Annotated in this window: 51 protein-coding genes and 1 pseudogene (2 of these 52 cut by a window edge); 14 read left to right on the top strand and 38 right to left on the bottom strand. The window is 66.5% G+C overall.

The annotated features are described in order from the left end of the window. Nucleotides 1–1595: the 5' portion of an NAD(+) synthase gene (locus BrevBR_RS08565; RefSeq protein WP_340000632.1), read on the bottom strand. 448 nt of this gene lie to the left of the window's left edge; 1595 of the gene's 2043 nt are visible here — the first part of the coding sequence; its start codon is at nucleotides 1593–1595; the stop codon falls past the left edge of the window. Nucleotides 1596–1693: 98 nt separating this feature from the next. On the opposite strand from BrevBR_RS08565, the gene ftsY reads away from it, so the two are divergent. The 3 genes from ftsY (at nucleotide 1694) to BrevBR_RS08550 (ending at nucleotide 3974) form a co-directional block, all read left to right on the top strand. Then, a complete protein-coding gene (gene ftsY, locus BrevBR_RS08560; protein WP_340000631.1) occupies nucleotides 1694–2629 on the top strand; it encodes a signal recognition particle-docking protein FtsY in 936 nt (311 codons plus the stop codon). Nucleotide 2630: 1 nt separating this feature from the next. After that, on the top strand, nucleotides 2631–3260 hold the full coding sequence (locus BrevBR_RS08555) for an inner membrane-spanning protein YciB (RefSeq protein WP_332639309.1): 630 nt from the start codon (nucleotides 2631–2633) through the stop codon (nucleotides 3258–3260). Between the two features lie 90 nt (nucleotides 3261–3350). Continuing rightward, a complete protein-coding gene (locus tag BrevBR_RS08550) occupies nucleotides 3351–3974 on the top strand; it encodes a MarR family winged helix-turn-helix transcriptional regulator (RefSeq protein WP_332639310.1) in 624 nt (207 codons plus the stop codon). Nucleotides 3975–4142: 168 nt separating this feature from the next. On the opposite strand, the gene BrevBR_RS08545 is transcribed toward BrevBR_RS08550, so the two are convergent. The 3 genes from BrevBR_RS08545 to BrevBR_RS08535 all read right to left on the bottom strand — a co-directional run bounded on the left by BrevBR_RS08545 (nucleotide 4143) and on the right by BrevBR_RS08535 (nucleotide 9552). Next, nucleotides 4143–6398, bottom strand: coding sequence for a prolyl oligopeptidase family serine peptidase (locus BrevBR_RS08545; RefSeq protein WP_340000630.1), 2256 nt, complete (start codon nucleotides 6396–6398; stop codon nucleotides 4143–4145). 49 nt (nucleotides 6399–6447) lie between these two features. After that, complete coding sequence (locus BrevBR_RS08540; RefSeq protein WP_340000629.1) at nucleotides 6448–8625, bottom strand: prolyl oligopeptidase family serine peptidase; 2178 nt, start codon at nucleotides 8623–8625, stop codon at nucleotides 6448–6450. 99 nt (nucleotides 8626–8724) lie between these two features. After that, a complete protein-coding gene (locus tag BrevBR_RS08535; protein WP_332639313.1) occupies nucleotides 8725–9552 on the bottom strand; it encodes a potassium channel family protein in 828 nt (275 codons plus the stop codon). A 60-nt stretch (nucleotides 9553–9612) separates the two neighbouring features. Here BrevBR_RS08535 and dapF point away from each other — a divergent pair, with 60 nt between their 5' ends. Both dapF and BrevBR_RS08525 read left to right on the top strand, forming a co-directional pair. Then, a complete protein-coding gene (gene dapF, locus BrevBR_RS08530; protein ID WP_340000628.1) occupies nucleotides 9613–10446 on the top strand; it encodes a diaminopimelate epimerase in 834 nt (277 codons plus the stop codon). Nucleotides 10447–11284: 838 nt separating this feature from the next. Continuing rightward, nucleotides 11285–13564: an NADP-dependent malic enzyme gene (locus BrevBR_RS08525; protein ID WP_332638883.1), complete on the top strand. Its 2280-nt coding sequence runs from the start codon at nucleotides 11285–11287 to the stop codon at nucleotides 13562–13564. On the opposite strand, the gene BrevBR_RS08520 is transcribed toward BrevBR_RS08525, so the two are convergent. From BrevBR_RS08520 to BrevBR_RS08510, 3 genes and pseudogenes are all read right to left on the bottom strand, one after another. Then, nucleotides 13561–14919: an AmpG family muropeptide MFS transporter gene (locus BrevBR_RS08520; protein WP_340000627.1), complete on the bottom strand. Its 1359-nt coding sequence runs from the start codon at nucleotides 14917–14919 to the stop codon at nucleotides 13561–13563. The two genes, BrevBR_RS08525 and BrevBR_RS08520, sit on opposite strands and share 4 nt — an antisense overlap. Before the next feature lie 35 nt (nucleotides 14920–14954). Then, nucleotides 14955–16493 carry a response regulator gene (locus BrevBR_RS08515; protein WP_340000626.1) on the bottom strand — a complete coding sequence of 513 codons (1539 nt, stop codon included), beginning with the start codon at nucleotides 16491–16493 and terminating at the stop codon, nucleotides 14955–14957. Between the two features lie 72 nt (nucleotides 16494–16565). Next, a pseudogene (locus BrevBR_RS08510) lies at nucleotides 16566–17126 on the bottom strand (ATP-binding protein); the annotation flags it as partial. A gap of 118 nt (nucleotides 17127–17244) precedes the next feature. Between BrevBR_RS08510 and BrevBR_RS16555 the strand changes: the two are divergent. Beyond that, nucleotides 17245–17556, top strand: coding sequence for a helix-turn-helix domain-containing protein (locus BrevBR_RS16555; RefSeq protein WP_445214750.1), 312 nt, complete (start codon nucleotides 17245–17247; stop codon nucleotides 17554–17556). Nucleotides 17557–17665: 109 nt separating this feature from the next. Here the strand turns inward: BrevBR_RS16555 and BrevBR_RS08505 are convergent, their stop codons facing one another. After that, a complete protein-coding gene (locus BrevBR_RS08505; protein ID WP_340000625.1) occupies nucleotides 17666–18013 on the bottom strand; it encodes a hypothetical protein in 348 nt (115 codons plus the stop codon). A gap of 964 nt (nucleotides 18014–18977) precedes the next feature. On the opposite strand from BrevBR_RS08505, the gene BrevBR_RS08500 reads away from it, so the two are divergent. The 4 genes from BrevBR_RS08500 (at nucleotide 18978) to BrevBR_RS08485 (ending at nucleotide 21191) form a co-directional block, all read left to right on the top strand. After that, nucleotides 18978–19232 (top strand): hypothetical protein, encoded by a 255-nt coding sequence (locus BrevBR_RS08500; protein ID WP_340000624.1) that lies wholly within the window; start codon nucleotides 18978–18980, stop codon nucleotides 19230–19232. A 545-nt stretch (nucleotides 19233–19777) separates the two neighbouring features. Next, nucleotides 19778–20083, top strand: a complete 306-nt coding sequence (locus tag BrevBR_RS08495; RefSeq protein WP_340000591.1) for a hypothetical protein — start codon at nucleotides 19778–19780, stop codon at nucleotides 20081–20083. A 193-nt stretch (nucleotides 20084–20276) separates the two neighbouring features. After that, entirely contained in the window at nucleotides 20277–20498 is a 222-nt protein-coding gene (gene bamE, locus BrevBR_RS08490; RefSeq protein ID WP_340000623.1) for an outer membrane protein assembly factor BamE domain-containing protein, read from the top strand. A gap of 375 nt (nucleotides 20499–20873) precedes the next feature. After that, nucleotides 20874–21191, top strand: a complete 318-nt coding sequence (locus tag BrevBR_RS08485) for a hypothetical protein (RefSeq protein ID WP_340000621.1) — start codon at nucleotides 20874–20876, stop codon at nucleotides 21189–21191. Nucleotides 21192–21254: 63 nt separating this feature from the next. On the opposite strand, the gene virB11 is transcribed toward BrevBR_RS08485, so the two are convergent. From virB11 to BrevBR_RS08395, 18 genes are all read right to left on the bottom strand, one after another. After that, nucleotides 21255–22253: a P-type DNA transfer ATPase VirB11 gene (gene virB11 / locus BrevBR_RS08480; RefSeq protein WP_340000620.1), complete on the bottom strand. Its 999-nt coding sequence runs from the start codon at nucleotides 22251–22253 to the stop codon at nucleotides 21255–21257. Continuing rightward, entirely contained in the window at nucleotides 22250–23347 is a 1098-nt protein-coding gene (locus tag BrevBR_RS08475; RefSeq protein ID WP_340000619.1) for a TrbI/VirB10 family protein, read from the bottom strand. The genes virB11 and BrevBR_RS08475 overlap by 4 nt, the downstream gene beginning before the upstream one ends. Beyond that, nucleotides 23344–24027 (bottom strand): TrbG/VirB9 family P-type conjugative transfer protein, encoded by a 684-nt coding sequence (locus BrevBR_RS08470; protein WP_340000618.1) that lies wholly within the window; start codon nucleotides 24025–24027, stop codon nucleotides 23344–23346. Before BrevBR_RS08470 ends, BrevBR_RS08475 begins: the two co-directional genes overlap by 4 nt. Then, nucleotides 24024–24794, bottom strand: a complete 771-nt coding sequence (locus BrevBR_RS08465) for a virB8 family protein (RefSeq protein WP_340000617.1) — start codon at nucleotides 24792–24794, stop codon at nucleotides 24024–24026. Before BrevBR_RS08465 ends, BrevBR_RS08470 begins: the two co-directional genes overlap by 4 nt. Further along, nucleotides 24791–26011, bottom strand: a complete 1221-nt coding sequence (locus tag BrevBR_RS08460; RefSeq protein WP_340000616.1) for a type IV secretion system protein — start codon at nucleotides 26009–26011, stop codon at nucleotides 24791–24793. The genes BrevBR_RS08465 and BrevBR_RS08460 overlap by 4 nt, the downstream gene beginning before the upstream one ends. Further along, nucleotides 26011–28383 carry a VirB4 family type IV secretion/conjugal transfer ATPase gene (locus BrevBR_RS08455; RefSeq protein WP_340000615.1) on the bottom strand — a complete coding sequence of 791 codons (2373 nt, stop codon included), beginning with the start codon at nucleotides 28381–28383 and terminating at the stop codon, nucleotides 26011–26013. The genes BrevBR_RS08460 and BrevBR_RS08455 overlap by 1 nt, the downstream gene beginning before the upstream one ends. After that, nucleotides 28362–28646, bottom strand: a complete 285-nt coding sequence (locus BrevBR_RS08450) for a type IV secretion system protein VirB3 (protein WP_340000614.1) — start codon at nucleotides 28644–28646, stop codon at nucleotides 28362–28364. The genes BrevBR_RS08455 and BrevBR_RS08450 overlap by 22 nt, the downstream gene beginning before the upstream one ends. Before the next feature lie 4 nt (nucleotides 28647–28650). Continuing rightward, entirely contained in the window at nucleotides 28651–28977 is a 327-nt protein-coding gene (locus BrevBR_RS08445) for a TrbC/VirB2 family protein (protein ID WP_340000613.1), read from the bottom strand. Nucleotides 28978–29740: 763 nt separating this feature from the next. Further along, on the bottom strand, nucleotides 29741–34015 hold the full coding sequence (locus tag BrevBR_RS08440; protein WP_340000612.1) for an RHS repeat domain-containing protein: 4275 nt from the start codon (nucleotides 34013–34015) through the stop codon (nucleotides 29741–29743). Beyond that, nucleotides 34012–34557 (bottom strand): hypothetical protein, encoded by a 546-nt coding sequence (locus BrevBR_RS08435; protein WP_340000611.1) that lies wholly within the window; start codon nucleotides 34555–34557, stop codon nucleotides 34012–34014. Before BrevBR_RS08435 ends, BrevBR_RS08440 begins: the two co-directional genes overlap by 4 nt. A gap of 113 nt (nucleotides 34558–34670) precedes the next feature. Then, nucleotides 34671–36005, bottom strand: a complete 1335-nt coding sequence (locus BrevBR_RS08430; protein WP_340000610.1) for a VWA domain-containing protein — start codon at nucleotides 36003–36005, stop codon at nucleotides 34671–34673. Nucleotides 36006–36015: 10 nt separating this feature from the next. Next, nucleotides 36016–37311 carry a lipase family protein gene (locus BrevBR_RS08425; RefSeq protein ID WP_340000609.1) on the bottom strand — a complete coding sequence of 432 codons (1296 nt, stop codon included), beginning with the start codon at nucleotides 37309–37311 and terminating at the stop codon, nucleotides 36016–36018. A 45-nt stretch (nucleotides 37312–37356) separates the two neighbouring features. Next, nucleotides 37357–39504, bottom strand: a complete 2148-nt coding sequence (locus tag BrevBR_RS08420; protein WP_340000608.1) for an outer membrane protein assembly factor BamB family protein — start codon at nucleotides 39502–39504, stop codon at nucleotides 37357–37359. Nucleotides 39505–39721: 217 nt separating this feature from the next. Beyond that, entirely contained in the window at nucleotides 39722–40114 is a 393-nt protein-coding gene (locus BrevBR_RS08415; protein ID WP_340000607.1) for a helix-turn-helix domain-containing protein, read from the bottom strand. 138 nt (nucleotides 40115–40252) lie between these two features. Then, nucleotides 40253–40585 carry a hypothetical protein gene (locus tag BrevBR_RS08410; RefSeq protein WP_340000606.1) on the bottom strand — a complete coding sequence of 111 codons (333 nt, stop codon included), beginning with the start codon at nucleotides 40583–40585 and terminating at the stop codon, nucleotides 40253–40255. Next, the gene (locus BrevBR_RS08405; RefSeq protein ID WP_340000605.1) at nucleotides 40551–41009 is read right to left on the bottom strand and encodes a hypothetical protein; all 459 of its coding nucleotides are present in this window, start codon (nucleotides 41007–41009) and stop codon (nucleotides 40551–40553) included. Before BrevBR_RS08405 ends, BrevBR_RS08410 begins: the two co-directional genes overlap by 35 nt. Before the next feature lie 7 nt (nucleotides 41010–41016). Then, nucleotides 41017–41382 (bottom strand): hypothetical protein, encoded by a 366-nt coding sequence (locus BrevBR_RS08400; protein WP_340000604.1) that lies wholly within the window; start codon nucleotides 41380–41382, stop codon nucleotides 41017–41019. Between the two features lie 14 nt (nucleotides 41383–41396). Next, nucleotides 41397–41873 (bottom strand): helix-turn-helix domain-containing protein, encoded by a 477-nt coding sequence (locus BrevBR_RS08395; protein WP_340000603.1) that lies wholly within the window; start codon nucleotides 41871–41873, stop codon nucleotides 41397–41399. Between the two features lie 223 nt (nucleotides 41874–42096). On the opposite strand from BrevBR_RS08395, the gene BrevBR_RS08390 reads away from it, so the two are divergent. Beyond that, entirely contained in the window at nucleotides 42097–42354 is a 258-nt protein-coding gene (locus BrevBR_RS08390) for a hypothetical protein (RefSeq protein WP_340000602.1), read from the top strand. 16 nt (nucleotides 42355–42370) lie between these two features. Here the strand turns inward: BrevBR_RS08390 and BrevBR_RS08385 are convergent, their stop codons facing one another. The 6 genes from BrevBR_RS08385 to BrevBR_RS08360 all read right to left on the bottom strand — a co-directional run bounded on the left by BrevBR_RS08385 (nucleotide 42371) and on the right by BrevBR_RS08360 (nucleotide 48115). Beyond that, nucleotides 42371–45043: a type IV secretory system conjugative DNA transfer family protein gene (locus BrevBR_RS08385; protein WP_340000601.1), complete on the bottom strand. Its 2673-nt coding sequence runs from the start codon at nucleotides 45041–45043 to the stop codon at nucleotides 42371–42373. A gap of 3 nt (nucleotides 45044–45046) precedes the next feature. Then, complete coding sequence (locus tag BrevBR_RS08380) at nucleotides 45047–45421, bottom strand: hypothetical protein (RefSeq protein ID WP_340000600.1); 375 nt, start codon at nucleotides 45419–45421, stop codon at nucleotides 45047–45049. Nucleotides 45422–45537: 116 nt separating this feature from the next. Next, entirely contained in the window at nucleotides 45538–46038 is a 501-nt protein-coding gene (locus BrevBR_RS08375) for a hypothetical protein (protein WP_340000599.1), read from the bottom strand. Then, on the bottom strand, nucleotides 46035–46376 hold the full coding sequence (locus BrevBR_RS08370) for a helix-turn-helix transcriptional regulator (protein ID WP_340000598.1): 342 nt from the start codon (nucleotides 46374–46376) through the stop codon (nucleotides 46035–46037). The genes BrevBR_RS08375 and BrevBR_RS08370 overlap by 4 nt, the downstream gene beginning before the upstream one ends. Nucleotides 46377–46517: 141 nt before the next feature. After that, on the bottom strand, nucleotides 46518–47816 hold the full coding sequence (locus BrevBR_RS08365; protein ID WP_340000597.1) for a hypothetical protein: 1299 nt from the start codon (nucleotides 47814–47816) through the stop codon (nucleotides 46518–46520). A gap of 146 nt (nucleotides 47817–47962) precedes the next feature. Continuing rightward, the gene (locus tag BrevBR_RS08360) at nucleotides 47963–48115 is read right to left on the bottom strand and encodes a hypothetical protein (RefSeq protein ID WP_340000596.1); all 153 of its coding nucleotides are present in this window, start codon (nucleotides 48113–48115) and stop codon (nucleotides 47963–47965) included. Between the two features lie 1098 nt (nucleotides 48116–49213). On the opposite strand from BrevBR_RS08360, the gene BrevBR_RS08355 reads away from it, so the two are divergent. Both BrevBR_RS08355 and BrevBR_RS08350 read left to right on the top strand, forming a co-directional pair. Continuing rightward, nucleotides 49214–49423: a hypothetical protein gene (locus BrevBR_RS08355; protein ID WP_340000595.1), complete on the top strand. Its 210-nt coding sequence runs from the start codon at nucleotides 49214–49216 to the stop codon at nucleotides 49421–49423. A gap of 92 nt (nucleotides 49424–49515) precedes the next feature. Beyond that, nucleotides 49516–49938 carry a DUF4279 domain-containing protein gene (locus BrevBR_RS08350; protein WP_340000594.1) on the top strand — a complete coding sequence of 141 codons (423 nt, stop codon included), beginning with the start codon at nucleotides 49516–49518 and terminating at the stop codon, nucleotides 49936–49938. 27 nt (nucleotides 49939–49965) lie between these two features. Here BrevBR_RS08350 and BrevBR_RS16550 read toward each other — a convergent pair whose 3' ends face one another. The 4 genes from BrevBR_RS16550 to BrevBR_RS08335 form a co-directional block, all read right to left on the bottom strand. After that, nucleotides 49966–50187, bottom strand: coding sequence for a DUF6980 family protein (locus BrevBR_RS16550; protein WP_445214749.1), 222 nt, complete (start codon nucleotides 50185–50187; stop codon nucleotides 49966–49968). Between the two features lie 78 nt (nucleotides 50188–50265). After that, nucleotides 50266–50826: a hypothetical protein gene (locus tag BrevBR_RS08345; protein ID WP_340000593.1), complete on the bottom strand. Its 561-nt coding sequence runs from the start codon at nucleotides 50824–50826 to the stop codon at nucleotides 50266–50268. Between the two features lie 153 nt (nucleotides 50827–50979). After that, nucleotides 50980–54045, bottom strand: coding sequence for a DUF3857 domain-containing protein (locus BrevBR_RS08340; protein WP_340000592.1), 3066 nt, complete (start codon nucleotides 54043–54045; stop codon nucleotides 50980–50982). 348 nt (nucleotides 54046–54393) lie between these two features. Further along, nucleotides 54394–54699: a hypothetical protein gene (locus tag BrevBR_RS08335; protein WP_340000591.1), complete on the bottom strand. Its 306-nt coding sequence runs from the start codon at nucleotides 54697–54699 to the stop codon at nucleotides 54394–54396. A gap of 140 nt (nucleotides 54700–54839) precedes the next feature. Here BrevBR_RS08335 and BrevBR_RS08330 point away from each other — a divergent pair, with 140 nt between their 5' ends. Next, on the top strand, nucleotides 54840–55262 hold the full coding sequence (locus BrevBR_RS08330; RefSeq protein ID WP_340000590.1) for a hypothetical protein: 423 nt from the start codon (nucleotides 54840–54842) through the stop codon (nucleotides 55260–55262). Nucleotides 55263–55324: 62 nt separating this feature from the next. On the opposite strand, the gene BrevBR_RS08325 is transcribed toward BrevBR_RS08330, so the two are convergent. Beyond that, nucleotides 55325–55618, bottom strand: coding sequence for a hypothetical protein (locus BrevBR_RS08325; protein ID WP_340000589.1), 294 nt, complete (start codon nucleotides 55616–55618; stop codon nucleotides 55325–55327). 91 nt (nucleotides 55619–55709) lie between these two features. After that, nucleotides 55710–55907: the 3' portion of a hypothetical protein gene (locus BrevBR_RS08320; protein ID WP_340000588.1), read on the bottom strand. 57 nt of this gene lie beyond the right edge of the window; the window shows 198 of its 255 coding nt (coding positions 58–255); the start codon falls outside the window, past its right edge; it ends in the stop codon at nucleotides 55710–55712.

Here is a 55907-nt window from a genome sequence, read left to right as displayed (position 1 = left end):
GCCGCCTCGCCCGAATGCTCCTTCGCCGCCACCCAGCGGATCAGGTGCCGGATCAGCGTCTTGGCCACCCCGCCATTGACGTTGTAGTGGCTCATATGGTCGCCGACGCCATAAGTGGCCCAGCCCAGCGCCAGCTCCGACAGATCGCCCGTGCCCAGCACGAAGGCGTGGTGCTGGTTGGCCAGCCGGAACAGATAGTCCGTCCTCAGACCGGCCTGCACATTCTCGAAGGTGATGTCGTGCACCGGCTCGCCCATGGCGAAGGCGTGGCCGATGTCGCCCAGCATCCGGGTCGCCGCGGGACGGATGTCGATCTCGGACCCGGCGACCCCCAGCGCCTCCATCAGCTTCCAGGCGTTTGACTTCGTCCCCTCCGAAGTCGCGAACCCCGGCATGGTGAAGCCCAGGATGTTCGAGCGCGGCAGCTCCAGCCGGTCGAAGGCCCGGCAGGCGACCAGCAGGGCCTGGGTCGAATCCAGCCCGCCCGAGACGCCGATCACGACGCGCTCGCCATTGGTCGCCTTCATCCGGCGCATCAGCCCCTGCACCTGGATGTTGAAGGCCTCGAAACAGTCCTGATCCAGACGGGCGGGATCGTCCGGGACGAAGGGGAAGCGGTCGAGGGGACGGATCAGGTCGCCAGCCGCCCCGCCTTCACGGGCCTCGAACGGAACGACCGTCGCCGGTTCGCCCTCGATCCGCGCGCAGTCGGCGAAGGTGCCGTTGCGCAGCCGGTCCAGACCGATCCGCTCGACGTCGATATCGGCGACGGTGAGGTGGCTCTCCAGCGAGAACCGCTCGCCCTCGGCCAGTTTCGCCCCCAGTTCGTGGATCGTCGCCTGCCCGTCCCAGGCCAGATCGGTGGTGCTTTCGCCCCAGCCGGAGGCGGTGAAGACATAGGCCGCCTGCGCCCGCGTCGACTGGCTGGCGCACAGCAGGGCGCGTTCATCGGCCTTGCCTATGACGATGTTGGACGCCGACAGGTTCAGCAGGATGCGCGCCCCGGCCAGGGCCGCCCGCGTCGAGGGCGGCAAGGGCGCCCAGAAGTCCTCGCAGATCTCGGCGGCGAAGACGAAGCCCGGGCGGTTGGCCGCCTCGAACACCAGTCCGGGTGCGAAATCGATCGTCTCGCCATTGAGGACGATCACGTCCTCGGACCGGCTGGCCGCCGGCGCGAACCAGCGTTTCTCGTAATATTCGCGGTAGTTCGGCAGATAGGTCTTGGGCACGACGCCCAGCACGGACCCCGACCCCAGCACCACGGCGCAGTTGTACAGGGCGTCGCCGTTGCGCAGCGGCGCGCCGATCACCGCGACCACTCCCGCCTCGTCCGCCACTTCGGCAAGTTCGGCGATGCGCCGCTCCACCTCGGCCAGCAGGGCGTCCTGCATCAGCAGGTCGTCGATGGCGTAGCCGCTCAGCGACAGCTCGGGAAAGACGATCAGGTCCACGCCCTGGCCGCCCGCCTGACGGATCAGGGCGGCGTGTTCCTCCGCGTTCGCGGCCGGGTCGGCGATATGCACGACCGGCGTCGCGGCGGCCACGCGGACGAAGCCGTGGGTGCGGGACGAATGGAACGGATGGGTCTTGGGCAAGCGACGGTTCCTGCGGTTCAATGCTCATTTAGAGGCAAAGGCCGGCTCGCGCCACGATTGCCCGTGACCTGTCTCAACGCGCCAGCTAAAGCCAAGGCATGAATGATACGCCGAAAAAGGGCTGGCTCTCGCGGCTGAGCGAGGGGCTTTCCCGGTCCTCGAAACAGATGACCGAGCAGGTCGTCGCCGCCTTCGTCAGGGAACCGCTCAGCGAAGCGGCGCTCGACAAGCTGGAAGAGCACCTGCTGGAAAGCGACCTGGGCCCCGCCGCCACCGACCGCATCGTCGCCCGCTTCCGCGAACTGCGCTTCGGCGTCGGCTCGAACGAGCGCGAGGTCAAGGAGGCCCTGGCCGAGGCCGTCGCCGCCGAACTGGTCAATCACGAGGCCCGCTACGAGCCCCTGGGCGGCCCCCGCCCCTTCGTCACCCTGTTCGTCGGCGTCAACGGCTCGGGCAAGACCACCACCCTGGGCAAGATCGCCGCCGACCTGACCGGACAGGGCGCCAAGGTCATGATCGTGGCCTGCGACACCTTCCGCGCCGCCGCCCGCGAGCAGTTGAAGGTCTGGTCCGAGCGCGCCGGCGCGACCTTCGAAAGCCGGCGCGACGGCGCCGATCCCGCAGGCCTGGCCTTCGACGCCTACACACGGGCGAAGGCCGAGGGTTTTGATGTCGTCCTGATCGACACTGCCGGCCGGCTGCAGAACAAGTCCGCCCTGATGGACGAACTGCTCAAGATCGTGCGCGTGCTGAAGAAGATCGATCCGGAGGCTCCGCACGAGACGCTTCTGGTGCTGGACGCCACCGTCGGCCGCAACGCCCTGGCCCAGGAACAGATTTTCGGCCGCACCGCCTATGTCTCCGGTCTGGTCATGACCAAGCTGGACGGCACCGCGCGCGGCGGGGTTCTGGTCCCCGTCGCCCAGGCCTCGGACGCTCCGATCAAGCTGATCGGCGTCGGCGAGGGCGTCGACGACCTGCAACCCTTCGACGCTCGCGCGTTTTCACGATCTCTGGTGGGGCTCGAGGACTGACATGACCGATACGCCTTCCGAGCCGTCGAAGAACCGCCAGTGGATCCGTCAGGCCGTCGACTTCGGCGCCCTGGTCGCCTTCGCCGGCGCCTATGTCTTCCTGCGCGCCCGCGGCCTCGACGGGCGCGAGGCCATCGTCCAGGCCACCTGGGTTCTGGTCGCCGCCTCGGCCATCGCCCTGGTCGTCGGCTATGCGGTCGAGCGGCGGCTCGCGCCCCTGCCCATGATCATGGGCGGTTTCGCCCTGGTCTTCGGCGGCCTGACCCTGTTCTTCCACGATCCGGCGCTGCTGAAGATCAAGCTCAGCATACAGAACGGCCTGCTGGCCGCCGTGCTTCTGGGCTCGCTGCCGCTGGGCCGATACCCGTTCAAATATCTGCTGGGCGACTCGATCAAGGTCACGGATCACGCGTGGCGCGGCCTGACCCTGCGCTACGGCCTGTATTTCGCGACCGTGGCCATCGCCAACGAGATCGTCTGGCGCACACAGACGGACGACACATGGGTCGCCTTCCGCGGCTTCATCTGGATCGCCGCCTGCGTCTTCGGCCTGCTGCAGATCCCCTACATCCTCAAACACCTGATCAGGGACGAGGAGCCCGGCCCGGTCTCGCCCGACCCCGGCCTCTAGACCGGCCGGGGGCCCGGGCGCATATCGTCCGTCGTCAAACCGTAAAACACGCCTGCTAGCACTGTCGCTGCGTTCAAGGGGGTACGGTCCATGGTCAAGTCCGGAAACAAGGCGAAACGCGCCGGCGGCCTGGGCGCCTCGCCCAGTCACCTGATGCACCGCGTGCTGCAGCTGGCGCTCGACATCTATTCCGAAGAGACGGGCGCGGATGGTCTGACCCAGCGCCAGTTCGCCGTGCTCGAGGCGGTCAGCCACAAGTCGGGCCTGACCCAGACCGATCTGGTCCGCGCCACCGGCATCGACCGCTCCACCCTGGCCGACCTCGTCTCGCGCATGACGACCAAGGGTCTGCTGGACCGCGAAAAGTCCGCCATCGATGCACGGGCCAAGGCCGTTCGCCTGTCGGTCGCCGGCCAGGCGGCGCTGGACGCCGCCCGCCCCAGGGTCGAGGCCGCCGACAAGCGCATCATGGCCCTGCTGCCCAAGGGCAAGCGCGAGGGCTTCCTGGACCTGCTGGCCGAGCTGGCCGGCGAGGCCGACGCCGCCCCCGCCAAGGCCAAGGCCGAGGCCCGCGCCGCCAAAAAGGCCGCCCGGGAGGCGAAGAAGGCCGAGAAACTGGCGAGGAAGGCGGACAAGCCCGCCAAGACTCCGAAGGCCGAAAAGCCCGCCAAGGCCCCCAAGCCCAGGAAGGCGAAAGTGCTGGAGCCGGCCTGAGAGGTGGCTAGTGGCTAGTGGCTAGGGGCTAGTGATTGTAGCTTCGCTGACGGCGGAAGGGCGGCGCGATCCGCGCGACCGCACAGGTGGTGGCCACCCACCAGCCACCAGCCACCAGCCACTTGCATCAACCCCGCCGGCCGGGCGTCCGCTGACAGCAGCCGCCCCTCAATCCATCAGCTGCTGCGCCAGATAGACGTAGTGCCTTGCCCAGCGCCGCGCGTTCGCCACCGGATCGGCGTCGTTGGAATGCCCGCCTGACGTCTCTTCGTAATACAGGTGATCGTGACCCTGCCCGGCCAGCCGCGCGGCGAATTTGCGCGCATGGCCCGGATGCACCCGGTCGTCCCGCGTATTGGTGGTGATGTAGACGCGCGGGTACTCCGTATCCGGACGAAGATGCTGATAGGCTGAATAGCGCGCGATATACGCCGCCTCCTCCGGGATGCGCGGATCGCCGTATTCGCCGATCCACGACGCTCCGGCGGGCAGTTCGTGATAGCGCAGCATGTCGATCAGCGGGCTCTCGATCACCGCCGCATTGATCAGTTCCGGATGCTGGGTCATGGCCACCGAGGTCAGCACTCCGCCGTTCGACCGGCCGTAGATCCCGGTGCGGCGCGGCGAGGTGACGCCACGCGCCTGCAGGTCGCGCGCGACGGCCGCATAGTCGTCGAACGCCAGCTGCCGGTTCTCCTTCAACACCGCCTGGTGCCAGGCCGGACCGAACTCGCCGCCGCCGCGGATGTTGGCGTTGACGTAGACCCCGCCGTTCTCGAGCCAAAGCTTGCCCATCTCGGGGATGTAGATCGGCGGCTTGGACACCTGGAACCCGCCGTAGCCGTAGATGATCGTCGGGGCGCGCCCGTCCATGACCAGATCCTTCGGCCGGACCACGAAATACGGAATCTTCGTCCCGTCCGACGACGTCGCCTCGAACTGTTCGACGACGTGGGTCGAGGCGTCGAACCGGGCGGGGGCCTGACGCAGGACCGCGGTCGTGCCGGCCCGCGTATCCGCAAGGCTGAGAGTCGACGGGGTCAGGAAGCCGTCGACGCTGTAGAAGATGCGGCCGGACGACCGGCTGCGGTCGCCCAGATGCACGGCCACATTGTCCGGAATCGGAATCGCCGACTGATCCCACGTCTTGATGGTCAGCCGGGGACGGTTCGGAACATTGGCCGGACGCTCGCCGGGGACGAACTGCACCAGACGGCCCCGGACGTTGTCATACAGGGTGGCGACGATCCGGTCCTCCAGAACCGCCACCTCTTCCAGCGACTGCCGGTCGCCCGGCTCGAACACGGTCGCCGTTCCGTCAATCAGGAAGGCGTCCGTCCGGTCGCCCAGTTCCGGCAGCCGGTAGGCCAGCAGCGAGCCCGCCTTGTGCATCGGGCGGTCGGGGAACAGTCGCCAGTCCTCGTCGATCGAGAAGATCAGCAGCCCGCCGGTCACGCCCCGGACGTTGACCCGCTCAGGCAGGCGCAGCTTGACGGGCTGGCCGTCCACCAGCTCCCAGGTCTCGCCGCGGAAGGTGTCCAGCGGCCGGCTGATCAGGACGGCCTGCACCGCGCCGGCGCCGTCGCGATAGACCGACGGGCTGACGCCATAGCCGCCGTCGCCGATGTCGCCGCGATAGACTTCGGTCGCCTGCGCCAGCGTCTGGCCGCGCTTCAGCGACTTGACGATGAACGGATAGCCCGACTCCGTCAGCGTGTTCGGCCCGAAGTCCGTGGCCACCAGCAGCGTGTCCCGGTCCAGCCATTCCAGCCGGTGCTTGCCCTCGGGCAGGATGAAGCCGTCCTCGACCCACAGGCCGGTGGAGGTGTCGAACTCGCGCACCACCACCGCGTCCTTGCCGCCGTCGGACAGGCTGACGAGGCAGCGCGTCTCATCGGGCGCCAGGCAGTCCGCGCCCTTCCAGACCCAGTCCTTGCCCTCGGCCCGCGACAGGGCGTCGATGTCCAGCATCGTCTCCCACCGCGGCGTCGCCGAGCGGTAGCTCTCCAGCGTCGTGCGCCGCCACACCCCCTTCGGATTGGCCGCGTCCTGCCAGAAGTTTCCGATCCCTTCGCCGAGGAAGCTCGGCCCCGGAATCCGGTCCGTCGCCGTCAGGATCGCCTCGGCCTGCTGACGGAACGGCTCATAGCGCCGGTCGCCGGTCAGGGCGGCCAGAGACCGCTCGTTCTCTGCGGCCACGAAGGCCATGGCCTCGGCCCCCTCGACCTCCTCCAGCGCCAGATGGTCGTCGGCGGCGCGCACCCCGGCGGGGGACAGGTCCGCCGGCATATGCGGCGGGGGCGCAGCGCGCGCGATCCGCGCCGCTGGCCCCCACTTTACCGGTTCACCGTCCGCGGACCCCGGCGCGGCGGAGGCGCAGGCCGTCAGGGCGAGGGCCGAGGCCGTGATCAGAAGGATGCGCATGTTTTGACTCCGCTCATCCCGGCCGGCCGGGACCCCCGTTGGTTCGGATCTATTGCTGGGCCGGCTGATCCATCAGCCTGCGGCTCAGATAGGTGTATTCCAGCGCCAGACGCCGGGCCGTCTCGCGCAGGTTGGCCCCCGCGGCGTGGCCGCCGTCGGTGTTCTCGTAGAACAGCACCGGATAGCCCAGTTCCTCCAGCCGCGCCGCCGCCTTGCGGGCGTGGCCCGGATGGACGCGGTCGTCCTTGGTCGAGGTGTGGATGAAGACCTCGGGATAGGGCTGGCCCGCCGCCAGACGCTGATAGGGCGAATACTGCTCGATCCACGCCCGCTCTTCCGGAATGTCCGGGTTGCCGTATTCCGCGATCCAGCTGGCGCCCGCCAGCAGCTTGTGGAAGCGCAGCATGTCGAACAGCGGCACCTGGATGACCGCCGCATTGATCAGGTCCGGCCGCTGGGTCAGCATCGCCCCCATGAACAGCCCGCCCTGCGAGCCGCCCATGATCCCCAGCCGCGGCTGGCTGGTGACGCCGCGCGCGATGAGGTCCAGCGCCACGGCCTGATAGTCCTCGTGCGACCGCTGCCGGTTCTCCTGCAGCGCCGCCTGGTGCCAGCGCGGCCCGAACTCGCCGCCGCCGCGCGTATTGGCGATCACATAGACCCCGCCCCGCTCCAGCCACAGCTTGCCGACCGTGGCCGAATAGCCGGGCAACAGCGAGTTCTGGAACCCGCCGTAGCCGTACAGCAGTGTCGGATTGGCCCCGTCCATGGCCATGTCGCCCCTGTGGACGACGAAATAGGGGATCATCGTCCCGTCGGCGCTGCGCGCCTCGAACTGGTCGACCGTCATGCCCGTGGCGTCGAACTTGGCCGGCAGGGATTTGGTCACAGCGGCCGCGCCCGTCGCGGCGTCGGCCAGATACAGGCTGGACGGGTTCAGATAGCCGCTGACGCTGACGAAGACCTGGTCGTCGCGCTCGCTGGCCGAGCCCACGCCGACGCTGACGTTCTGCGGCAGGTCCAGCCGCGTCCGCGACCATTCGCCGGCCGGATTGGGCTCATAGACATAGACCCCGCCGCGCACGTTCTCGTACAGGGCCACGACCAGTTTGTTGCGGGTGGCGGTGATGCCCTCGATGGCCTCGCGCTCGCCCGGGCGGATGACCAGCTGCGCCGGCGTCGCCGGATCGGCCAGCCAGCGGTTCAGGTCCCAGGCGATGACGTCGCCGGTCCTGAATTCCTGCCCCGACGGCGCGGTCCAGTCCTGATCCGTCGTCACCACCAGCTGGCCGCGCACCAGGGCGTTGATGTTCGACTTGGCCGGCAGCTCCAGCTTCGTTGTCGTGCCGTCGGCGTTCAGCCGGTGCGTCTCGCCTTCATAGAAGTTGATCCCGCGGTTGATCAGGGTCGCCTGCACCACGCCGTCGGCGTCGCGCAGCGTATAGCCCGACACCGAAACATCGGTCGGCTGACCGGTGAACACCGTCTGCGCCTGGTCCATGGTCTGGCCGCGTTTGAGCACCTTCAGGATCATCGGATAGCCTGAACTGGTCAGGGTGCCCGGACCGAAATCGCGCGAGATCAGCAGGGTGCTCTCGTCCACCCACGACGCCCCGCCCTTGGACTCGGGCAGGATGAAGCCGTCCGCGACGAAGGTCCGCGTCGCGCGGTCGAACTCGCGCACCGTCACCGCGTCCTTGCCGCCGTCAGACAGCGAGATCAGGCAGCGCGTCTCTTCCGGCGGCAGGCAGGTCGCGCCCTTGTAGACCCAGTTCCTGCCCTCGGCCGCCGACAGGGCGTCGAAGTCCAGGATCGTCTCCCACTGCGGCGTCTCGGTGCGATAGCTGTCCAGCGTCGTGGTCCGCCAGATGCCGCGCACATGCTCCGCATCCTGCCAGAAATTGTCGATCGTGCCGTCGTGGTTGAAGCCCGGCGACGGGATCCGGTCGCGCGACTGGACGATCTCCAGCGCCTGCTGGTGCAGGGTCTCGAAGCGCGGATCGCCGCGCAGCACGCCGAGCGACTTCTCATTGTGTTCCTCGACCCAGGCCATGGCCCGTTCGCCGTCGACCTCTTCCAGCCACAGATACGGATCGGCCGCGTCCGAGGTCGCAAAACCTCCCGAACTCCCGGCGGCGGCCGGTGCGGGAACGGAGGTCTGGGCCATGGCGGCGCTCGTAAGGGCGGTGGAAGCGAGAAGCGCGGCGAGCGCGGCGGTGCGGATCATATGGAAGTCCCCCGATGTTCAGTCGGGCGGCACCTTACCGGTGGGGAGGTCCGCGACAAGCTGGACTGTCCCAAGGTTACGGCTTTGTCATCCGGCCTTTCACGACCCCTCATCCGGGATGCACAGCATCTCTCCGCACGCCTTGCAGTGCACCGCGTCCGGATCGTGCTTCTGCAGGCCGCAGGTCGGGCAGGGATATCTGATCTTGTGCGGCTTGAAGATGGTCTGGGCCAGACGCAGGAACAGGGTGATGCCGGTCAGCATGACCACGATCGACAGCACCCGCCCCCAGTTGCCGGGCAGGGTGATGTCGCCGAACCCCGTCGTCGTCAGCGTCGCCACCGTGAAATACAGCGCGTCCAGATAGCCGCTGATCCCCGGATGGCTGCCGCGGAAGGTCGCATAGACGAAGCCCGTGACCACGAAGACGAAGGTCACCAGACTGGCCAGGGCCCGGGTGATCTCCTCCACCCGCGTATCGTCATACCTGTGGCCCACGGTCCGCCAGAAGAAGTCCGAGTTCAGCAGGGTCCACAGCCTGAGCAGCCGCAGGAAGCCGAAGTTGAACAGCCAGGCGGGGAACAGCAGCGTCGCCAGCACGAACACATCGACCCAGGTCTCCGGCTTCTTCAGCCAGTCCTTCACATCGGTATGGGCGTACGCCCGCGCCGCCATGTCCAGGGCCAGGACCGCCGCGATCAGATAGTCGACGACGTAAAAGACCAGACCCGCCTCATGCAGGATCGGGGCGATCAGGAAGAAGCCGATGATCGCGAAGTCGACGACGATGACGCCGAGCCGGAATCGCACCGCCAGCGGCGACGAGCCGTGGTAGAGATAGCGCAGCCGGGCTCGCAGACGCAGCCCCTCGGCCCTCGGCGGTTCGGACTTCAGCTCGGGCTGCGGCTCGGCTCTGGCTCGACTCATGGCCCAGCTTAACGCCCTTCCGTAGCCGAAGCTCCAGTCCGTCTCTATATCGGAACCGAGATGACCCGTCCCTTCGTCAAGATGAACGGCGCCGGCAACGACTTTGTCGTCGTCAATGCCCTGGAAACGCCGTTCGCCCCGACGGCCGATCAGGCGCGCGCCATCGCCGACCGCGAAACCGGCGAGGGCTGCGACCAGCTGATCGCCATCGAACCTTCCGAAACGGGCGACGCCTTCATGCGGGTCTGGAACACCGACGGCGGTCAGGTCGAGACCTGCGGCAACGCCCTGCGCTGCGTCGGCTGGATGCTGCTGCAGTCGACCAGCAAGGACCAGGTCGTGATCGACACCCTGGGCGGCCCCGCCGCGGCGCGGCGCGAGCCCGACGGCCGGATCACCGTCGACATGGGCGCGCCCCGTCTGGACTGGAAACAGATCCCGCTGGACGAGGCCATGGACACCCGCGGCATCGAGCTTCAGGTCGGGCCCATCGACGATCCCGTCCTGCATACGCCGGGCGCCGTCTCCATGGGCAATCCCCACGTCGTCTTCTTCCTCGACCATGCGCCCAACGACGGCTTCGTGCGCGGCGCCGGTTCGCTGGTCGAGCACCACCCGCGCTTCCCCGAGGGCGTCAACGTCGGCTTCGCCCATGTCACAGCGCCGGACCACATCCGCCTGCGCGTCTGGGAACGCGGCGCGGGTCTCACCAAGGCCTGCGGCACCGGCGCCTGCGCCGCCCTCGTCGCCTCCGCCCGCCGCGGTCTCACCGGCCGCGCCGCCACCGTCGAGGTCGACGGGGGAGAGCTGTTCGTGTCGTGGGACGAGGCCACGGACCATGTTCTGATGACGGGGCCGGTGGTCGTCGAACGGACGGGGACGCTGTCGGTGTGAATTCCCCTCTCCCTGTGGGAGAGGGCTTGAGCGCACGACGGCTTCGCCGTCGTCCTTGCGCGAAAGGGTGAGGGCCGCCTGTCCCGGGGCGGCTTCGCCGCTTCCGCCAGCCGCCCCTCATCCGGCCCTCCGGGCCACCTTCTCCCAACGGGAGAAGGATCAGGGATCGCGTTTGTATAGTCGCATTGGCGGAAAAACATCCCGCCTTTCCAGCCGCTTCTGCTTTTGAGACCCCGTTCTCCTGCGCACCCCCTCCCGGCGCCCGCATAATGGCTGCATCCCGTCGCGGGGGAGGGCGTCTGGCGCCAGGGCCAATCACGTGCGGCGGGGTGCGATCGAGCGGGAAACGTCGTCCCGGAATCGTCGCCCGGACCCTTGCGCGGCTCATACCTGCGGCTTGTGGAATAACGGGGGCGTGGGGGCGGCGGACTGCCCGGGGTGTCGAAACCCCGGGGCCCGGGAGGCCTGGAAGCCTTCCGCCCGTCGCGAGCGTACGACGGACAGGGATGAATGCGGCGAAAAGGCCGGGGTGGGAAAGTCCCGAAAGCCCCGCAGGCCGCCTTGATGAAGCCCGCCCCCGTCGGCTTGCGTGAACCGGTCGCGCGGAGCGAAGGCGGCGACGCCGAAAACTATTCACGGTCCCCGCAAAGCGAAAGCAGGGGACCATCATTCGGTTCCGGGCGAAGCCGCCCGCGCTCCGCCACCTCCCCGACTTTTCCGCGGAAACGCTGAAAAGCGCTTCAGCCTGTCCGGTCTTTGAAAACCGAACCCTGCCCCCTGTCGTCATCCCTCCCCCTCACCGGTTGTCCCCGCCCGCCCGGGCCTTTAGGAACAGTCCATGCCCGACCTGACCGACAAACAGACCTTCTCCGACGAAGACGCGCTGGAGTTCCACCGCAGCCCCACGCCGGGCAAGATCTCCATGGCGCCGACCAAGCCCATGGCGACCCAGCTGGACCTGTCGCTGGCCTATTCGCCGGGCGTCGCCATTCCGGTGCTGGCCATCGCCGCCGATGTGGACAAGGCCTACGACTACACCTCCAAGGGCAATCTGGTCGCCGTCATCTCCAACGGCACGGCCATTCTCGGCCTCGGCAATCTCGGCCACATGGCCTCCAAGCCGGTGATGGAGGGCAAGTCCGTCCTGTTCAAACGTTTCGCCGACGTCGACAGCTTCGACGTCGAGGTCAAGACCACCGATCCGGACGAGTTCATCACCGTCGTCAAGAACATCGGCGACACCTGGGGCGGCATCAACCTGGAGGACATCAAGTCCCCCGAGTGCTTTGAAATCGAGAGCCAGCTGCAGGACCTGCTGGACATCCCGGTCTTCCACGACGACCAGCACGGCACCGCCATCATCTCGACCGCCGGCCTGATCAACGCCGCCCATATCGCCGGCAAGAAGCTGCAGGATCTCAAGGTCGTCCTGTCCGGAGCCGGCGCCGCGGGCCTGTCGTCCATCAGCCTGATGAAGGCCGCCGGCGTCCGCGCCGAGAACACCGTCATCGTCGACCGCGAAGGCGTCGTCTACCGGGGCCGCGCCAACGTCGACCAGTGGAAGGCCGCCCACGCCACCGACACCCCCCACCGCACGCTCGCCGAGGCCATGGTCGGCGCCGATGTCGTGCTGGGCCTGTCGGCCAAGGGCGCCATCACCAAGGAGATGGTGGCCTCCATGGCCCCCAATCCGATCATCTTCGCCATGGCCAATCCGGACCCGGAGATCACCCCCGAGGACGTGCTGTCCGTCCGCACCGACGCCATCATCGCCACCGGCCGCTCCGACTACGTCAACCAGGTCAACAACGTTCTGGCCTTCCCCTATCTGTTCCGCGGCGCGCTCGACGTCCGCGCCCGGCAGATTAACCACGAGATGAAGGTGGCCTGCGCCCAGGCTCTCGCGGCCTTGGCGCGCGAGGACGTGCCGGACGAGGTCGCCGCCGCCTATCGCGGCCGCAAGCTGAAATTCGGCCGCGACTACATCATTCCGACGCCGTTCGACCCGCGCCTGATCTGGTACATCCCGCCCTTCGTCGCCAGGGCGGCGATGGACAGCGGCGTGGCCCGCAAGCCGATCGAGGACATGGACGCCTACCGGATCCAGCTGCGCTCGCGGCTCGATCCGTCCGCCGCCCTGATGCAGAACATCTCGGCCGCGGTGCGCGCCGGCCCCAACAAGCGGGTCGTGTTCGCCGAGGGCGAGGAAACCGCCGTCATCCGCGCCGCCTGGGGCTTCAAACAGGCCGAACTGGGCACGCCGATCCTGATCGGCCGCGAGGAGCTGATCCGCAAGAACGCCGCCGAGGCCGGACTGAATTTCGACGACATGGGCATCCAGATCGTCAACGCCCGGGTCTCGGAACACAACGCCGACTACACCGACTGGCTCTATGAGCGTCTGCAGCGCCGCGGCTATCTGAAGCGCGACGTGCAGCGGATGATCAACCAGGACCGCAACTATTTCGCCGCCGCCATGTGCGCCCGCGGCCAGGCCGACTGCATGGTCACCGGCGTGACCCGCAATTTCAACATGGTGCTGAAGGAGGTCCGGCGCGTCCTCGACGTGAAGAACCGCATGATCGGCATGTCGATCCTGCTGGCCAAGGGGCGCACCCTGTTCGTCGCCGACACCTCGATCCACGAACTTCCGAACGCGGAGGAACTGGCCGAGATCGCCATCCAGGCCGCCGAGACGGTGCGCAAGCTGGGCAAGACCCCGCGCGTCGCCTTCCTGTCCTATTCGACCTTCGGCAACCCTCCGGGCGACCGCGGCGAGAAGGTGCGCGAGGCGATCCGCATCCTCGATCAGCGCGGCTGTGATTTCGAGTATGAGGGCGAGATGCCGCCCGAACTGGCCCTCGATCCGGAGGCGCGCGCCGCCTACCCGTTCATGCGCCTGACCGGCCACGCCAATGTGCTGGTCATGCCGGCGATCCATTCGGCCGCCATCTCGACGCGTCTGGTCCAGCAGCTGGGCGGGGCCACGGTGATCGGTCCCCTGCTGGTCGGGCTCGAGAAGTCGGTCCAGATCGTCTCGCTGGGCGCCTCGGTGTCCGAGATCATCACCGCCGCCACCTTCGCCGCCTATGACGAAGGGGCCGTGGCGGAGGGTTAGGCCGCCCCCATCTCCCGCGCCAGCCGGAGATTCCGGACGTGCAGGAGCCAGCACAGAAGCACCGCCGGGATGCCGACGGCGGCGGTTCCCGCGAAGAACAGGGCGTAGGCGTGCATGAGGTCGCGGCCAGGCTGCAACGCCTCCACGACGGCGCCCGAAAAGCCCTTCAGGAATTTCCCGAGCAGGGCGTAGAACGAACTGAGCAGGGCGTACTGGGTGGCGGTGTAACCGATCGAGGTCAGGCTGCCCATGTAGGCGACCAGGGCCGCGCCCGCGAAACCCTCCGAGAAATTCTCGACGAACAGCACGCCCGCGAAGGCGGGGGTGGACAGTCCGACCACGGCCAGCAGCGTGTAACCGAGGTTGGACATCGGCCCGACCACGGCGCCGATGAGCAGGGTCGGCCCGAACCCGAACCGGATCGCGCTCAGGCCGCCCGCGGCGATGCCCAGCAGGGTGCCCGCCAGTCCGGCGCTGAGCCTCATGGCCCCGATCGCCTCCTTGGTCAGGCCGAGATCGACGTAGAACGGGCCGGTCATCGGTCCCATGACGAAGTCCGGCAGGCGATAGAGGCTGATCGCCGCGAGCATCAGGAAGGCGGCCGTCCGGTGGGTCTTCAGAAAGGCGAGGAACGGGCCGACCACGATGTCGAACAGCCCACGGGGCGTCCACGGCGACTTGCCGCCCAGCGCCGCCGACAGGTCGCGCCGGTCGACCGGCTCCTTCGCGAACAGGGTGGCGGTCACGGCGAGGCCCATGGCCAGACCCCAGACGCCATAGGACGCAGCCCAGCCTATTCCGCCGGCCACGAACAGGATCAGGGCGTTGCCGCCGAGGATGGCGAAGCGGTAGCCCAACTGGAACGCCGAGGTCAGCAGACCCTGATCCTCGTCGTTCTCCGCGGATTCGATGCGCCAGGCGTCCGCGACAATGTCCTGGGTGGCGGCCGAAAAGGCCGTGGCCAGGGCGGCGACGCCGAGCAGGGTCAGGCCGCCGCCGGGACCGATCAGCGCCATGGCGATCAGCGAGGCCCCGACCATGAGCTGGGACAGCAGGAGCCAGCCGCGTCGGCGGCCGAGACGGCCAAGGATCGGCACATCGACGCGGTCAACCAGCGGGGCCCACAGGAATTTGAAGGAATAGGCCAGGCCGACCCAGGAGATGAAGCCGATCGCCGCCAGCTCGACGCCGTCCTCACGCAGCCACAGACCCAGGGTATTGCCGACCAGCATGAACGGCAGGCCCGAGCCCAGGCCGATCAGCAGGGTGATTAGGATGCGCGGACGCGTAAGCGCCCTGAACACGTCGAGCGCGCCGTCCTTGCGCGGCGCGGCTTGCGTGGGGTTGTCGGCCATGGATGCGTCCCTGAAGGCGACGCCCCCGCGCCGCTCTATGCGACGGCGACCTTGGCGCGCTCCGCGCGGTTCGTCCAGCGGGCGAGCGAAGACCGCAGGCTTTCCAGCTCCAGCGGCTTGACCAGATGATCGTCCATCCCCGCCTCCAGACAGGTCCGGCGGTCCTCGGCGAAGGCGTGGGCGGTCAGGGCCACGATCGGCGTCCTGTCGCCCCTGGCGCGAATGGCGCGGGCCGCGCTGGGCCCGTCCATCCCGGGCATCCGCATGTCCATGAAGACCAGGTCGTAGCGGGCCCGTTTCATCGCATCGACGGCCTCGTAGCCGCTGGCCGCCGTCTCGACGGCGCAGCCCTCGCGGCGCAGCAGGGTCGCGGCCAGCAGGGCGCCGACCGGATTGTCCTCGACCAGCAGAACCCGCGTGCCCGAGAACCGGGTCGTCGCCACGCGATCGTCCTCGGGCGGCGGCGGGGGCGGCAGGCCGGGCTGCTGCGGAGCGCGTGTCCCGGCTGCGGCCAGCACCCGTTCGGCCACCGAGGCGCGCCGCAGGGGCTTGATCAGATAGCCGTGGAAGCCGGCGCCCTTGTAGCGGGCGATCAGGTCCCGCTCGGACGGCTTCAGCAGGATGACGCCGCGGCCCTGGGCGGGCCGCGCGGCCATGCCTGATCCGGCGGCGCGGGCCGCATGATCGATCAGGGCCACGTCCGCGTCGGCCTTGAACCGGCCGCCGGACGCCTCGATCTGGGCGATGGCTGCAGACTTCACGAACGGGTCCGGGCTGATCACATTGACCGTACGGCCTTCCAGCGAGCGGGTGCGCACGGCGCCTTTCACGGCGGGGAAGGCGGCCTCGAAGCGGAAGCGCGCGCCGGGGCCGTCGGGCCGGTCGGCGACCGTGACGGTCCCCTTCATCGCCGCCGCCAGTTTCGAGACGACGGCCAGACCGAGGCCCGCGCCGCCGAACCGGCTGGCGTCCGAGGCGTCGACGTGGCCGAACTCCTCAAAGATCCGCTTGCGCGCCTCGACCGGCACGCCGGGGCCGGTGTCGTCGATGATGAAGGCCAGTTTCGGCCGCGACGCCACGCCGTTGACCCGCTCGACCGTGATGCGCACGCCGCCGCTCTCGGTGAATTTCACCGCATTGCCGGCCAGGTTGAACAGCACCTGCCGCAGGCGGCCCTCGTCGCCGATGATGTCCACGGCGTCGGCCGCGACCGACCAGACAATCTCCAGCCCCTTGTCGTGGGCCTTCGGGCTCAGCAGTTCGGTGACCCCGCGAACCAGCGCCTCCAGATCGACCGGCGCCGCGTCGAATTCCAGCTTGCCCGCTTCCAGCCGGGCATAGTCCAGCAGGTCGTTGACCAGACCCAGCAGATGTTCGGCCGAAGACCGCGCCGCCTCGGCATAGGCACGCTGCGCGCCGTCCAGCCGCGTGCGTTGCAGGAGGCCCAGCATGCCGATGACGCCGTTCAGGGGCGTCCGCATCTCATGGCTCATCAGGCGGAGGAACTGCTGTTCGGGCGCCTCGCCCTCCACCGGTCTTGCGTCCGCCGGTTCCGTCTTCACTCGCCGCGCCATTCTGGCCTCCAGCCCCACCCAACCCGGCGTAAAACATGCGGCTGCAGGGGTTAACGCCCGCTCAAAAGTCCTTCAGAAAACAGCAGCGTCAGCGTGATGCGGCGTCCGCCGCTCGAAATCGCCCTGCGCCCCGACCGTCGAGCGGCGATAGACCAGGGCCTCGGCGATGTGCCGGCGCAGCACCCCGTCGCAGCCGTCCAGATCGGCGATGGTGCGGGCCAGTCGCAGGGTGCGGGTCCAGCCGCGCGCCGTCAGTCCGCCGGCTTCCCCGGCGCGCATCAGCAGCGCCCGGCCCGGCTCGTCCGGCGTCGCGAACCGGTCCAGAGTCTCGCCCGAGGCCCGGGCGTTGACGGCCTGGTCGCGGGCGGCGGCCGGATCGATCCCGGCGGCGCGCAGCCGGTCCTCCTGCATGGCGCGGGCGGCGGCGACGCGGGCCGCGGCCTCGGCCGTGCCCTCTGCGGGCGGCGGCAGGGCCATGTCGGAGGCCGTGACCGGCGGCGTCTCGACGGTCAGGTCGATGCGGTCGAACATCGGGCCCGAGATGCGGTTCTGGTAGTCGCGCTGACAACGCGGAGCCTTGCCGCACGCCCCCTTGCCCCCGCCTCCGACGCCGCAGCGGCATGCTCGTGTTGCCTTTTTGCTATCTGGCATTTCGCTCCGCCGGACCGCGCCCCGGCCCAAACGGGCTCTGCAGCCAGACGCGAGTTTGGGCGCGCGGCTAGGTTTTCGTCGTCACGCACTGGGGCACCGAATGATCGACGCTGCTCAGATTGTTGGCATCGACCCCAAGACCTGGATGTGGTGGGAGCGAGATGAGCGAGAGCCCTACGTCCATCAGTATCCCGCAATCATCAGGTACCTCGCCTATGAGCCATGGCCAGAGCCGGTCACCTCCGGGGAGCAACTCCTAGCACACCGTCGGCGACACGGTTTGTCGATAAAGCGAGCAGCCGAAATAGCGGGCGTTGACGAAGGCACGTTCGGCCGGTGGGAAAGCGGCGAATGGAAACCCCAGCCACGGTCGTTGCCACTGGTCGCCCGGTTCCTTGATTACTCTGGATGATCTCGGACCCTCCAGGTCCGCTATGTGGCAGAAGCGGGCATCGAGCTGCGACCGATGCGGATATTCGTGTGGGACCAACCTGAAGTCTGCTCCCGACCCAAAGTGGGCCCTATCGTTCAAAATCTGCCGGATACTCGTTGGCCGAAATGACGACCTCTTCCGCTTGACCATCTGCATCGACGAACTGATGCCCGGTTGAGTTCAGGAGGGGACCGATCAGGTCTGCGGTTCGACGTAGAGTGTCTTTGCAACACTCCCAAGAGATGACGGCGTCCGACCTGACATGTGACCTGCCAGCCTCGGCGGAGACCATGATCGTTATCGTGTTCTCCCCATGCCCGACCTGAACGGTATGCCGGTCTTTATCGAGCGAGCGAACCTGATCCAATAAGACAGCCATATCGGCATTGTCTCCCCAGAGCAGCAGGATCGCCGAGCCGTTGAAATCGTCGAACATCCGGGCTTGAAGCATCGGGCACGCTACCGCGCCAAACTTCCGCTAACCACCCTCGGGCGGATGTCGGCTTCCGACCCATAGCGGACGTGGGGAGATTGGGTATTCTCTCGCAAAGGGAGGGCCGCATGTCAGCACCAGACCACGACGATCCAAAGTCCAAACTACGGCTTAAGCTGCGGCCCATGCGGGGGTCAGACGCCGGCTTCGCAATCGCCAGCGGCATAGGCCTGTTGGGAATGTGCCTGTCCCTGCTCGCGCTTCTTATAAGTCTGTGGCCCGGCGGTGCTGTCAGTGGAAATCGCGCTTGGGCGGTAGTTTTCGCATTGGGATTTGGCTTGTCGGCGGTTCTCTTTAACTGGCTGAGGAAGCTGATACGACGCGCCCAGTAAACGTCCGCGTCCCACCCCGAGGTGACGTCCGTTTTCCGACCCATTGCGGACTCCGGTTTCGGAATAGCTCTCAGCGCGCAGCAGCTCGCTCGAAGTCGCCCAGAGCGAAGCGTGGTGTGGCGCAGGCGCTTGTAGACATTCTGTTGCCCTGCCTCTTGGCGAGAACGAGAACATCTCGTGATTGAACGAAGTCTATGCCGCAGGTGGCGCCCCAAGAGCCGGGCGCGTGCGTGATCCGCTGAACGTCGTGGTGAGCTCCCTTCAGTGTGCGAGAGACATTGAACTCTGTCACCACGTAACCGTCGCGCCCCGTTGTAGAGGATATCGCCTGCCCTACGAACGCGACGTCTGCGAAGCCGAGTTGATCCGAGGCACTTCTCCAGTATGGGCAGGAACACGCCCACGCCACTCCGGCGATCAGCGCCAACGCAGTTGCACAGATCAGCGTGGAGATGATGCGCATGTCGGCAAGATAGCAGGGCCACAGCGTTCACCAAAGTCCGCTGTCCACTCCGAGGCGACAGTCTGCTCCGACCCGTTGCGGACATGGGCATGTTAGAAGCTATGATCGCAGGATGCCGGAGATCATCTACGTGAAGCCGGGTGAGGAATTGCCAGACATCGGCGACGATCAATCGTGGCTATTTATCGAGGCAACTGACAACGGACTGTTCTACGGCACGGGCTACTCGTGGAAGGGGGACGGCGAAGGACTGGGCTACTGCTCGTTACCCGAGGATGACGTTTCGCTTGAGGCGGCACTAGCTCCGGCGACGGAATGGGCGACGGAACACGGCGTCCCGACCATCTGGGTCCAAGCCAACCCTTAGGTCTGCTAACCACCCCAGGGCGACGGTCGGCTCCGACCCGTTGCGGACGTTAACGATTGTAGAAGCGAACCACGGCGGGCATCATCGTCTGATGCCCGGAAGATCTCCAAGAACGCCGCAAGACAAGAAGGCGCTCAGCTACGCGAAAGACCGACGCAACACATATGGCGAGAACGATAAGTCGTCTCGCAAGGCGATCCCGGCGCGAAAGGCTGGAGAGAGCAGGAAGGTCCGACGCAAGGCCAATCAGGCGCTCACCGTCGTTGAACGCCTCGACGATGAGGCCGCTAATGTGGTCGAAAGCTCCCTGAAACAAGACATTGAGCGCGTGGGCGGGTGGACCAAAAGCCCGGACGAACCATTGGCCACCTACCTTCAGCTACAGGAGCGTCGTAGGTCTTGGCGTGATCTCGCTCCAAACCGCACGCGGTCGGACGAACCGGACGGCAGCTAACCACCCTCAGGTGACCTTCCGCTCCCGACCCAAGGCGGTCATTGCGAAATGGCTGAGCTTACCTACTTCCTAGCTTCGACGGAGGGTGGATATGACTGAACGCGCCGTCAATATCGACAAGAGTTGGGCGGTCGCGATCATTGCCACGGTCGCCTTCTTCTGTCCGTGGGTCATGCCTTACCAGGTCACGATGCATTATTCGGGCAGGCTGGTCCTTTGGCCCGCATTCGCGATCTATGGCGGGCTGTTGGCTCTGTGGTTGTGGGTTTGGATTGCGTCCATGAAAACGACCCGCGTTCCCGCGCCGTTGGCCCTCGTCAGCTTTTTGATGACTGCCTATCCGCTCTTCATCGCCTCTCAACAGTGGCGGTGCCTGACGGGTGAATGTTTCTGGTAGCCAGCGCCCGCTTCACCCATAGGCAAAGGTCGGCTCCCGACCCATTGCGGACAATCACCCAGACTGACAGCATCCTCGTATGCGCGCTCTCATCCTCTTCGCCTGCCTGGTCGTAACTGGTTGCGGGTCGCAAAGACCGTTTGATCAAGAGCGGTGGCGGAACGCTGACCTAGAGACGCGCGAGCGCGCTCACATGGTCGCCAGCTTTCTTGAGGAGCACCCTCTCAAGGGTATGACCCGCGCTGAAGTGGTTGAACTGCTCGGCCCGCCAACGCCGACCGACAAGTGGGAAGGGACCGAGATGATCTATGTCCTGGGGCCAGATGGAGGCCTCATGGCTATCGACCACGAGTGGCTGTTGATTGAGCTGGATCAGCAAGGTCGAGTTACTACCTTCGAGGTCGTGTCGGACTGACAGTCGCTTCTCGCCTTCGACCGAAGGTCAGCTCTCGACCCATTGCCGGCATTACGTTGCCGGCTACACTGCGATCATGCCTGCTTGGTTAGCCCTACCCCTCACTATGCTCAGCGCGTTCATCACCGTTCTCTCGTTGGTGGACACCAATGAGGCCGCACGGACGGGACGGCTCCGGCTGCGGAGACCTCCAGCAAAGCTAAGCTCCTCGACGCACCCTGTCTGACGGTTACTGGCGACCAGATGCCACCAACATTCCTCTACCTATTGGCGCTCTGCGCATGGCTCTGTCTGGCGTTCTTGGTGTGGCTAGTATCCGTCTGCCTCTTAGTCCTGCCGATGACGAAGCGGTTTGCGGGACCCCTGGCATCCGCCATGGCTTTCACGTTTCCGGCGGTAATCGTTTTCCAACTCGCCGCACTGCCCTTGGCGGCGATCATCATGGGTGTGGCCTTGCTCGCCATGCGCCTTGTAGACCCTACGAGTAGTCCAGAGACCTCTAATCCCACCGTCATCGGGATAGGGTTTATTCTGATATTGGCAGAGTTCGCGATCTTCGGCGGAATGTCGCTTCTCGGGTTTTTCGAAGGTTGGCGCACCGGGTGGTTGGTCGCCAAAGGCCAAGGGCTGCGCGACGTGATTTCGCGAGGATTGTCGGCGCGACTGCTCAACATCTTCAAGCGTCGCCGATAGAACCCAACGTCCGCTTTCCACCCATTGCGGACCTTCAGCAGGTCCGCTTTCGAGAGCATGGCGTCACCTCTCAGCTCTCAACGCAATCTCCGACACGCTCCGCCGGCCGGCTTTACGAGAGAGCTGCACGAACACGTCTATCGTCGAGCGGATGTAGTGGATGACATCCTCCCGGCGAAGCGTGGTCCCGCCCTGCAGGACGAGAAGGGCGATCTGCTCGATCGCCCTTTCCGGACTGTCCGCATGCACGGTCGTCATCGATCCGGGGTGACCGGTATTGACCGCGCGTAGGAAGGTGTACGCCTCCGGCCCGCGCAGTTCGCCCAGGATGATCCGATCGGGCCGCATGCGCAGCGAGGCATTCAACAGATCCTCAGCGGTGACCAGCGCTTCGCCGAGCGCGCTGCGGGGCGCGATGAGGCCGATAGAATTGGCGTGACGCAGGTGAAGTTCGGGCGTGTCTTCGATGAAGATCAGCCGCTCGTCCTGCGGAATCTCCTTGATCAGTGCGTTCAGGAAGGTCGTTTTTCCGGTCGAGGTGCCCCCCGATATCAGGATGTTCCGACGGCCTTTTACGGCCGCGCCCAGCAGGCCGACGACGTCGCCGGTTTGCTGCCGTTCGCGCAGTTCAGCATCCAGGTCGGTCTCGTGCCGTGACCCACCCAGGAGGGCGGACTCAAAGGCGCCCGCGGCGACGTAGTCTTCCAGCCCCAGATCGGAGGAGACGTGCTTGCGGATCGCCAGCACGATGCCGCCCCGCGTGGCCGGAGGGATGATGATCTGCACTCGCTCGCCGCTTGGTAAGGCCGCCGACAAGATCGGGTGTTCGCGATTGATGCCCTGATGGGCGAAGGCCGCGATCTGGCGGGCCAGCCGATCCAAAGCCGCTTTGTTCAGACCGGTGACCGCGTGCCGCTCGATGCGGCCGCCCAAGGTCTCAGCCCAGCATTCCTCCGGCGCGTTGACGTAGATGTCAGTGACATCCGTCCGGGCGAGAATGCCGGCGAAGGGCGCGAGGTAGCTTTGCAGATAGACTTGGCCTTCGGGAAGGACGCCTTTCACTGCCGTGCCTCGCCGGACGAGAACTCCAGATCGCGTGCAACCAGAACTGCGACCCGGGCGCCGGCGTCCACGCGAAGCGTGGGCTGTCCGTTCGATCCTGTTGTCGCGGTGGCCGGCGCTGTCACCGCTCCCGTCGCCGAGACGATCACGGGCGCGTCTCCGCCGATGCTGCGAGTGACCAGGGCGCTTCCGATATTCATCGTCGATTGCAGGAGCGCCGAGCTGAACCTCTCCAGGAAATGACTGTCGACACGTCCCTGAACCCCGGCCCGTCCCTGCATGTCCGCGGCGGGCGAAGCGAGGGCCACGGAAACACCATCAGGCCGCACCAGGCGCGTCCATTGCACCAGGGCGCGGCCCTGCCCCGGCGCCATGTCCGATTGATAGTCCCCGAACAGCCGGGTCCCGCGGGGAATGAGAATCTGACGGCCGTCGAATCCGGTGATGTCGCGGGAGACGATCGCCCTGACGTGCCCCGGTCGCGTCGAGTCCAGCGCGGTCTCCAGGACCGCCGGGATGAGCGTGCCCTGGGGCACCGTCATCGCCTGACGGCGAAGCCGGGTCGTGCGGACCGGATCATTTGCTCCAGCCGCGGCACCCTCGGCCCCGCCCCCCCCTTGGGCAGGCGCTGTCGTATCGACCACCAGGACCACGCCTGTCCCGCCGCCCTGCGCCACAACCGGCACGGGCGCTGGCGCAGGTCCCGGGGGCGCAAAGGCCGGCGCCGGAAAATTGGGCAGAGGCGCTGACGGGGCGGACGCCCTAGGGATCTGCGCGACGACCGCAGGCGGCGGGGTCGCGACCGGAACTTCGGGCGCCGCCGGGAGAGGCGGCGGAGGCGGCGGTTCCGGCGGCAGGTAGAGCGGCGGCAGGTGAGCGGGCATGCTGACCCGATCGACCGACCTGGCCTGGGTGGTCGGCGCCGTGGCGGCCCGCCGCTGGCCGTCGAGGACGGCGAATAGCAAGACGCCCCCGAGGACGACGCCGCCGAACAGCAACCAGGTCGGCGCCGGACCGCGACGCCGGGCGACCATCGGGCGGATGTCCGCCGCGGCCGTGTCCGCGGGACGCGCGCTGTCGGGGCCGAGCGTCACCGGGGAGGCCTGGTGCTGGTGCGTCTGGCCCGCGCGGTCCGCCCGTCCACCCGGAAGAGGAGCGTCCGGTGAACCGCGTCGATCACATACAGGCCGTTGCGCATGTGGCCCTCCACCAGCAGTTCCTCGCCGTCCTCGTCTATAGCGAAGACGGCTGGAATCGCCTGCTGATCGCGCCATTCGATGGAGGTGCGCACGCCGTCGTCGCTGACCGCGACCGGACGGACCGACCGCGCGCCGCTCAGGCGGTATCGTCCGACGCTGAGTTGCGCGCCGGCTTCCGCTGCCGACAGCGCGGCTGCGGGGTAGGCGAAACGCACGGTGAAGGGCGTGTCGGCGCCCGGCGCATAGGCCGACGACAGTTCGAAATTATAGACCCGGGCGTCGGTGATGACCGTCATGTTGGTCGCGCTGTTCTGCCGAAGCGGCTTGATGAAGAGGGCGTCGCCCCGCCCGTTGAGCGTCACCTGCCAACCGTCGCTGTCGCCGATCCCGACATTCTCCACTCGCTCCTGGGGGCTCAGGATGACGGTCGACTGATAGCCGGTCGCGACCCGCAGCCGAAACACCTGGCCGGCGTCGTAGGCGATCGTCCGCAGCCGGGCGTCCACTGGCGCGGGCGGTGTCTGCGCCATGACCGGCGCGGCCAGCAACAGGACCAGAAGAAGGAACCGCTTCACGGCGTTACGCCCGGCCCCGCCAGGGCGGTTTCGGCCTCGATCGGCTCGGCCATGGACAGGTCGGGTGCGAGCGCCGGCTCCACTGCGGGCAGGGCTTCCGGGTCGCGGCGGTATTCGACCACCTGAAAGCCCAGCGGATTGAGGAAGCGGTCCTCGGCGGACATGGGCTCGCCCGAGAACCGGTACTGGACGATGGCCACCCACGGCATCGGCGGCTGATGCTGCCCACCCTCGTCGCGGCGGACGGTTTCGAAGCGCACGAGAGCGGACTGGGCGTCGAGTCGGGACACGCTCTTGACCCGGGTCTCGACGATCGAGCTTCGCGGGTACAGGGTCAACGGCCCGTCAAGGTTCGAGGCCTGCATCAGGTTCAGATAGTCGCTGCGCGCTCGCTCGGCCGACCACAGACCCACCTTCTCGTAGTTGGTCTGCAGGGTGGCGATATCGAAGCTTTCGCGCGCGATGACGTACTGGACGAGCATGGACTGGACCAGGGCCCGGTCCGGGGTGATCTGACCCGGGTCGAGCGGTTTGAGCGCCTGGACGAAGCCCGTGGTGCGGTCCACCATCAGCGTATAAGGCACGACGGTCTTGAGCGGCATCAGCGCGATCAGGGCGATGGCTTCCGACACGGCCACGGCTACAGCGGCGGCCGCGACGAACCAGGCGATCCGGCGCGATTTTCGCAGCGCTTCGATCTGGTCCGTGGCCCAGCTTCCGGCCTCACGATAGTAGGCGTTCAGCGCTTCGCGGCTGGTCTTTTTCATGAACGGCGGTCCCGAAGCGCGGCCCCGAGAGATTTCCGCGGCTGGGTCCGGCGCAGGATCTGACCCATGGCCGGGAGGGTGAAGGCGTCGGCGAAGGCCGAGGCTCGAACGCGGGCGGACGGCGCACGCCCGGACGATCTGGAAGACGCTGACGCCTGGGCCGCCAGCTCGCGGCGCTGGGCGGCGAACAGGGCGTCGGCGACGGCGTGGGCGCGCGGCGCGGGACGCTCGGCCGCTGGCGGCGGCGAGACTGTCAGGACCGGTTCAGGGGCGGCCTGAAACAGCGACGGCGCGACCGCGCCCTGGCGCTGGACGCGCGATAGGTCCAACATGAATGCGAGCCGCAGGACCATCGCCAGAGACCCGGCGAGGGCCAGGGCGAAGCCGAGGCACAGGATCAGCAGTTCGACCGGCGCCGTCGCCGTGATCGTCCTGGCCTGGCGCAGCGCGGTCACCTGCGCCAGCCACGGTTCGAGCAGAGCCAGCTCGACGCCGAGCAGGATCGTCACCACGGTCGAGGCCAGCAGGGCGAAAACCAAAGTCCGCGCCCAGCCGATGACGAGACCGCGCGCCAGGTCGAACAGGAGCAGGCCGGCGAACAGCGGCGCCAGGGCCAGCAGGACGCCGACCGTCAGCCTGACGACGGCGAAGGCCGCCACAGTGCTGGCCAGGAAGACCAGGCGCGCGATCCCGAAGGCCGGGTCGTCCGCGATCGGCGTGCGCCGGGGCGGCTGCCCCGGAACGGCGTCGCCCGGCGGCGTCAGGGCCGTGACGTCGCTTCGGCCCGTGCCGAGGTTGATCAGACGCGTGATCGCGACATCGGCGGCCTGCAGGCGGCCGACCAGATCGCCGTCGGCGCCGGGCAGCCGGGCCGATCCGCCGATGGCCGCGCTCAGCTGCGCCGGGCCGTCGACGACGACGTCATAGACGACGGTGCGATACGCCGGCCAACTGGTCGCGATCGTCAGCACCACGCCGATCTTGACCACCGCCATCACCCCGTCGCGCAAGGCCGGCGTCTCGCCGAGCATCATGCGCAGGCCGAACAGGGCGACGAAGATCGTCAGCAGGGCCGTCAGGACCATCGCAATCGGCGAGCCCGGATCGGCCAGAAGCTGATAGCCGGCCGCACCGAGCGTCTCGCCCTGACAGTCGATGTGGCGCAGCAAGGCCGTGAGGAAGGCGTCGCCGGTGGAGAGGGCCGGGCAGGTCGCCATCACGCGCGCTCCAGCAAGGGCGACATCCAGTCCGCCGGATCGTCACCGACCGCAGCGCGGACCTCGTCAAGCACGCGGACTGTCCGCTCGCGGCCCGACAGGATGGTCAGGACATCGGTCTCGCCCGACAGATCCAGACGGGCGACCACACTCTCGCCGCCGCGCTTGATAAGGAAACAGTGCGCGCTGTCCGGCAGGGTGCGGATCAGATCCAGTTCATGGGGAGTGAGCCCGAAGCCCTGAATATAATCCTCGGCCCGCGCCTTGGCGTTGACCATGAAGATTTGGGTGGCGGCCTGTTCGATGATGGCGCTGGCGATGCGGCTCTCCAGCGCGTCCTGGGCGCTCTGGGTCGCGAAACCCACGATCCCGTTGCGTTTGCGGATGGTCTTTTCCCAGTCCTTGATACGGCGCACGAAGACGTCGTCGTCCAGCGCCTTCCAGCCTTCGTCCACGACGATGATCGCCGGCGAACCGTCCAGCCGTTCCTCCACGCGATGGAAGAGATACATCATCGCCGGGGTGCGGACGGCGGGGTCGTCGAGCAGCACCGTCATGTCGAAGCCGACGGTCTCGACCGACAGGTCGGTCAGGTCTTCGGGGTTGTCGAACAACCAGGCCCGGTCGCCCTTCCCCCACCAGGGGCGCAGGCGCGACCACAGGTCTTCGGCGTGGGGCCGCTGGTCGCCGCGGAACAGCTCGACCAGATGTCTCAAACGACGATGCGCGAGCGGCTGGTCGAAATTGGCGCTGACCGCATCCCGGATCCGCGCCAGGTCATTCACGTCGGCGCCGCCGGCCAGCTGGCTCAGCCAGTCGACCAGGAAACCGCGGTTGGCCGGCGTGTCCTCCAGCTGGAGGGGGTTGAGCCCCGAGGCCTGGCCCGGACGGAGCACGTCGTACCGGCCGCCGATGGCGCGGATGAACAGCTCCGCCCCGCGATCCTTGTCGAAGAAGATGATGCGGGGATTCAGCTTGCGGGCCTGGGCCAGCAGGAAGTTGAGAACCACCGTCTTGCCCGACCCGGACGGGCCGATCACCGTGAAATTGCCGAGATCGCCCTGGTGGAAGTTGAAGAAATAGGGCCCTGCGGCCGTGGTCTCCAGCAGGGTGATGGCGTCGCCCCAATGCGATCCGGTCGCCGCTCCCAGCGGAAAATTGTGCGCGCTCGCGAGGCCGGCGAAATTGTTCGTCGACACCAGTCCGCGCCGGGCGATGTATTTGAAGTTGGCCGGAAACTGGGCCCAGAAGGCCGGCTCCAGGGCGATGTCCTCGCGAACGGCGACAATGCCCATATCCGCCAGACTGGCCGTCACCTCCGCGACCGCCGCGTCGACCGCAGCGGGCGTCGCCCCGCGCACGGCGATGGTCATGTGATGCTCGCCATAGCCCGCCCGCCCGGCCGCGACATCGTCCTTGGCCTGGGCGAGTTCGCCGCGCAGGGAGATCGCCTCGTCCTCGGCCGAACGCATGCGGCGCAGGGCCAGGTTCATCCGCTCCAGCGCGGCGCCTCGCTCCACGAAGGCGAACGACTGGGTGATGGTCAGTTCGAACGGCAGGCGCAGCAGCTCGTCGAACATGCCCGGGGCGCTGAAGGCCGGATAGTCCTTGATCGAGACCAGGCCCAGGAAGCTGCGGGGAACATGTCCGGCCGCCGACAGCTCCACCGCCTCCTGGCCGAAACTGACTCGGCGATACGGCAGATACGCCCCCAGATCCTGATGCGGCAGCAGCACGGGCCGCTGTTCGCCGTTGTAGAGCTCCGACAGGAACTCCAGCGGTTCGGAGCAGACGCCGTCGGGGGTCTCGTAGACCCCCAGAAGGCGGGGCGCATAGTCGCCCAGCGCCGCGATCAGGGCGTCCCGGCCCGCATCCAGCTGCGACAGTTCCCAGGCCTGGGCGGCGCCCGCTTCCTCGCCGGCGCGAACGAACCAGTTGCGCACCTGATCCGCCACACCGATCCGTCCCTGCAGCGGGCGGCGGACCAGCGTCAAATAGAGGTCGTTGACGAACAGCTCTTTCGTGGCGAGCCGGTCGGCCCAGCGGTCCCCGAGCGTCTGCGAAAACCCGTCCGGATAGGCCGCGTGCAGATCGATCTCTGCTCGTCGCCGGACGACGTGGTGATAGAGGGCGAACCGCGAAGAGCCGATGGCGCGCAGCATCGCGTCGCGCAGGGTCTTGCGATAGTTGAGCTCGCTGGTGTCGGCGGTTTCGAACAGCAGGCCCCGCAAACGGATGGTTTGCAGCAGCAAGCCGTCCCGCGTCTCCAGCGTGCAATCGTTGACGTGCCGGGCGTAGGGCAGATGCGCCCCTGCCGGCTGTTCACGCCTTACGGTGCGAGCCCCCTGGCTCAGGGACGGTAGGAGTTGCATCGCCAGATGTGGTGGTTGCGCACGCGGGGGCATCGGCCGATCCGCATCAGCCACAGATCGATCGTCCGGGGCTCGCGCAGGCAGAGCAGTACGCCGGCGCCGTGTATGACCAAGGCGATCGGAAGCACCCAGACCGAGCGGAAGATCAGAAACAGCTCCGCGGCGATCACGGCATTGATGACGAAATAGTTGTACGTGACGCCCGCGAACATCTGCGGCCGGGTCAGGGCTGTGAACAGAGGGGTGCGTTCCAGGTGTTCCAAGGCGTCAGCCCGTGAACGCGGCGGTCGACCGGATGCCGGCCACGATGCTCACCGCGCCGAAGAGGATGAAACAACCCAGGATAACCACGGCTCCGTATCGCCAATTGATACGGCCGGTCAGCATCAGCAGGCCCACACAGGCGACGGCGATCACCGCGAGGACAGTGGCGACGGTGCCCAGCAGGGTGCCCTGAAGCCAATGAACGGCGGAGACGATGGGGCCGGAGCCTTGCGGATCCGCTAGACCGGTCTGCGCGTGAGCCACTGTGGGTTGCGCAGTTACCCATGCTGTCAGGGCGCCCCAGACGGGTGCCCTTGAAAACTTCGTCATGCACGCCCCCCACACAATCCTTACGCGTCATCATAGAGCGGAGAAGTCTCCGCCTGCCAAGCCCGACATTGGGCTAGCTGTGACTTACCTCATCCGCCCTGACCCGCAGTAGGCAGGCAGTCCCAAACGTGACCACATATTTGATTTGGGCTGGAGACTTCGGACGGTCGGCCCAAATCTCAGCGCCTCAAAGGCAATGGATTGCTTGGCGCTTTCGCTCACGCCAACGCCTCACGAAGATCTGGCGGCCGAAACTCCGCTTCCGATCTATAAAATAAGAACATCTACCAGCAACTCGAATTCGTAAATAGCGCGGCTGATTAACTCCTAACCAGTACACTATCCAAAAATGAAATCAGGGAGCGCGGACCATCGATCTGCTTTAAGTATATGGTGGCTGAATTGTTGTTTATCGAACTGATGGTGACCACTCCCCTTGCGTCGTCAATTCGGAACACAACTTTATCCTCTGGTCTGACGTTGAAGGTTTTGTCTGTCCATCCTCTGACAAGGATAGCTTCACCGTCAAATTCTATCGCCGGAATTCTAAATAGCGATCTTATGAAAGCGGGCAGCCGCCATGCTAGGGCGAAAATCAACACCGCCCCACAAGCGTACATTACGTAAATTCCGGGCTCGTGTTTAAGAAATCCGAAGTACGTAGTTGGAAAGGGAGCCCACAATGTGAGCCAAGTTAATATCAGTATTCCAAGATAATTTGGGACTATAAACTGCCATCTGTAGTCGAAACGTTGCCGCGGGATCATTTGCACCCCTGCCCTCTCAGTCCCGCATAGCCTTCGGCCGCGAGCGTACCCACCCCCTCGCCTGTGGAGGCACCAGCGATCATAAGTGCTGCTGCCGTGAATAGCGCCCCCGGTCCTGTCTCAATACCCCCAACCCCGCCGAGAACACCACCTATCCCTGCGCCGAGATAGCCACCCCCTATCGGCGCCAGTGTGTTCATCCACCGCACATCGGCGCTCTGTCCACGCTCAATGCTTTGTTGCATGGTCGCCAACGAATTGGCCGACATGAGCGCCAAACTTAGTGGCAGGAATGCGTTAGCACCGGCGCTTCCTGCGCGTGCTTCCGCCAGGCTGCCCATCGCTCCGTTAATTCCGCCGCCCACTCCGGTTGCATACGCGATTCCACCAGCGCGGTTCCCCGCGGCGCAGTTAACAGGCGCAGCGTTTCCCCCCATCAGACCTGAAATTATCATGTCGCCCCAAAGGTCGAATCCGCCTGAACCGAACGGGTCAAAATCTCCAAACCTTAGAATTTGCATTTGCATGATGATGCCCGTCTCGCATATCAGCTTATTTGTCTCTGGGTCTCGCTCCCCGGTTGGAATACCGCCATCGGCTATGCAGGCGGCTGCATCAGGGTATGTCTTTCTGCCACTGAGGCCCAAGGGATCATTGAAGTTTACGGGATCCCCCCAGACATACCCATACAAGTTCGATCCGGCTGCATACCCGATCGGGTCGGGCTGCAGGAACCGGCCCAACTCGGGCGCGTAGGCCCGGGCACGGTAGTTGTAGAGCCCCGGCGCCATCCAAGCTTGGCCGGTATACTGGAAACGGTTGGCGGCGCGGGGCACGCCATACTCGTCATAACGGTTGATAGTCACCGCTCCGCCGGAGTCCGCCACTCCCAAGACCGAATCACGCTCGTCGGCGATCTGCTGGACCCGCGCACCGCCGAAGTAGCTCGCCACCGGCTTGTCGAGGCCTGGACCAGGCACGTGGCGCGTCGTCATTACGCCGGAGCTGTCGTACTCGCCGACGAGGTGCACGCCGACGTACTGGAAGCGCTGACCGCCGCTGGAGTACAGGCGCCCTCCAGGGTCGTAGCCGAATACGTATCCCGTCCCCCCGATCGTCGCCGTCGTCAGCCGGTTGGCACCGTCATAGGCATAGCTCGCACCCAGGGCGGCGGTGATGTTGTGGTTGCCGTCATAGGTTACGGCGAGCCCGCCCGCCGAGGTCACTTGGTTCAGGCCGTCGTTGTCGTAGCTCGTCAAGCCCGTCGCCGGGGCATAGACATAGGCCGCGTTCGACACGGTGCGGCTGGCGACCTGCCCGGCCGGGTTCCAAGCGTAACCAAACACCACGTCATAGGAGGACCCTGCCATATTGTGGCTCAGCTCCGTCATCCTGCCCGCCGCGTCATAGACGTAAGCCGTGGCCGTCCCATTGCCCCGCGTGATCCCCGTCGGCTGGCCGAGGTTATTGTAGACATAGGTCGCCAACACCCCCGCCCCCGAAGCGGCGCCGTTCTCACGGATCGCCGTCACCGCGCCGGACAGGTCGCGGTCGTATTGGGCATAGAAGGCGTCAGGCCAAGTGATCCGGGTCATCGCGCCATGGGCGTCATACTGGTAGCTCATCGCGCCCCTCGGGCCAGTCTCGGACGCCAGTTGCGACAGCGGATTCCAGACATTAGTCAAGGTCTGGCTGTTTCCGGTCGAGGTCAGCACTCGGCCCAGGTTATCGTAGGTATAGGCCAGATCCATCGTGCTGCCCGGCGCGTCCGCGACTGTAACGCGGCCGAGGTTGTCCAATGTCAGCGTGGTGACCTGCCCCGCTCGGTTGCGGCTGGTCACCATCCGGCCATAGAGGTCGTAGGTTACCGCCTCATAGTCCGTCGTCGAGGTTCCACCGCCCGTGTTGTTCGGATAGCGCAGCGTGCTGGGACGATCGAACCCATCGTAATCTTGGATCGAGACGTTGCCGTTGCCGTCGGTCATCGAGGCGATCTTCCCATTGGCCGTATAGGTCACGCTGGTGGTGGCGGCGCCGACCAGGCCATAAGCCGTGGTTGTGCTCAAGTGCCGCCCCGCGACATCATAGGTCGCCAGCGTGATCCGGTCAGGTCCGTGGCTTCCAGCCGCCGTTGGCGTGCAGGCCGAGGCCGGCAGCGCACCCCAAGCCGAGGGGTTCATGCGCACGGTCGTACATTCCGGCCGTCCAGCGGCGTCGTAGGACACCTGCCGCACCCCGATCGTCGTTCCGGCTCCCGATTGTTGGCTGACCAGCAACTGGCGGCCCCGAGCGTCGTAGACAGCGGCGCTGCGAACCAGCGGGTTGAAGCTGGCCCAGTTCGCGTCCGTATAGCCGGGCGTCGTACCCGTCTCTCTGAGGGTCACCTGACTCCAGTCGTTGTAAGTCAGGCGCTGGGCGCGGTTCAGGCCTGCCCCGCCCCCGTCCGGATCTGGACCGACCACGCCGACAACCCGGCGCCGCCCGTCGTAGCGGTACTTGGTTGTGTCGCCTGAACCAGACACCGGTCCGTCGATCGTCGCAACATCGCCGTCCGGCGTATAGGTCAAGGTCGTGACCGCCATGGCAGGATTGGCGCCGGACCCTTGGCTGATGATGGTCGGCCTCAGGTTGTTGGCCACGCCGGTCGAACCATAGGCTAACGTCGTCCGCACTTCGTTCGCCCCGCCGATGCAACTAGTCCCCGTGGTGCAGGCCGAGACTTGGGTCGGCAAGGTGACCGCCGACGGCGCCGCGACGATCACGCCGCTGCTGTTTTTGTAGTAGGCCGTCTGCGCCGCATAGGTGTAGCGCGTCTGAGGTCGGGCGGCGCCGGAGGTCGGCGCGGGCGCTGTGATCGTCAACGGCCCGCCATGGACGGCGTCCCACGTGTAGTTGGTGACGTAACCCGCCGCGTCCGTGGTCGAGGTCGGCAGATTGCAGGTCACCGGATTGGTGCAAGTCGACGGATAGGCCGCACTGATGACCAGGGCCGCTTCGGTTCCGCCGGTCTTCGGAGCGTGAGTAATCTGGGTGATGTTTCCCCGCACGTCATAGACGTAGCTGGAGGTCTGACCCTCTGGTCCCGTCGCGGTGGCGACCCGCCCGCCCGGGGTGTAGGTCCAGCTATGCGTCTGGCTGGCCGCTGGCGAAACGGACGTCACCTGGGTGGCCGAGCTGGGCCGACCTACCGTGAGGTCGGTTAGGACTGTCAGACTTTGGCCCAGTGGACCGGTGGCGGCCATCGTCCGGATCGCGCCCGCATCAGCGATCGCATAGTTCCACTGCCCCGAGGCGTCGGTCACCGAAAGCGGGTCCGTCCCGAACGGAAATACAACAGTGACCACCGGGTCGGGGTCGGTCCCAAGCAGAACGTCCGTCTGCTGGGCCCCCGATGGCGCTACGGAGGCGCGATAGCGGGTCGCAAAGCCGTTCTGATCCGTGATTATATTATCGGTGACGCCTGCCGCCGGAGCGGCCGTCGAGAACGTCACGCTTGGCCATGTACGGCTGTAGGTGCAGGTCGTCGCCGTCGGCGCGCAATAGTCGACAGCCAGGTTCAGCGCTGTGGCCTTTGTGACCTGTAACCAGCCTTGGTCGTTGGCGGGATCGATATTCGCCGCGTAGTCGTAGTGGACCATGTAGCCGGTGTTGGTCTGGTAGGACTGCAGACGGCCGATCGTCCAGGGGCGGCAGATTGGACGCCCTCCGAGTTCCGGGTCAGGCTCAGAGCAGGTGGTGCCACTTTCCGTGTGATAGTTGTAGGTGGTTTTAAGCCCGTTCGGCGAGGTCCGTTGCGTGACGACGCCGTCCCCGAGCGAAGGGGTGTTTTTACGCTCCATCAGATAGACCGTCCCGTCGCCGCGGGTGTAGGTGAACTGGCCGTTGGAGGAATTGTAGACCAGCGTAGAGCCAGTGTTTTCCTTCGGCGTGAAGACCATTGCGCTGGGCGACGAGAAGACCTCCGCGCCACCGTCTACGGTGACGACGCAATCCACGCCGATCCCGCAGCTCGCGATACCGCCGAAGGCACGATCCCACCAATAGCCGTTGTCGAGCAGAACTCGACTGTAGCTCAGCCCAGTGTCTGCCGGGCCGATGGAAACGCCGCCCGAGATCGGCATCCATTGGCCGCTCACCAAGTCCACGCCCCGCGCGTCGAGCGTATAGTGTTCGGGTGGGATGGGTGTCGTTTGAGCTTGGGCGGCCCCCGCCGCCAAGGCGATGCCGGAGGTGGCGGCGAACAGCCAGGTTTTGAGGGTGACGCGACTCATTGTCCGGCCTCCTGCACGGTCGCATTGATGGATCGCCAGACCTCGTCGCCGGTCTCGTCTAGCAGGGCCAGCCGGCCATCGTCGCGCAGCGAAACCCAAGCGCGGGCCGGAGGGATCGCAGCGGGAAGCGACGGTAGGAATTTCGCTTGGCCATCATCAGTGAGGCTGAAGGCCGCGACGAGAGCCCGGGAGTCGGAGATGGCCAGCGCCTCGCCGGACCAGAGCTCCAGTTGGCCTGACGCCCGCAGCGCGAAGCTGTAGCGGCCATCCGGGGAGACCAGCGCCTCGTCCGGCTGGAGGAACTGATTCGCCGGGAGCCGGGAGATCGCCGCCCAGGCCGTCGTTCCGGTCTGGCTGCGCGAAGTCCGGTTGTTCGCCGCGTCATAGGCGTAGGCCGCCGTATTGGTGCCCGCCGCGCCTGTGGTGACCACGCCGGTCAGGCGACCGTTGGCGTCGTAGCTGTACGACTGCGTGACCTGGGCCAGGCTCGCGCCCGGCATGATGAGGACGGCGGCGCCAAAAACGGGCCCGAGAATTTTCATGGATTGAGCTCCCCCTGCAGTTGCACCGTTCCCGCGCTGGGAGAATGAGTCAATCCACAGTGAAGCTTCGTCACAATTTATTCGCCGAGGCGTATCGACGGTCGAGGCGCGGACTAGGTCTCCGGGGCTTCCGATAGAACGGTCGAGCGTCCCGTGCGCGAAAAGATCGTCTTGGACTTGGTCGACGCGCCCTTGGCGATGACCTCGACGTTGTAGGCGCCTGACGTCTCGGTCGCGCCGACCTCGGCCTGATACGATCCGTCTTCGGCCTGGACGAGGGGGACGTAGGTCGAAGCGTACGGGAAATGCTCGACGCCCGGCGCGGTCTGCTCGAGCACCGCCTTGAGGGCCGCGTGGGGGCTGTGGTCCGGGTTGGCGTCCTGGTGGCGGGCGATGGCCTCGCGATGCCGGGCCAGCATCGCCGGAAGTTCGAACTGCGGCCTGGTGACCCGCGCCGACACCGCCGCGTTCTCGATCGGCGCCCCCGCGTCGGTGAGGTCCGCGCGGATGGTGAATCCGCTGCCCTGGCTCACCATCGTCGGGGTCTTCAGATCCAGGTGCAGCACAGTGTCGTATTCGAAGCCGGCGTGGGTGCCGGTGAGCGGATTGGCAACGGCGTACTGGGTGAGGATCTGCCAGACGCCCGTCTGCGGAGCGTTGAGGGCGAAGATGGCGTAGCCCGGATCAGCGATGACGGGCTGATAGGGCGTCGAGTGGCCCGACGGATCGATGAGGACCAGATTGACGTGATTGGCGTCGGGTTGCCCCGACGTATAGCTGATGCTGGCGTCCGACCAGACGACCGAGAACTGCACCTCGTCGGAGGTGCCGGCGATGGTCACCGGGGTCAGGGAATAGTCGGTGCCGGAATAGGCCTGGATGACGTTCGTCGGGACGGCGGCCTGGGCCGCCAGCCCGCGGATCGAGTTGAACACCTGCATCATCTGATAGGCGTTGGGCGAGGCGATGTAGCGGCTGTTGGCGTTCTTGGACAGCATGCCGGAGACGTAGGACTGGCTCATGCCGCTGCCCAGGCCGCAGATGAAGACCGGCACGTCCGCAGGCATCACGGTATTGGGGTTGGGACCAACATTCCAGTCTCCGTCGCTGAGTAGCATATAGGCCTTTGTGGCGTTGGTCGCGCCGGCCATCATGGCCGCGGCCATGTTCACCGCGTCGCCCATGTCGGTGCTCCCACCGGATGTCAGGGTGGCGATGGCCGCGGCCGCCGCCGCGGTGACCGTCATCTGCCCGTCGACGGTGACGAGCGCCTGGTTGGCCGGATAGACCATCGACGCGTTGCTCTGGAACTTGACCACCGCGATCTGGTCGGCGGGGCGCGCGCTGCGGATGAAGGCCTTGCCGTCGATGATGACCATGGGCATGGCCTGCCACATGCTGCCCGAGACATCGAGCATGGCGACGACGCTGACGGAGACATCGGTCATTCGGGCTTCCTCATTGCACGGTGATGGCGGTGGTGAAGGTGCGGCTGGTCGACCAGGTCAGCGTGCCGGTCAGGGCCACTGACGTGAGGACCTTGCCGTTGACGTCGATCTCGACCCACTCCGGATCCCAGGCCATGTTCCAGACCGAGAAATAGAAGACGCCGTCGCCGAGGATCAGGCTCAGCGCGTTGATGTCGGCGCAGATGGGCGCGACGGGCTTGAGGTTGGGGAACATGGCGAACAGGTCGTAGACGCCGACCGAGCCCGCCTCGAAATCATTCTCGCCCGGCTTGTCGAGCGGACCCCAGACCACCCCCATCAGACCGACGTAGACGTCGTTGTCGGTGCCGGCGCCGAGCTTGTTGGCGGTCTTGATCCGCACCACCAGCTGGGTCACCGGATCGGCCGGATGCAGCTCGGGATTGCTGACATAGGGCTTCAGCTGGACGCAGCCGCCGTAGTAGTTGCTCATCGTGTGCGACCACGGGAAATAGGCGGTCGTGCTCACCGGCACGCTGGTGCCGGCATGGACGAAGGGGGCGAATTTGGTCGGCTCCGGCCCGACCTTGCCGCCGTACCACCAGGTCAGCCAGGCCGGCGTCCAGCCCTGGGTCGGCACGCCCGTGACCCAGTCGTTGCTCTGGTTGATGCGGTAGCATTCGATCGTATTGGCCGCGACGAGATTGGCGAAGGTCTGGTCCCCCGCCAGCGGCGAGGCGAAGGTGTAGAGGCGCGGCTTGGGCACCTTGCTGTCCGTCACGCAGATCGAGGTCGCCAGGTCGAGGGCGCAGATCGAGCCGAGGCCCGCGCCGAGGCTGTGGCCGGTCACATACAGCTTGGTCAGCGCCGGATTGGCGTCGAACAGGGCCTTGACCGTCTGGCGGACCGAGGCCTGGAAGCCGTTGTAGGTGTCGAGGAAATTCTTGTGCAGCCAGGGCGTCGAACCGGCCACCGTCCAGGCTTCGAACGGAAACGAAATGCGCAGATTGCTGTCCGGGCTGACGCCGCCGCCCAGGGCGTCGATGGCGATGTCGCCCAGGGTGTCGGTGCCGCGGAAGGCGACGATCACCGAGTCGGCCGTGCTGGCCACGATCCCGAAATATTTGGCGTCGGGCGTCGTCCCCTGCGGATTGACGATGAGCTGGTAGTTGTTGGCCGTCAGCCAGGCCTGCCGGTCCTGGTTCTGACGCCATAGCCCCGTCAGGCTCTGGTAACCCTGGGCGAAGAAGGCGTCGTCCCGATAGGCGTAATAGGCGTCGTCCGCATAGACGGCCAACTGCAGGGCAAGCACCGGATCATAGGACACGGCGGCCTCCTTGAACTTTGCGTTGCGACCGGCGCAGGCCCATGGCTAGACGCGCCCCAGCAGCGCTTGCGCGTAGAGGCCGACCGAGCCGGGCCCGGCGATACTGGGGAAGCCCTGCCCCAAGGTGAGGGAGCCGGCCGTCTGCACCCAGCCGGCGGCGAGCGAGGTCAGGGTGGTGTCGCCCGCGACCACGACCCGGGCCGACGACGACACGGCGCCGGCGTAGAGGGTGGCGAAGGCGGCGTTCCCCGGCGGGGGCGCGCCGAAGGTCACATTGGTCAGATGCCCGAGCGTGGGCGTGTCCGACTTGGGGATGGCGTAGTCGACGGCCGCGAGGGCCGCCAGCGCCCCGCCCTGGCCCTGGCCCGTGACCATGACGCTGACGCTCGCGCTGGGCGCGACCAGGGCCAGGACCGCCGAACGCATCGTCAGATAGTTGTCGAGCACGCTGTCGGTGACCGTGACGGTCGCCGGGACGGCCGACCCGCCGATGACGGCGGGAAGCGGCGTCAGGGCGGCCGAGGCGGGATCGTAGTTGTTCAGGAAGGGCGTCGACTGGACCCCGAAGGCGACCACCGTCACCAGGCCGTCGTCCGACGGCCGGCGGGCCGTGAACACCAGGGCCGTGGCGTAGGCGAGGGTGTTCGAGGCCGTGGAGACGCCGGCCAGGGTCCAGCCGGGCGGCAAGGGCGGCGCGACCGCCGGCGTCACCCGATTGGCCAGATCGGACGCCTGCAGCAGCATCTGCAGGTCGAGAGGATTGATGTCGCTGCGCAGGCCGAAGGCGGTGGAGACCACCAGGCCGGACGTGGTCGCGGCGTTCACCGCGCCCGAGAAGGCGTTCACAGAGCCCGCGCTGGTCGCCCCGAGATTGACGCAGGCCCAGGTCGGCGGCGTCGCCCCTCCGGTCAGGGTGACCGCGCAGACCTGGCCGACGGTCGTGGTGAAATAGGCGACGCCGTCGCTCACCGCGATGTCTGTGACGACCGGCGCCCCGACGTTGATCGTCCAGGCCTGGGCCCCCGAGACCGCGTCGAAGGCGTAGATCGAGCCGAGGGCGGTGGCGACGATCAGCTGGCCGCCGGAGAGCGCCGGCCGCGACTGGATGATGCCGTCCGTCGCGGCCACCCACAGCTCCGCCCCGGTCGCGGGGTTGAGGGCGACTACGGCCCCCGAGTCATTGCCGAAAAAGATCGCCTGATCGGTCGCCAGGACCACGCCATTGACCTTGTCCCCGGCCGGATAGCTCCAGGCCTGGACGCCGGTGTTGATGTCGACGGCGTAGACCGAGCCGTCCCAGGCGCCGAACACGACCTGGTCGCCGGACAGGGCGGCGGTCGTATAGAGGCCGCCCAGGGCCCCCGAGGCCGGAAAGCGCCACTGCTGGACGCCGGTGTCGGCGGCGAGGGCGTGCAGGACGCCATAGGAGGCCGAGACGAAGATCTGGCCGGCGGCGGCGCGCGGCCGGGCGTAGACGGCGCTCGAGGCGGCGAAGGTCCACAGCGGCTGGGCCGTGTCGACCGACACGGCGTAGACCGTGCTCCCCGCCCCCGCGACGGCCGCCCGGGCGCTCCAGTTGACGACGGCGGGGCTGGTGCCCTGGATCGTGTCGCCATACTCCCACAACAGCCGCCCGGTGAAGGCTTCGAAACAGGTCAGGAACGGCGTCGAGCCGCTGACCACCTGAGAGCCGCCGAAAGTGGCCGGGGCCCCCACGACGGCGGCCCCCATCTGCCGCGACCACAACTGCGATCCGGCCGGCGGATTGATGGCGAGGAGCAGGGACGTCGCCGCGCCCGCGCCGGTCGCGAACTGGTTCTGCGCGGGGGCGTAGACCACGTTGTTGGCCCCCGCCGCGCCGGCGGTCCATTGCAGGCTGAGGATGGCGGAGCGGCGCTGGGACGCCGTGAAGACCGCGCCGGTCGTCGCGGGCGGTCCCAGCACGAGCGCGCCCTGGGCGTCGATGGTCGCCACGCGCCCGGTCCCCACCTCGGTCAGGGTCGCCTGAACGGTGGACGGCGTCGGCACGGAGGAGATGGTGAAGGCGAACTGGGAGGCGGAACCGCGCAAGGCCGCCGTCGAAACATAGGGGGCGCCGGTGGGATCGGCCTGGGTCGAGGCGGAGAGATAGCCGCCGCCGGCGGCCTGCAGATACCAGGGGCCGCGAACCAGAGCATCGCTGAAGGCGCTCATGGGCAGTCTCCCCCCGGGGATCGACGCAGGGTCGCGGCGCTCCACTCGCGTTCAGGTTTAGTGAGTTAATTTTTGCCCGTCAAATTAGCAGTTCGGCGACCGCCGTTCCGTGCGTTCAGACGCATGGAAGCGCACGGCGCGCCGGGGCGCGCCGTCGGGCCGGGTCGCTATGGGGCGGGGACGGCGTGAAAGACGGCCGGCGGGGGGGGGCGGGAGCCTACGCCGGGTCGGGCGAGGCCGAATCCTGCGCGAGCTCCCGAGCCACCTGGATCAGGATCTGGCGGCGGGCCGGCGTCATCGCCGCGAAATAGCTGGTCAGGGCGGCGCCGCCGCGCAGGGCGCCGATCTCGATCCGGCGCGCCGTCGCGTCCGACATCTTCTCGGGCGGAAAGAATTCGGTGACGGACAGGTCGAGCGCCTCGGCGGCCCGCGTCAGCATGGAGGCCGAGACCCGGTTGTCGCCGCGCTCGTATTTCTGGATCTGCTGGAAACTCACATTCAGCGCTTCGCCGAGATCGGTCTGCGACATCTTGCGGGCGAGCCGTTCGGCGCGCAGGCGCTGGCCGATGTAGATGTCGATCGGATCGGCGACGGGGATGGCTCGAGGCATCAGGATCTCCAGCCGCGAATCATGGCCGGATTCTCCCTCGAACGGCAAGGCGTGGAACAGCCGCCGCCGCCGTCGGACCCGATCGCCTCCGGCCTTCACCCGGCCCGCAGCCCCGGGCTGCGAGCCGGCGTCGGCCGCCTAGCGGGCGCCGGCGAGGCTCAGGTCCGACCCGGAGCGGGCCAGCGGTTCGAGCGCGACCAGCCGTCCGACCTCGCGCATCAGCGCCTGGGCGCGGCGCACGACGTCGATGTCCAGCCCGTCGGAGCGGCCGCCGCCGATCATGGCGTCGATCACCACGGACAACTGCATGGCGGCCTCCTCCAGGGTCCGGGCCTCATGGCTGAGCAGCGACTGCTCGGCGGCCTGGAACTGGTCGCCGACGCCCGCGGCCTCGACATCCTTGTTGCTCCAGGCGGTCCAGAAGGCGCTGGCGGTTTCAAACGTCCAGGGGTTGAGGGTGGAATGGTTCATGGGTTCGCCCCTCCCGGGCAAAGCGCCGATCGGCCCAGGCTTCCCAGGCGCCGGCGAAAAAGGTGACGCAGATGAGCAGCCAGACCCCGAGCCGGACCGTGACGGCGGTCCAGATGAAGTGATGCGGCGCCACGAGCGTGGTGACGTGGGTCAGGACCGAAACCAGCTGGAAGCCCGTCAGGGCCGTCAGCCACCAGCGGTCCCGGTGATAGACCAGGGCCCAGACGGCGATCAGAAACAGCAGTTCGAGCCCGGCGACTCCCGCCCGCCAACCGCCGATCTGGATCGGTTCGACCAGGTGAACCAGCACCAGAAGGGCGGCCACCATGGCGCCGACCAGCCGCTCCTCCCAGGCGCCGAAACGCCAGAGCGCGAAGACGCCCAGCAGGGTGAGGCCGATGATCGCGATCGTCGCCGGGGACATGCCTCGATCAGACCGCGGCGAGGCGGCCTGTCGGGGTCGCCGGGGCGGTTTCGTCCCCCTCGGGCTTGGATTCTCCGGGGATCAGCAGGCTGTAGTTGAGGCCCATCCGGCGCGCGTCCCGTTCGGCGTGGCCGTGCGCCTCGACCAGTTCGCCGCGGGCGGCGGTCAGGGTGTGCAGCGCCTTGGCCGCCGCGTTGAAGGCTTTCTGACCCGCGGCCGCGCCGAGGTTGGCGGCGCCGCGGGTGTGGAAGGCGCTGGCCAGCATATCCGCGAGGCGGGCGCTGGCGGCGTCGAGAAGATGTTCAGTCTCCCGGAGATCCAGGGCGACGCCGCTGGCGAATTCATGGGCGGACGAGGTGGGGGCAGGACGCATGGGACTTCCTCGGGTTAAGGGTTCGCTCGCGTCGGCGCGAACCCGTCCGCAACCCCGAACACCATGCCGATCAGCCCGACGACGGTGATCAACACAATGGCCCCGAACGCCATCCATCCAAAAACGGCCAAGGTTCGCACCTTGAACGACCGGGGCGGGGTCCGCCACGCCCCGAGCCGACGGTAAAGCCCGTAGAGGCTTGGGTCGGCCGGGGTCGCGGCGGGAGGTTCAACGGACAGGTCCGCATCGACGCCGCCATCCAAGCGACCGGCCCCCGGTTCGGAAATGGCCCGAGAAGCGTATGGCGGATTCGCCCCCAGGACCCGCAGGGCCTCCTTGCGCCGCGACACGCCCAGGCGGCGCGTGGCCTCCCGGATATGTTTGTCGACGGTGTTGACGGAGATGCCCAACGCCCGCGCGATCTCCTTGTCCGTCATGGTGACGGACAGCCGCAGACACTCTTCCTGGCGCTCTGTGAGCCTGACCGACATGAAGCCTCCCTGAGGCAACTAAGGCCCGAAAGAGCCCGTTCGTCCATTGGTTAACGGCTGCGGGACGGCTTTTCTCTCGTGCGGCTTCTCGCGTGGCGAACCTCGGCCAGGCGCCGCCCTCTCCTGGAAACGGCGGCCGGCGCGGATGGCCCCGCCGCAAAACCCGTTTATGCAGGGACGCCGCGCGCCGAACGGCGGCGGTCCGACAACCTTGGAGCCGTATGTGGACTCGGATCAGGATGACGCCGGATACCGGCTGGGCCTACTCACCGGCCGCGCCGCGGCCCTCGCGGAGATCTCGGCCTTCGTCAAACGCCTCGCTATCGCGGCGCGGGACGCGGCCGACGAGGAAACCCGGCTCAGGGTGTCGGCGGGCAACTGGTTCGAACTGGCCGCGTGGCTGAACCAGGGTGCCCTGGAAGCGGTGGACGAGATGACCGTCTTTCGCCGGGAACTCACAAGTCTGGACGACCGATCCTGACCCGACCGCCGCCCGTTCAGACATCCCGTGAGAGGGAGCGGGCCACGATGCGGGCCACGGCGTCGCGACGCGACTTCGTCTCCTCCGCCGACACGCCCACCCGGCGGACCTTCACGCGGTAGCCGTGGACGATGTTGTCGTCGGCGTCGGGCGCCGCCGCGAGGGCCGCGATATAGTCGGGCAACTCCTCGGGGGTAAGAAACGCCACTCTAGCGCGGTCCTCGACCGGCAGACTCTGCAGCACCGCCTCGCGGAACCGGGGGCCGACGGCGCGCGATTTGGCCGCCACAAGGGCCACCTGTTCGAATCCGGCGTCCAGGCATTTGCGCACATTGGCCTGTTCCTGGCCAGTCGGCGTGGTGACGGAAACCTCGAACGCCACGCGCAGGCCGTCGCGCTCGAGCAGCACATCCACCTGACCGGCGGCGATCTGCGCCTCGACGCTGGCGCGGAACCCCTGCTGCTGACCCAGCTCCTTGATCAGGGCCTGAAGGTAGCGGTGCTGCGCACCCCCCTTGCCCGGTTCGGCGCGCGGCGAAGGCGCCCGCTGCGGCGGCGGCGGCGGCGGCGCGGGAGCCGGGGACGGCTGGTCAGGGGCCGGTCCCGCCGCCTTGGGCGCGACCGGCGGCGGCGGGGCACGGGGAGCCGACGGCGGTTCCGTCCAGTCGTCCGGCCCGGGCGGTTCGAAGGCGGCGGGCGCGCCGGCGTAGCGCGCGCGGTTCTGTTCGAGCAGCCGGGCGAAGGCCTCGCCGTCGGAGGTGGGCTGGCGTTCGAGATAGCCGAGCGGGGTCGTCAGCCGCACGGCCGAGGGCGTCATGTTCTTGAGCCAGGCGGCGAACTCCGTCCGGTCGCGGCGGCGGCGCATGCCCTCGATGAAGCCGCTGGTGGTGTGCAGCTCGTCGGCGAAGGCGCGGGCGTCCCTGGACGAGACGCCGCCGGCGAATTTCAGCGAGGTGTTGGCGTGAAGGGCCGCGCGCAGCCGCGGCGACAACTGGTCGAGGGTCTGGTGCGCGAGGGTCAGGCCGACCCGGTATTTGCGGGCCTGGTTGAGGATGGTTTCGACATCGTCCCCGAAATATTCCTGGGCCTCGTCGACATAGACGAAGGTCGGCGTCCGGTCCTCGGCCGGGATCACCGACCGCTCCAGGGCGGCCTGGGCGATCATGGCGATGAAGAAGCGGCCGAGCAGGGCGCTGCCGTCCTGCTTCAGCAGATCCTTGGCGGTCGAGACGAGGATGATCTTCCCCTCGTTCATGGCGGCGTAGAGATCGAGCTTGTTCTCGGCCTGGGTGAACATCCGCTCGAAGGCCGGCGTCGACAGCACGCCCCACAGGCGGCGCAGGATCTGCTTCTTGGTGGCGGCGAAGGCGGGCGTGAAGAACTCCGTGGCGAAGAAATGCCGCGCCGAGCCCTGGAGCCGGCCCATATGGGGTTTGAACGGCGCGCCGTCCTCCATGATCTGCATCAGGGTGTGGATGGTGGCACCGGGTATGGTGATCATCAGCCGCGCCAGATAGCGGAAGACCACCCCCTGCTTCTGCGTCAGCTCGGCGCCGAGCATGGCTCCGAAGAAGGTCTCGTAGAGTTCGACCACCCCGTTGAGGACCCGCTCCCGGTCGAGGGCGGAATAGGTTTCGGCGCGGTCGAGGTGGGCGTCGAACAGGTTGAGCGCGGCCGGAAACTCGATGTCGGACGGATCGATCAGCACCAGCCGGTCGGCGAGGCTGTTCTCGGCGTCGGGGGAAAACAGCTCCAGCCGCAACAGCTTGTTGATCAGGTCGCCCTGGCTGTCGATCACCACCACGGAGCGGCCATCCTCGACGGCGGCGACCAGGTCGTCGTGAATCAGGCGCTGCAGCAGCTGGGTCTTGCCATGGCCGGTGCCGCCGATGATGTGGCAGTGCTCGAACCGCATCTCCGGGGGGACTCGGAACGGCACCGGCAGCTCGAACAGGTCGGAAAAAGGGGTGAACTCGAGGTAGTCGGTCACCAGTTCGGACGGCGTCCGCCCTTTCAGGCGCGTGGGAATGACGAGCCGGGACGCCACCTCGTGCGGGTCGACATCCGGCGCGAAGCCGGACGCCATCACCATGTTCCGCGTCAGTTGCTGACGGAGCTTGTCGAAGAGATCGAGCCGCAGCGTTTCGTCCGTCGTCGGCAACAGGACGAAATTCTCCACCCACTCGGCCGGCCGCTCCAGAAGCTCGACCAGCGGCACGCCCAGCGCATCGCCCCGTTCGGTGTCCCAGGGCGTGAAGCAGCTCTCGGGCAGAACCCGGAAGAGGGCGACGAAGCCGGTCACCAGCCGGTCGCCCAGGACCCCGAACAGGCGATCGAAATCCGCGGACCATCGGCGGCGGCGGACCAGGAGCTTCCGAACTTCAACGGCGGCCGACATGTCGCCGTCGATGACGGCCCAGTCGGCCTTGAGGGCGGCGACGTCCTCGGCGCGCAGGAGCTGCTCGACCACGTCGGAGCACGCGATGAGGATGGGCAGCGCCGGAAGGCGGTCGCAGGCCTGGAAGACCCGCTTCATGACCTCGATCGACAGGTCGTCGAGCGGGGTGGTGGCGAGGGGGGACCCCCGCCAGAGGGCTTCGACCTCGTTCCACTTGGCCCGGGTTTCGTCGAGCTCGCGACTGCGCGTTCCGCCGCCGAGCCACTGGGTGAAATCCGAGGTGCGAAACACGCGCTAGAGCGCGACGACTTCTTCGCCGCCGAAATGCGACGCCGCGTCGAGCACCTGTTTGAAGGTCGCGGCCGCCTGGCGGATATGCTCTTCGATGGCGAGGAGCTCCACGACGTCCCTGGCCTCGATCCGCTTGCCCGCCTCAAGATCCTTGATCGAGACGGTCAGGGTCAGGGTCTTGTAGGCCAGCCGCGAAGCGACCCCCATCAGGCCGCTCCCGCCGGTGATCTCGTGGCTGGCGTAGAGCTGGGTGTCCGAGAGCTTGTATTTGCGGATGTGTTCCTTTTCCTCGTCGGACAGCTGGGCCCGCACGTCGAGCGTGAAGATCATCTTGCCGAGAAGCCCCGAACGCTGGTCGCGCCGCAACAGCAGTTTCATGTCCGCCCCCCTGTCCGTCCTGATGCGAAGATCATCGCCGACGGATGCGTCTTAAAGTAGCTTGACTATACCTTGGGTTTAGTTTTGGCAACCAACGTTCTCTGGACTCCAGAGCGTCATCCGCCCTGCCGGACATGGGTCGTCACCACCGCGGCGGCGGCGAACAGCGCCCCGCCGGCGTCCTCGCTTTCCCACGGCCGGCGCGGCTTGGGCAGGCGGTGACGGAAGGCCTCCATATGCCGGGCCACGGCCTCGGCGATCTGGCGGCGGGTGACCGCCCGGACCTCGGTGAAGGCGGCCCGGACGTCGGCGCGGCTGTAGACGGCGGTCTCCACCCCGCGCGCGTCGGCCGCTCCGGTAACGGCGGCGCACAGCTGGGCGATGCGGCGCGCCCGCCGGCTGCGTTGGGGATCGGATGCTTCCAGCACCAGGACCTCCGGGCGGAACCGGTCCAGCAGGCGTTCCAGGCGCCGGAGACAGACGGCGTTCTTGTCGCCCTGCGCCGCCGCCAGGCCCCAGTCGACCGGCCGCAGACCGTCCTCGAACACCACCCAGCCGAAGCCGCGGGACGTTGGGTGGATGCCCATGACCAGACCCGGCGGACGAAGGCCCCTCATCGGATGTCGGGGTTAGGCATGCGCCCGACGATCTCGAGCAGCAGCGCGCGTTTGCGGGCGGAACCGGCGTCGGTGCGGCCGCGCAGGCGCCGGTCCAGATCCGCCGCCTGCCGCATGACCTGGTCGTGGTTCTCTTCGAACAGCTCGGGAAACAGTTCGGCGACGCGGACGCCGAACACCGCTTCGCAGCGGATCGCGAACGGCAGGCTCGGCCGGCCGAGGCCGAGCTCGAGCCGGGAGACCACGCTGCGCGAGGCCTGGCCGAGCAGCAGGGCCAGTTCGCGCTGGGACAGGGCCCAGCGTTTGCGGTGCAGGCACAGGTAGTTGCGATGAGACATAGGTGGAAGCGGTTAGGGTGTGATCCGCGATCGGATCGTCTCCACAGAATTCCCCGGACGGCGGCGGTCGCGTAGGCGGCCGTTTGCGATCCCCAGAGACCGGCGCGCCCGGAGGCCGCGACCCCGGCGAGGTCGCCGGCGTCAGACGGCGCGGCGGAGCGGGACGCCGTAGCGGCGGGCGAGCGCCTCGACCCTCGCGCGCTCGCTCTGCGGCAGGACGAAGACGCCGTTCGACTTGGTCGTCGTCAGCTTCAGGCGATCGCGCAGCTGGCCGCCGACCCATCGGGCGCTGACCGGCGGAGCGCCCGGGTTGTCCCGGTTGAAGGCCTCGGCCACGGCCGAGACCGCGACGCGGCCCCGTGCAGGGTCGGCGAACAGATCGACGAGGACCTGCACCAGCCCGCCCTCGGGAGAGGCCGCCCGTTCGTCGTTCAGCCGCGCCTGCTCGCGGGCCAGTTCGGCGTGCACCTGTGCGCGCAGCCCTTCGTCCTCCATCAGCGACAACAGCGACAGGGCGGTCTGGTTGAGCCGCGGCTCGACGCCCGGCGCCTGGCGGCTGGGGTCGCTGCGTACCATGGCGCGGCGGGCGAACCGCCAGGCCAGCAGCGAATTGCGCAGCGCCCGGGCCTCGAGATGCAGTTCAGGCGGCAGCTGGATGGGGATGTCGGGGCGCAACGGCCGCTGCCCTGTCTCCTCGGTCAGGAAGCGGCTCTCCAGGGCCCGGTCGCCGAAGCTGTGGCGCATGGCCACCAGCTTGGGACCGAAGACCCGAAAGGCGCGCGGATTGAGCTCCTTGTGCCGGTTGGTCATGGTCCTGAGCACCGGCAAGCCCGCGACATTGCCGTTATTGAGGATCTTGCTCAGCGGCGCGGTGGCGTCGGAGAAGCGGAAGTCGGCCTCGTCGAGCACCAGGGCGCCGCCGAAGGCGTCCAGAACATGGAAGATCGGCGACACGGTCGAGGCGCCGGACGCGAAGAAGGGCTTGTAGCACAGCGACCCGATGGCGATCAGGGCCCGGGTCTTGCCGGTGCCGTAGTCGCCCCTCAGCCGCAGATACGGCAGTTCGCTGAAGGCGTCATGGACCCAACTCAACAGCACATAGTGGGCGGCGATCGCCTCGAACGCCGGCGACAGATCGACATAGCGATGCAGGAAGGCCTGGATGCGGGACACCAGATCCGCCTGAGTCGTGAAGACCCCGACCTCGGACGGCAGCAGGATGCAGCCGGTGGCGATCAGATTGTTGTCGGCCGCATAAGGGATCAGCCGTTCGCCGCCGGCGAGATCGAGGGCGTCGTGCACGGCGCCCGCGCCGTCCGGCCCGCCGACGGCCAGGGCCGTGGCGCGCTTTTCCGGATCATGGAGCAGTTCGACGAGCCGCCCGTCGGGCAGAACGCGCGAGACGGTCGGCGTCGGTCCAGCTGGGTCGCGATCGCTCATGACCTCAAGCCTACGCCCCGCGGGGCGTGCGGAAAGACGTCAGGCGGTCGTCAGGAGAGTCTTTCGGGACAGGCCCAGTTCATCATACGGCCGCAGGGACGGCGGCGTGGCGGGCGGGATGGGGACAGCGCCGTCGCGGCGACTCGTCAGCCCACGCGGCGGAACCGCACCCGGTCCCTGCCTGCAATCAGAAAGGCGTCAAAGCCGGCGGCGCGCCAGGCCTCGCGCTGCACCGGCGACTGATCGGGGTCCGTGATATTGGCCCACCACTGCGGCCGCGCCGCGCTGTTGGGCAGCATGCAGCCGAGCTTTCGTTGATCTCCACGAAGGTGAGCTCGAACTCGTCGCCGCGCTGGCGCCGCAGATGGTCCCGGAGCGGATCGTATTTCCCCATCGGGCAAGGATGGCCCGAAAGTCGCCCGCGAGAAAGTCAGCGCTGCTCCTTGTCCGTGGAGCGGGTTTCCGCCGTGGCTAAAAAGCGGGCGCGATGAATGTCCGCTAAGGGTGGGGACCGGACTTTCACCTGAGGGCGGAAAGTCGCCATCAATCAGTAATGGCGAGCGTGACTGGTGGAGGCGTATCTCGGATGTCTGCGTTCCCACCTTCCTCAGCCTCCGGGAAGTTGGCGGCTATTGCCATGCCACCGAAGAAGGCCACTGGTGTGAGGAGCAATGCGACGCGCGCCACAGCGAAGGCCCGTCGCGCTGGCGGCCGGAACCCTCTCGTCTTCTCCCACAACAGGATAGGCAGCCAGCGGTGTGACGCCAGCGGGTCGAGAAGATCGGGAACAGGGCGGGTGTCGCCGAGGCGTCGCCGCTCGCTCGGCAGCAGCCTAGAGGCCCAATATGTTGCGCCCGCGTAAGTGATAAAGGCCCCCACGAAGGGAAGGACAAACCAGCCGTTCATGACCCACCTTATCAGAGTCGCGGGGCGTCCGCTAAGGGTCGGAATCCGCCCGTTGCCTCGGGGCGGAAAGCAGACATTCATGTTCTTTGGGAGCGAGACCTTTTACCGCGCAAGTCCGAGCGGATCGCGCCGAAAAGGTAGGTGCCCAGGGCGTGGGTCATGCCGATGAAGATCGGTAGACCGAGCAGAAGGCCGATGGTCGCTCTAACCCTCTGGCTTGGGCCGCTCACCGCATCTGCGATGAGCGTGCCGAAGATCATTCCGAGCAATGCCAAAAACCATGGGACGGCGAGCCGCTGCACGTTAGCGTAGTGCGTCGCACTGGGGGCCGTTGCGCCCGCCCGCAAGAGCGAGGCGTGATATCGGGCGAGCCACGTGAACATGACGGCAGCTTATCGACAGTGATGGACGCGCGGAACCCTAAGAGTCCGCTATGGGTGGAAAGCGGACGTTAGGTGGTCCAAGTTCGAGCCAGCGCGGAGGGCCAGCCCATGAGCCGACTTACACAACTCGTTCTCACGGGCGTCATCTCTGCTGAAGTGGCAGGCTGGCTCATGGTCGAAGCTATGTTCCAGTTCTACTCCATGGGCTTTTCATCGCGCTTTGGGGTGTTGGTTCCGATCGGCGTGCTCGCAGTCGTGGGGGCCGGAACCGGCTTCCTGATCTGGGCGATGACGCGTCCGCGCCCGACTCCCGACTAGCCCACACGCAGGAATGAAAAGGTCAGCGAAGGGTCGGGAGCAGTCGGTCGCCTAAGGGTGGTAAGCGGACTCCTGTCTGATACGCTCTGGGCATGGGAAAACTGGAATCGTCACAGGCAAGCATCGGGTTTTATGGCGACGATCTGGACCCGTCAGAGATCACGCTTGCCCTTGGCGAGCCGACTGTTGGCGTCGCGAAGGGCGAACCTTGGGTCAACGAATACGGCACCGAAAGAACGGCCAAGACTGGATCGTGGCGTTTGGTGGCGGAACCACGAGAGCCCGCAGAACTCGACTGGCAGATCAACGATCTACTTTCGCGCCTCAACGACGATCTGGGTGCGTGGAGGTCATTAGCTAGTCGGTATCGGGGGCGGGTCTTCTGCGGCCTGTTCCTTGCCTCGCAGAACGACGGCCTGACCCTTCAACCCGAGACCTTAGTCAGGATCGGTGAGCGCGGCCTCGTGGTTGATCTCGACATCTATGGCCCGACGCAGTCCGACCTGGATGTCTGAAAGGGGTCGGAAGCCGCCCATAGCTTCTCATCGAGAAGCGGACGCTCGACGGCTTGGCAGCTTCGTCCCGCACCAAGGGCAATAGCTGATCTCGATCATGCTGTTTCCGCCGTCATGGATCATGATGCCGTAAGCAGGCGCGGTGGGCCAGAAGTCGATCAGGCAGTCGGGGCAATCGTGGCGATCCGGGTGGCGGTCACAAACGGTCTCCAGGTTCGACCGCATCATTTCGCAGCAGTGGTTCGCCATGCCTTGAATGTCTCACGGTCAGGCGAACGTCCGCAATGGGTCGGGAGCCGACCGTCGCCCTAGGGTGGTTAGCGGACATCAGGAGCCGCCGGTCACGCGCCTGCCGAGCTTCCAGTCGGTTACGTCATCGACTTCGAAAACATCAGCCGTCGCCTTCTGGACAGCGAACCAGCCCATGTTTGTGCTGCCGCACAAATCTTCCGAACACTGGGCGCGAAGAGCAAGGGCATAGTAGCCGGAAGGGGCGTCCGCCTCCGTGATCTGATCGCAGTAGGCTACATGGCTGATCGGCAGACCTCTCTCCGCCGTCACCAACGCTGTCGCCTTTGCGCATGCGTCCTCGGCATCGCGAACCGCGGCGTATCCAGACGGGCCAGTCGGAGCGGGTCGAACCGAGGTGTCGTCCCTGTTGAAACAAATCTCCCGTTCCGTGTCCCAGAGGCCCTGCCGGTAGTCGCATGCGGCTTCTTCCAGGGTTTTTTCGCCGCTCGCCACTTGTTGAGCCAGAATGGCGCGACGCTCCTGATCGTTCATGCGGTCCGCACGCTCGATAGCGGCGGGTTCAGCCTTGGTGCGCTCTCCACACCCAGAGACTGCGCCGGTCAAAACCAAGCAGATGATCAGTGCTTCAACCCTCATCGGGAGAACTTGTCACGGCCTTCGCAATGTCCGCAATGGGTCGGGAGCCGACCATCGCCTGGGTGGAAAGCGGAGGTTTCCTGGAGATCCCGGGCCTGCGTCCGGAGACTGCGGACCTCGGCCTTCCGGCGGCTCAAGCCTTTCAGTGGCTACCTAATCACTGACCCGGACCTCGATCAGATCGGCCTCGTAGTCTTCGTCGGCCTCGGGATCGGAGCTCAAGGCCGCGGCCATGAGAGCTTCGCCCTCGGCTGCTTGCCCGGTGCTTTTCAGTGTTTCCCCCAGACCATATCTGGCGTTCTGATTGGACGGGTCCAGTTGCGTCGCTGTGCGATAAGCCGCGACGGCCTCATTTCCCCGGTTCAGGACATAGAGCAGATATCCCCGCCGGCTGTGGAGTTCGGCGGTGTCTCCATTCCGCTCAATGGCATTGTCGCAAACGTCCAAGGCCGCATCGCGGCTGTACCGGTGAAGAGTCCGGGCGAGGCAGACCTGCGAGGGATCATCAAGCTCGATCCCGGTCAGTTGCTCGAAACGCGCCAGATCGGCTGCGGAGCCCTCGCTGTTGCCCTGCATCTCGCGGATACGCGCGCGGTCGATCAGCAGTGCGGGGAAGTCGGTTTCAACCGTCAGCACGTTGGTCAACACTGCTTCGGCCGCGGCGGGATCCGCCTCCTTCAGGGTGGATGCCAAGGTCTGCGCCAGACTGACGAGTATCTCAGCCTTGGCTCCGGCGTATCCGATTGATTGCGCCATCAAACCCACCTGCTCATAGGCGTCTTCTGTCCGGCCCATTCGAAGCAACTGGGTCGCCAAGGCAGTCTTGGCGCTGTTATCCTGCGGTCGAAGGGTGGCGATACGCTCCAGATCTGCGAGGGCTCGGGCCGACTGGCCCATCCGCTCATAGGCCGCAGCGCGGCGGTAAAGCGCGTGAGTATTCTCGGGCCACGAGCGCAGAGCCCCGGTGAAAGCCAGAACGGCCTCCAGATCATCTTCCTCGATCTCGGCCAGGCGGCCCTTTGCATGAAACAGGATCGTGTCGTCCGGATTGGCGGCTCCGCCTGCGGCGATATCGGCGCGAGCCTTTTCCAGATCGTTCAGCGCGAGATAGGCGATCGCGCGATTGGCGAAGGCATTGGCATGCGGTGAAGGAAATCCCGCGATGGCGATGTCGAACTGGGCAATCGCTCCGGCATAGTCCCCTTCGTTCAGAAGAGCATAGCCGCGACGCAGGGCGGCCTCCGGATTGCCATCGGCGGTTGTGGTCAGGGCTTGACGGTCGGCTGCGGTTAGCGTGTAGCCCCGCCTCACCTGCATGGTGGCTTTCAGGTCCTTGAAGCGGTCCAGCCCCGCCTGTTCCGTCCGGATTTCGGCCGCCGTGGCATAGGGGCGCAGAGCGACCGAACCGCGGTCGGTCTCAAGACGATTGCCGTTGCGCTGGACGGTTCGAAAATAGCGGGTCGCCCCAGCCTCGATTTCGTAAGGCTGGACCGAGATCGTAACGACGTCGTCGCCTTCGGGCAGAATGACGGTGGTGCGAAATGAAGATGAACTGGGGAAGAGCTTGCCATAGTCGGCGTCCCTGAACCTCTCGTCGCTGTGCGGCTCAAAGCCCGCCCACGTGACGTGTGCCAAGGGGATAGCAACCGGCCCGGCACTCCAATCGAACACGATGCGCGCGGTTGCACTGGCGACAAACTCGTGGGTGTCCTCGCGGTATTCCCAGTGGCTCTTCAGGTCAGAAATCTGACCATAACCCTTCAGGAACTCGGTCCAGCGCCCGTCATAAAAGCGGGTCAGCTCGGCGGCGGGGACCTGCGCTACACCGGCCTGCATTTCAGTGGCGCGGTAACCCCGATCGATGTCGACCAACGTAAGGCGCGCCGGGCTGTAGATGCCGTCGGACAGGTCAATCTCGAGATGCATCGTGCCGGTTGGACGGGGCGGTAGTCGGAGCGGAATCCGCTCCAAGGCGGCATGTTCCGCGATGGGCAGGACGTATTCGTGAACCAGCGGGTAGTCCGGCGTCAGGCTTCGATCGCCAATACGCGCCCCGTCCATCAGATACGTTTCGCCGTTGATCCGCGCCTTCACGATCACATGGTCGAACGCGCTGACCATCGGCAGATATTTGTCGAGCGGCAAATTCTGGGAGGACACCAGTACGGGAACAGCGTCGATACCCAACTCCCTCAGCAGGGCGACCAGAAGCACGGTCTTCCCCTTGCAGTCGCCTTGGCGGCTTGCCCAGACTTCGCTGGCCGGGATCGGCAGCCACCCACCCTCGCCGAGTGTGAGGGCCATATAGCGAACCTGATCCTGAACCAGTCGCAGTGCCGCCAAGGCGCGCGCTTCCGGGCTGGCGTGCTCGGACCGGATCCGCGACGCGTGCGCGGCGAGATCTGCGGCAGAGGGGAAGGCGCTGGCTTGATCATAGGCCGGGCGAACGTTGTCCGCGATCGTCCCCCACTGGGGGATGCTGCTGATCTGCCAACCATAATCGGGGAGAGATCGGGGCGCGATGGTGTCCGGGTAGGCGACCCCCTCTGAGTCGGTTATCCGATGGGCGAGGACTTGGAAACCAGCCTCCTGAGTGATCGGCGGCAGGGTGGCGTGCCGCCCGGCGCGGGTCTGCACTCTCATCGACGCAGGCCAGCTGATACTCATTGCACCCAGATCTACAGGGAGCGGCGAGTAGGAATAGGCGAGCATTTCGATTGGGTTGTTGAACACGTCGAATTGGGTGCGGAGAGAATAGGCGAAGTCGATAGTGTCGCCGACCCGGATGTCCGGATTCACCAGAACGCCCGTCAGAACGCCATTGATCTGCAGGGACTGCTCCAGTCCTGCCTCGCGACGGAGGATTGTGAAGTCGGCCTTGTCCAGAATATCGGAAGTTTCGCCGTCGCGGATAATGCGGGCATGGTGGACGGTCGGCGACTGCAGGGCCGGATTCCATTCGAGCGCCAGCTGCGAAGCCTGCTGTAGACCCAGGGGCGACAGCACCCGAATCCTTACGCGGAGATAGGTTTCGGTATGGGTCCCGAAAGCGCGCGAATGCGTTTCAACCACTTCATACCGGACGTGTTGGGAGGGGTTATCCGGCATGTTGGACAGGTGCGGGGCAACCACCGGGATCCAGCCGGGCGCTGGGCCGCGCAAGATCGTTTCACCCGCCAAGGCGGGCGTGCTCAACAGCCAAGCCGAAACGACCAGCATCAGCCAACTTTTCAACGCGATGTTCCCCGCCTGTAATCCCCACGACTTGGGTAACAGACAGGCAGGGCCGGGAACAGGGAGTTCTGAGTCCCGACGCGCCCTGCGGGATCAGACTGTGTCTGCCGAGCTGACGACAACACGGCTAAAATCCCGAAGCAGCTGATCCCCATACCACCCGGCACGGTCGCATGTCGCAAACCGCGGCCGGCTTCGCCCTCCGGGGATCTCTTCCCGGCGCGTCAGCGATGTTCGCTTCTGGCGCAGTGTTGATCTATCGCTGGGCCGACCGGGAGGAGGTCGCCTATGGGTCGGGAGCCGACCTTTGCCTATGGGTGAAGCGGGCGCTGGCTACCAGAAACATTCACCCGTCAGGCACCGCCACTGTTGAGAGGCGATGAAGAGCGGATAGGCAGTCATCAAAAAGCTGACGAGGGCCAACGGCGCGGGAACGCGGGTCGTTTTCATGGACGCAATCCACACCCACAACCACAGAGCCAACAGCCCGCCATAGATTGCGAATGCGGGCCAAAGGACCAGCCTGCCCGAATAATGCATCGTGACCTGGTAAGGCATGACCCACGGACAGAAGAAGGCGACCGTGGCAATGATCGCGACCGCCCAACTCTTGTCGATATTGACGGCGCGTTCAGTCATATCCACCCTCCGTCGAAGCTAGGAAGTAGGTAAGCTCAGCCATTTCGCAATGACCACCTTGGGTCGGGAGCGGACTGTCGGCTAAGGGTGGTTAGCATACGTCTCCAGCGATAGCTTCCGATCCTCGTTGGAGACGCAGTATGGACGACCTTGCCCTTGCCTTTGAAGCTGCAGTCGTTGGACGGTCCTGCCGAGTCGAACGTCGGGAGGCTGACTGGGCATTCGATCTCCTGAACAAGACCGGCCTAGCCGTTGGTTGCCACTGGCGGTTGGTTTCACCCGACGGCATTGTTCTGACCGACGAAGATCACGGCCAGCGATTTGGTTTGCCGGAGCCTGTGGACGCCGAGGCTAAGGCGAACGCCCTGCTTGCCGGGGCGACCGTTTCCTCTGCGGCGGTTGACCGAGCGACTGCTGACCTGTGTCTCCGGTTCTCAAACGACCTGCGTCTCGACCTGGTCAATAACTCCTCGGGCTACGAAGGCTGGCGGGGGAGTTTCGACCACGGCGGCAACGAAGCTTCCATCATCGCGATGGGCGGAGGCGGCCTCGCTTTCTTCTAACGTCCGCAACGGGTCGAGCGGACTGTTGCCTAAGGGTCGGGAGCAGTCAGCTGGCCAGCCCCCTAGCGGTCGCCCGGATCCGCATCGCCCATAACGTGAGGGAAATGCTCCTGGTCCCATTCGTCTGGACGAAACAGCACCTTCCCCCAATGGATCACTTCGTCTCCGTCGCCGTAGGCGCGGCTGCGGGCGGGCAGTTCGGGTTGCATATCTTCCGGCATGATGTGGAAGTGATCGCTGCGCTCGCTCAGTCCCTGAAGTTGGCTGACGAGCAGATCGCGGCCTGCCGGGTTCATCCAGATTTCCAGGGACCCATCCTTGGTCCGGCTGAAGGTGATGCGGGGGCTGCCGCTCATCCTGCCTACTCCATCTTCCACCTTTAGAGCGCGGAGTTAGAACGTCCGCAATGGGTCGGGAGCTGACCGTCGCCTAAGGGTGGTTAGCGGACTAAGGCGTGACCTGAACCCAGATGGTTGGGACGCCATATTTGGTCGCCCAATCCTGTGCCGCAGCGAGTGCGGTTTCGAGCGAAACGTCATCTTCGACCAACGAACAGTAGCCCACCCATTCACCGCTCGCTTTCCACGACGCGCCTGTGCCGAAGAACTGGCCGTCGTTGGATGCTTCGATAGTCAACCAAGGCTG

The sequence above is a fragment of the Brevundimonas sp. BR2-1 genome, from assembly GCF_037626195.1.
GTDB lineage: Bacteria > Pseudomonadota > Alphaproteobacteria > Caulobacterales > Caulobacteraceae > Brevundimonas.
The sequence above is the reverse complement of the archived record's forward strand: the minus strand, read 5'-3'. Positions and strand labels throughout refer to the sequence as shown.

Excerpts from the sequence above, each read along its gene's own strand:
- ftsY (WP_340000631.1), top strand. The coding sequence starts at position 1,694 with ATGAATGATACGCCGAAAAAGGGCTGGCTCTCGCGGCTGAGCGAGGGG.
- BrevBR_RS08555 (WP_332639309.1), top strand. The coding sequence starts at position 2,631 with ATGACCGATACGCCTTCCGAGCCGTCGAAGAACCGCCAGTGGATCCGT.
- BrevBR_RS08550 (WP_332639310.1), top strand. The coding sequence starts at position 3,351 with ATGGTCAAGTCCGGAAACAAGGCGAAACGCGCCGGCGGCCTGGGCGCC.
- BrevBR_RS08545 (WP_340000630.1), bottom strand. The coding sequence starts at position 6,398 with ATGCGCATCCTTCTGATCACGGCCTCGGCCCTCGCCCTGACGGCCTGC.
- BrevBR_RS08540 (WP_340000629.1), bottom strand. The coding sequence starts at position 8,625 with ATGATCCGCACCGCCGCGCTCGCCGCGCTTCTCGCTTCCACCGCCCTT.
- BrevBR_RS08535 (WP_332639313.1), bottom strand. The coding sequence starts at position 9,552 with ATGAGTCGAGCCAGAGCCGAGCCGCAGCCCGAGCTGAAGTCCGAACCG.
- dapF (WP_340000628.1), top strand. The coding sequence starts at position 9,613 with ATGACCCGTCCCTTCGTCAAGATGAACGGCGCCGGCAACGACTTTGTC.
- BrevBR_RS08525 (WP_332638883.1), top strand. The coding sequence starts at position 11,285 with ATGCCCGACCTGACCGACAAACAGACCTTCTCCGACGAAGACGCGCTG.
- BrevBR_RS08520 (WP_340000627.1), bottom strand. The coding sequence starts at position 14,919 with ATGGCCGACAACCCCACGCAAGCCGCGCCGCGCAAGGACGGCGCGCTC.
- BrevBR_RS08515 (WP_340000626.1), bottom strand. The coding sequence starts at position 16,493 with ATGGCGCGGCGAGTGAAGACGGAACCGGCGGACGCAAGACCGGTGGAG.
- BrevBR_RS16555 (WP_445214750.1), top strand. The coding sequence starts at position 17,245 with ATGATCGACGCTGCTCAGATTGTTGGCATCGACCCCAAGACCTGGATG.
- BrevBR_RS08505 (WP_340000625.1), bottom strand. The coding sequence starts at position 18,013 with ATGTTCGACGATTTCAACGGCTCGGCGATCCTGCTGCTCTGGGGAGAC.
- BrevBR_RS08500 (WP_340000624.1), top strand. The coding sequence starts at position 18,978 with ATGCCGGAGATCATCTACGTGAAGCCGGGTGAGGAATTGCCAGACATC.
- BrevBR_RS08495 (WP_340000591.1), top strand. The coding sequence starts at position 19,778 with ATGACTGAACGCGCCGTCAATATCGACAAGAGTTGGGCGGTCGCGATC.
- bamE (WP_340000623.1), top strand. The coding sequence starts at position 20,277 with ATGGTCGCCAGCTTTCTTGAGGAGCACCCTCTCAAGGGTATGACCCGC.
- BrevBR_RS08485 (WP_340000621.1), top strand. The coding sequence starts at position 20,874 with ATGGCTTTCACGTTTCCGGCGGTAATCGTTTTCCAACTCGCCGCACTG.
- BrevBR_RS08465 (WP_340000617.1), bottom strand. The coding sequence starts at position 24,794 with ATGAAAAAGACCAGCCGCGAAGCGCTGAACGCCTACTATCGTGAGGCC.
- BrevBR_RS08460 (WP_340000616.1), bottom strand. The coding sequence starts at position 26,011 with ATGGCGACCTGCCCGGCCCTCTCCACCGGCGACGCCTTCCTCACGGCC.
- BrevBR_RS08455 (WP_340000615.1), bottom strand. The coding sequence starts at position 28,383 with ATGCAACTCCTACCGTCCCTGAGCCAGGGGGCTCGCACCGTAAGGCGT.
- BrevBR_RS08445 (WP_340000613.1), bottom strand. The coding sequence starts at position 28,977 with ATGACGAAGTTTTCAAGGGCACCCGTCTGGGGCGCCCTGACAGCATGG.
- BrevBR_RS08440 (WP_340000612.1), bottom strand. The coding sequence starts at position 34,015 with ATGAGTCGCGTCACCCTCAAAACCTGGCTGTTCGCCGCCACCTCCGGC.
- BrevBR_RS08435 (WP_340000611.1), bottom strand. The coding sequence starts at position 34,557 with ATGAAAATTCTCGGGCCCGTTTTTGGCGCCGCCGTCCTCATCATGCCG.
- BrevBR_RS08430 (WP_340000610.1), bottom strand. The coding sequence starts at position 36,005 with ATGACCGATGTCTCCGTCAGCGTCGTCGCCATGCTCGATGTCTCGGGC.
- BrevBR_RS08420 (WP_340000608.1), bottom strand. The coding sequence starts at position 39,504 with ATGAGCGCCTTCAGCGATGCTCTGGTTCGCGGCCCCTGGTATCTGCAG.
- BrevBR_RS08415 (WP_340000607.1), bottom strand. The coding sequence starts at position 40,114 with ATGCCTCGAGCCATCCCCGTCGCCGATCCGATCGACATCTACATCGGC.
- BrevBR_RS08410 (WP_340000606.1), bottom strand. The coding sequence starts at position 40,585 with ATGAACCATTCCACCCTCAACCCCTGGACGTTTGAAACCGCCAGCGCC.
- BrevBR_RS08405 (WP_340000605.1), bottom strand. The coding sequence starts at position 41,009 with ATGTCCCCGGCGACGATCGCGATCATCGGCCTCACCCTGCTGGGCGTC.
- BrevBR_RS08400 (WP_340000604.1), bottom strand. The coding sequence starts at position 41,382 with ATGCGTCCTGCCCCCACCTCGTCCGCCCATGAATTCGCCAGCGGCGTC.
- BrevBR_RS08395 (WP_340000603.1), bottom strand. The coding sequence starts at position 41,873 with ATGTCGGTCAGGCTCACAGAGCGCCAGGAAGAGTGTCTGCGGCTGTCC.
- BrevBR_RS08380 (WP_340000600.1), bottom strand. The coding sequence starts at position 45,421 with ATGAAACTGCTGTTGCGGCGCGACCAGCGTTCGGGGCTTCTCGGCAAG.
- BrevBR_RS08375 (WP_340000599.1), bottom strand. The coding sequence starts at position 46,038 with ATGAGGGGCCTTCGTCCGCCGGGTCTGGTCATGGGCATCCACCCAACG.
- BrevBR_RS08370 (WP_340000598.1), bottom strand. The coding sequence starts at position 46,376 with ATGTCTCATCGCAACTACCTGTGCCTGCACCGCAAACGCTGGGCCCTG.
- BrevBR_RS08365 (WP_340000597.1), bottom strand. The coding sequence starts at position 47,816 with ATGAGCGATCGCGACCCAGCTGGACCGACGCCGACCGTCTCGCGCGTT.
- BrevBR_RS08360 (WP_340000596.1), bottom strand. The coding sequence starts at position 48,115 with ATGCTGCCCAACAGCGCGGCGCGGCCGCAGTGGTGGGCCAATATCACG.
- BrevBR_RS08355 (WP_340000595.1), top strand. The coding sequence starts at position 49,214 with ATGAGCCGACTTACACAACTCGTTCTCACGGGCGTCATCTCTGCTGAA.
- BrevBR_RS08350 (WP_340000594.1), top strand. The coding sequence starts at position 49,516 with ATGGGAAAACTGGAATCGTCACAGGCAAGCATCGGGTTTTATGGCGAC.
- BrevBR_RS16550 (WP_445214749.1), bottom strand. The coding sequence starts at position 50,187 with ATGGCGAACCACTGCTGCGAAATGATGCGGTCGAACCTGGAGACCGTT.
- BrevBR_RS08345 (WP_340000593.1), bottom strand. The coding sequence starts at position 50,826 with ATGAGGGTTGAAGCACTGATCATCTGCTTGGTTTTGACCGGCGCAGTC.
- BrevBR_RS08340 (WP_340000592.1), bottom strand. The coding sequence starts at position 54,045 with ATGCTGGTCGTTTCGGCTTGGCTGTTGAGCACGCCCGCCTTGGCGGGT.
- BrevBR_RS08335 (WP_340000591.1), bottom strand. The coding sequence starts at position 54,699 with ATGACTGAACGCGCCGTCAATATCGACAAGAGTTGGGCGGTCGCGATC.
- BrevBR_RS08330 (WP_340000590.1), top strand. The coding sequence starts at position 54,840 with ATGGACGACCTTGCCCTTGCCTTTGAAGCTGCAGTCGTTGGACGGTCC.
- BrevBR_RS08325 (WP_340000589.1), bottom strand. The coding sequence starts at position 55,618 with ATGAGCGGCAGCCCCCGCATCACCTTCAGCCGGACCAAGGATGGGTCC.